This window comes from Ignavibacteriales bacterium (genome assembly GCA_026390775.1).
GTDB lineage: Bacteria > Bacteroidota > Ignavibacteria > Ignavibacteriales > Melioribacteraceae > Fen-1258.
The window spans coordinates 57,672-115,342 of record JAPLFF010000003.1; the positions used below are offsets into that span (position 1 = coordinate 57,672).

Genomic DNA, 57,671 nt, shown 5'->3' on the forward strand with positions numbered 1-57,671 from the left:
GTTGGTGATGGTATTGCACGAGTTTATGGTTTATCAAAAGTTATGGCGAGCGAGCTTGTTGAATTTCCTAATAATGTAACGGGAATGGTTTTGAATCTTGATGAAGATTCTGTCGGCTGTGTTCTCTTTGGTGAAAGCACATTAATCAAAGAAGGAGATACGGTTAAACGGACAAATCGTGTTGCATCTTTTCCGGTTGGTGAAAAACTTCTCGGAAGAGTTGTAGATCCGCTTGGTGTTCCGTTAGATGGAAAAGGTACTGTTCAATTTGAAAAATATATGCCTATTGAACGTAAAGCATTAGGTGTTATTCAACGGCAGCCGGTTAAAGAACCATTGCAAACCGGTATAACAGCTATTGATGCGATGATTCCAATCGGACGCGGACAGCGTGAGTTGATCATTGGTGACCGCCAGACAGGTAAAACAGCTGTAGCGATTGATGCTATTATAAATCAAAAAAATACTCATACTGCTGAAGCAAAAAAGTATGGTGTGAATCCTGTTTATTGTGTTTACGTTGCCATCGGTCAAAAAAATTCTACAGTAGCCCAAGTAGTTGCAAAACTTGAAGAAGCCGGCGCAATGGAATATACAACTGTCGTTGCAGCAGCAGCCTCAACACCCGCACCGTTACAATACATAGCTCCTTATTCCGGTGCAACTCTCGGAGAATATTTTAGAGATAACGGAAAGCACGCTCTTGTTATTTATGATGATCTTTCAAAACAAGCTGTTGCATACCGTGAACTTTCTTTGTTGTTAAGAAGACCTCCCGGACGTGAAGCATATCCCGGAGATGTTTTCTATTTACATTCACGTTTGTTAGAGAGGGCTTCAAAGTTGAGTGATGAGCTTGGCGGTGGAAGTTTAACTGCATTACCGATAATTGAAACACAGCAGGGAGACGTTTCGGCTTACATTCCTACAAATGTTATTTCTATTACAGACGGACAAATTTATCTCGAGCCAAACTTATTCAATGCCGGTGTGCGTCCAGCTATCAATGTTGGTATCTCGGTATCCCGTGTTGGCGGTAATGCTCAAATCAAAGGAATGAAAAAAGTTGCTGGTTCATTGAAGCTTGATCTTGCACAGTATCGTGAACTTGAAGCGTTTGCCAAATTTGGTTCTGATCTTGATAAATCTACATTAAGAACGCTTGGAAAAGGAGCTAGACTAGTTGAATTATTAAAGCAAGGTCAATACGCTCCTGTTCCTGTTGAAAAACAAGTGTTAAGCGTCTTTGTAGGGACAAATAATTATTTCGAAACGATTGAAGTTAAAGATGTAAAAAGATTTGAAAAAGAATTTTTGGAATATGTCGATTTGAAGTATCCTCAAATTCTTGAAAACATTCTCGTAACAAAAGAGATGAAAGACGATACTTTACAGTTAGTAAAAAAAGCTGTTGAAGAATTTGTTGAGAAATTTAAAAAGAGTTAAATCTTAAACGATGGCAACATTACGCGACATAAAGAGCAGAATCAAAGGTGTTAAGAACACACAGCAAATAACCAAAGCTATGAAGATGGTTGCTGCTGCGCGTCTGCGTCGTGCTCAGGAGAATATTGTTAATGCAAAACCATATTCTAGAAAAATTGCCGAAATGCTTCAACATTTACTCAATGTCGAAAAGAATTTTAGCAATCCTCTTTTAATGGAAAGAGAAGTAAAGAAAATTTCTCTAATAGTTGTAACATCAGATCGTGGTTTGTGCGGCGGATTTAACATGAATATTATCCGCAAGACCGAAGAAATTATTAAAGATCAGTATGCCGGCTACCATCAAAGCGGAAATTTATTGTTGTACTGCGTCGGCAAAAAAGGAAATGATTATTTCACAAAAAAAAATTACAAAGTTGAGGGTTCCTACCCTGGTATTTTTTCCAACTTGAAATTTGAATTTGCTTCCGGACTTATTAAAGAGCTTACTAGTAAATATATCTCCGGTGAAACTGATAAAGTTTTAATTATTTATAATGAGTTTAAATCTGTCATTCAACAAAAGACAACCGTTGAACAATTGTTCCCAATTAAACCATTTGAAGCAAAGGTAAACGAACCGATTCATGATATTAATTACATTTATGAACCTGACAAAGCTAATATTATCAACAAGCTTTTACCTAAACATCTTAATACTCAAATGTGGACAGCATTACTTGATTCTTATGCTGCAGAATTGGGTGCAAGAATGACAGCAATGGATATGGCAACCGAAAATGCAAAAGAGTTAATTCGTTCATTAAACCTTACTTATAATAAGGTCCGCCAAGCATCCATCACAAAAGAGATATTAGAAATTGTGTCTGGAGCAAATGCTCTCAAGGAATCTTAAGCTGTTAGAATTTGAAATGAATACTCTTTTTATTATCTTTAATTTAAGTTGGACTATATGCTCGAGGATTTGACCGAGAAAATTGAGAAGACGCTCAAAAAAATTACCGGTCAAGGTAAATTAACCGAAGCAAATATTTCCGATACGCTTCGAGATATTCGCCGTGTTCTTTTAGATGCTGATGTAAATTATAAAGTTGCTAAACAATTTATTGAAGATGTTAAAGCGAATGCGCTTGGCAAGGAAGTTCTAACTTCAGTTACTCCCGGTCAACTTATCACAAAGATTATGTATGATGAGTTAACCAGACTTTTAGGTAGTACCGGCTCTGAGTTAAGATTAAATGCTTCCGGAATTACTGTAATAATGTTGATTGGACTTCAAGGTTGCGGTAAAACAACTTTTAGCGCAAAACTTGCTAAGTATTTGAAAGATAGAAATAGAAATGTTCTTTTAGTTGCTGCTGACGTTTATCGGCCTGCTGCTATTGATCAATTGAAAATATTAGGTTCTCGAATTTCAGTTCCGGTTTTTTCGATTGAAGGAAGTAAAGAGCCGGTAAAGATTGCTTCCGAGTCACTGAACTATGCGAAGGAAAACGGACTTAACACCGTTATCATTGATACAGCCGGTCGTTTGCATGTTGATGAAAATATGATGAACGAAGTTGCACAGATTAAAGCTAATGTTAAACCGACAGAAACTTTGTTTGTGATTGATTCGATGACCGGACAAGATGCTGTGAATTCCGCTAAAGCTTTTCATGAAAAAGTTGATTTTGACGGCGTTGTAGTTACAAAACTTGATGGTGATTCTCGTGGAGGTTGTGTTCTTTCGGTTAGAGCGGTTGTAGACCGCCCTGTTAAGTTTGCTAGTCTTGGTGAAAATTTAGATTCTATCGAAATTTTTTATCCGGATAGAATGGCATCAAGAATTCTTGGCAAAGGCGATGTGATTTCTCTTGTTGAAAAAGCTCAATCTCAGTTTAATGAGAAAGAAACTGAAGATCTGGAAAAGAGATTTCGTGAGAACAAATTCGACTTTGACGATTTCTTGAAGCAGATTAAAATGATTAAGAAAATGGGTTCCTTGAAAAGTTTACTTGGTATGGTTCCGGGTGTTAGTTCTGCGATAAAGAATGCAGATGTTGATGATAAACAGTTGGTAAGAGTTGAATCAATAATTCAGTCAATGACAAAAAAAGAACGGGTAAGTCCAAAAATATTAAACGGAAGCAGAAGAAAAAGAATTGCTCGAGGAAGTGGAAATAGTGTTCAGGACGTTAATAGATTGATAAAGCAGTTTGAGCAGATGCAGCAGATGATGAAAATGATGAGTAAGAATTCCGGAAAGTTTTCGGTACCAAACCTGCCCACCGGCAGGCGGGTTTGAAAAACATAAAATATAATTAGAAAATAAAATCAATAAGGAGTAACAAATTGGCAGTTAAGTTAAGATTAAGAAAAATGGGAAAAAAGAAACAACCGATCTATAAGGTTGTTGCGGCAGATTCACGTTCACCAAGAGATGGTAAATTTATTGAAGCAATTGGTCTTTACAATCCTAAGACTAATCCGGCAACAGTAGAAATAAAAGAAGAACGCGCTTTATATTGGCTTGGTGTTGGTGCGCAACCAACAGATACAGTAAAAAATCTTTTGTCAAATCAAGGAATAATTCTTAAAAGAGAATTGAAAAAGAATGGTTTGAGCGAAGAACAGATCTCTGTAAAATTAGATGATTGGAAAAAGATTAAAGAAGCTAATCTTGCTTCATCATTAAAGAAAAAATCAGAAAAAGCAAAAACAAAAAAAGCATCTGTTGAAAAGAAAGATAGCGAAACGGAAGTAAAGGGCACTACTTCCGAACAAGCATAAATCTATTTTCTGTTTTGCTTGCTTCTTAATAACGTACCCTGGTAGTCACTTAATTTAAAGGTACTCTCATGAAGGAATTTATTGAATTTATAGCCAAACACCTTGTTGACGCTCCGGATAGTGTTACTCTTGAGGAAACAACTCCCGATGAAAAAACTATCGAGTTGTCTCTGAAAGTTGGTGCGGAAGATGTCGGCAAAGTAATAGGGAAACAAGGTAAAACTGCTCAGGCAATGAGAACCTTGCTTACTGCTATTGCGGCTAAAGAAGGCAAGCGTGCTATCTTAAAAATATTAGATTAAAATTTCGGTTGTGGATGATTTTTTTCTGATTGCAGAAGTAAAAGCTGTTTATGGCTCAAAAGGTTTCGTACTAATTGAGTCTTATTCTGATTTTTCCGAAAGATTTTTTAAGCTAAATTCTGTTTACTTAGAGTTCTTTAGCTCAAGGAAAGAGTTCTTTGTCGAAAATGTTATGGAAGTTGATGGTAATATTGCCCTCAAGTTCAAAGGGTTTGATAACAACGAAGATGTAAAATTTCTTCTTGACAAAAAAATCTACGTTGATAAAGAGCATTCCGTTAAACTTTCTGCTGATACATATTTTATTCATGATTTGATTGGAAGTGAAGTATTTCAAGGATCAAAATTAATCGGGTTTCTTGAAGATGTTTTAATTCTTCATTCTAATGATGTATATGTAATTAGAGATGCTGACAAAAAGAAAATTTTAATACCGGCAATTAAAGATTATGTACAATCTTTCGATCCGGAAAAGAAAAGATTAGAACTAATACCCGATTGCGATTTGCTTTACGATGATGAGAATTGATATTATTTCTGCCGTGCCTGACTCTCTTGTAAGTCCGCTTAATACAAGCATATTAAAAAGAGCGCAGGAACGAAAAAAAGTTGAGATCATTGTGCACAATCTTCGTGATTATGCTTACGATAAACACAAACAGATTGATGATAAACCGTTTGGTGGTGGTCCGGGAATGTTACTTAAGCCGGAACCGTTCTTTGAATGTATTGAAAAACTTATTAGTGAGAGAAAGTACGATCATATTATCTTTCCAACACCGGGCGGAAAAATTTATGATCAAAAACTTGCAAATGATTTTTCAATGACTGAAAATTTAATGATAATTGCCGGGCATTATAAAGGTGTTGATGATAGAGTCCGAGAACGATTTGCAACCGATGAAATTTCTATCGGAAGATATGTATTAACAGGCGGTGAGATAGTTGCTCTTGCAATTATTGATTCTGTAGTTAGGCTTATACCTGGAGTATTGAATGATAGTGAGTCTGCGCTTAACGATTCGCTGATGGACGGCGACATAATAGAAGCACCTTACTACACACGTCCGGCTGAATACAAAGATTTGAAAGTTCCGGAAGTTTTACTATCAGGACATGAAAAAAAAGTTAAAGAGTGGAAAGAAGAACAATCAAAAATTTTAACTGAACATTGGAAAAAAATAAATAGTATGGAGTAATAAGAAATGGACAAGCTAAAAGAATTCACAGCAGATTTTATGCGCACGGATTTTCCCGCATTTAAACCTGGCGATCATATCAGATTGCATGTTAGAGTAATTGAAGGCGATAAAGAAAGAATTCAGCCTTTTGATGGAGATGTAATAAACATTCGTGGAACGGGATTGAACAAAACGTTCACGGTCCGTAAAATTGCCAGCGGTGTAGGCGTGGAAAGAATATTTTCATACAGCTCACCAAAATTGGCTAAAGTTGAAATGGTTCGTGAGGGTAAAGTCAGAAGAGCAAAACTTTTCTACTTACGAGAGCTCTCCGGTAAAGCGGCACGTATTAAAGACAAAAACGTAAAGTAATAACCAAAATTTAATTTCTCTAATCCCGCTTCTTTAGCGGGATTTTTATTTTAAATATTTCGGAAAATCAGATGAAATTGATCCTGCCAAAAAATGTTTTTTCTGCTATCTTGAAAACTGCGTTACCTCAAGAATATCAAACAGAAATATTGTATCAAGAATCTTCTCTTATTTGTAAAAGTCTCGAATACAACACTTCGGCAATTGCTTTAATTCCATCGTTGGAATTAGTAAATCACCGCAATTTATTTGTTTCAAACAAAATTGCATTGTCGTTCGATGGTGTGCTGTCAAACTCATATTTCTATTTTATTGAGGGAGAGAAGAAATTTCAAAAAATATATTTACGCGGAGATATTTCTCTTAATGAAATTCTACTTGCTAAAATATTATTTGCGGAAAAATTCTCCTCGCAGATTGATATTACTTTGGATACAAATAAAACCGTCGAAAAGGGAAGGGATTACATTATAGCCGGTGATGAAAATTTTCATTCGTGGGATTATAGCTCGGCAATTAGTCTGTCCGATGAAGTTTCTGAAATGATTGATCTTCCCTACGTAAATTTTGTTTTCGCTTCTCAGGATAAAAATGCGCTTGAAAAATTTAATGAACAAATAAATCCCGTTGATGAAAAAATAGACAGCGATATTGCAAATATCATTAAAGAGCTAAATCTTTCCGAGAAGGCAAAAGAATTCCTTACAGAGAATCTTGGTTCGGTTTATTTTGATATGACTGATAATGAAGAAACCGCCGTGAATGAACTGATAAAACTAATTTTCTATCACGGGATTATTGATGACATTTTTGAGGTGAAGTTCCTACCATCGAAATAAATCTTCCTTTAATCCCTCTCCTTTACAAGGAGAGGGATTAAAGGGAGAGGTTTATTTTTTATTTACACAGTTCAAAACTTTGCCAGTGTTTTTATACTCGACAATAATTTTTACAGTTTCTTCCGCAACAGCATCTTGAGCTTGTTCTGTTGATGCACCTATATGGTGTGTAACATAAATACCGTCAATGTTCTGTAATTTGGAAGTAACAGAACCGTCTTTTCCTTCCGGTTCGCCTTTGAACACATCAACGCCAGCAGCAACGCCTTTTTCTTTAACTGCTTTTATAAGTGCGTCTTCATCAATAACATCCGCACGTGAAGTATTAATAAGAATCGCTCCCTTTTTCATCAGACCAAATAATTTGTCGTTGAACATTCCTTTTGTTTGCGGATTTGCCGGAACATGCAATGTAATTACATCAGCCATAGCAATTAATTTTTCAACATCGTCAATATATGCAATCCCTAATCCTTCAGATTTTACAACATCATAACCGATCACTTTCATACCGAAAGCCTGAGCACGTTTGGCAATTTCTTTCCCGATATTTCCAACTCCAATTATACCAAGAGTTTTCCCATACAACCCTTCTGCTTTGGAATATTTTGCTTTGTTCCAAACACTGCTGTTAAAATCTTTTACGTTATCCGGAATTTTTCTATCGAGCGAAATCATCAAACCCATTGCAAGTTCTGCCACAGCTATTGAATTCTTGCCGGGTGTATTGGAAACCGAAACACCTTTTGCGCTTGCCGCTGCAACATCAATGTTGTTGTAACCAGAACCGGCACGAATAACAATTTTTAAATTTGTCCCGGCGTTAATTGCAGCAGCATTAACGTTGGTAGAACGTACTACAATGAATTCTGCATCCTTAACGATATTTGGAATGTCATTCTCGCCAGCTTTTGGCTCATAGATAATTTCAAATCCGGCACCTTTTAATGTCTGTACATGGTTATCCGGAAATTTGTCTGCGATTAATACTTTCATTTTCATACTCCTTTTTTTATTTCATCATAGGAATTTTTACAGAGAACTTTTTTGCGTTATCAATTGCTTGTTGGTATCCGGCATCAGCGTGGCGAGCAATTCCCATTCCAGGATCGTAGGTTAAAACTCTTTCGAGCCGCGCTTCCGCTTCTTTAGTTCCATCGGCAACTACGACCATACCCGCATGAATAGATTTTCCAATTCCTACTCCGCCGCCATGATGAACAGAAACCCAGCTCGCTCCGCCGATTGCATTTAATAATGCATTCAGAATTGGCCAATCAGCAATTGCATCACTGCCGTCCTTCATTGCTTCCGTCTCACGATTTGGTGATGCAACCGATCCGCAGTCAAGATGATCTCTGCCGATAACGATCGGTGCTTTAACTTTTCCTTCCGCAACAAGACGGTTAAAAATCTTTCCCATCTTTGCACGTTCGCCGTAACCAAGCCAGCAGATGCGTGCGGGCAATCCTTGAAAGTGAACTTTCTTTTGTGCTAGTTCAATCCAGCGGATGAGCGCTTTGTTTTCCGGAAAAGTTTCGATCACAGCTTTATCAGTTTCGTAAATATCTTTTGGATCACCGCTCAATGCAGCCCAACGGAAAGGACCTTTGCCATCACAGAAGAGAGGACGAATATATTCCGGAACGAATCCAGGAATATCGAAAGCATTTTCTAATCCGTTTTCTTTTGCTTCTCCGCGTATATTATTTCCGTAATCAAATGCAACTGAGCCGCGCGCTTGAAATTCAAGCATCGCTTTAACATGTTCAACAATTGTTTTTTTGGAAAGTGAAATGTATTTGTTAGGATTACTTTTACGAAGATCTAACGCTTCATCCAAACTCATACCCATCGGGACGTATCCGTTAAGAGTATCGTGAGCAGATGTTTGATCTGTAATAATATCGGGAGTAATTTTTCTTTCTAAAATTTTTGGTAGAATTTCTCCCGCATTGCCGAGCAATCCAACCGAAAGAGGAATCTTTTTTTCTTTTGCATCAAGAACAAGTTTAAGCGCTTCATCCAAATCTTCAGTCATCACATCAAGATACCCGGTATCAATTCTTTTTTGCATACGTGATCGGTCAACATCAATTCCAAGAAAAGCTGCACCGTTCATTGTTGCCGCTAATGGTTGAGCTCCACCCATTCCGCCGAGACCTGCAGTTAGTAAAAATCTTCCGCTTAGTGTTGAATTGAAATGCTGCCGTGCGCATTCTGCAAATGTTTCGTAAGTGCCTTGCAAAATTCCTTGTGTCCCGATGTAAATCCAGCTACCGGCTGTCATTTGTCCATACATTGTTAGACCAAGTGAATCAAGTCTGCGGAATTCATCCCAAGTTGCCCAATCGGGAACAAGCATTGCGTTGGAAATAATTACGCGCGGTGCATTCTGATGTGTCTTAAAAATTGCAACCGGTTTACCGGATTGAACTACAAGAGTTTCATCGTTCTCTAAATTTTTTAGCGAAGAAATAATTGCTTCATAAGATTCCCAATTGCGAGCGGCTTTTCCCGAACCGCCGTAAACAATTAAATCCTCAGGTCGTTCTGCAACATCCGGATCGAGATTGTTCATCAGCATTCTCATTGCTGCTTCTTGAATCCAACCTTTACAACTTATTTTAGTGCCGGTCGGCGCCTTAATATTTTTTCCTTTTGTTTCCATTTAATTACTGAAATGAGTTTCTAAAAGATTTTTGTATTGATTGTAAGCAGATTTGTAAAGCCATCGTTTAAGAAAAAATCCTTTGGTAATCTGCTTTTTCATGTGGTCAACATTTTCTTTAAGACGGAAAACTAGTTTGGTCTTTTCATCTTTTGTTAGTTTAATCTCATCTGCTGGATCATTGATTTTATCAATTATGGAATTAAATGTACGGAGATCGGTGTAAAATCTTTCATCAGCCGCCATTTGCTTTTGAATTGTTTTACAGAATTGGAGAAGGATTTTTTTCTCGTTCTTATCGAATTGATATGAATAATTTTTAAAAAGTGGTTTTGCCATAAACAAATTATACTTTTAGTGAAAGAAGTTTTTCCCGCATCTTTTGGAAACCGGGTTTGATAATATTATAAATGTATGGTAATCTTTCTTTGTATGGAATGAAGGAAGATTTCATTGCATTGATATTTAATTTTTCTATATCATCCAATGTTAAACCAAACATATCCGTTGCGATCAAATATTCTTTTGTAAGTGTAGTATCGCTCATCAAACGATCGTCTGTGTTTAGAAAGACTCTGTACTTTTCTTTGTAAAGTTTTATGAAAGGATGATTTTCCATTTTATCTATTGCACCGGTGTGGACATTGCTCAATAGATTAATCTCAAGAGGAAGACGAGTATCTAATATATACTGTGCAAGATCACCTAGTGAAACAATATTGCCATCTTTATCGAAATGCATATCTTCAATTAAACGCGTTGCATGCCCGATGCGGTGAGCGCCGCAAATCTGAATTGCCTGCCAAATAGATTCTATACCAAATGCTTCTCCGGCGTGAATCGTAATATTAAAATTTTCCCGCTTGATAAATTGAAATGCATCAATATGTTTTTTGGGAGGATAACCGCCTTCTTCACCTGCAAGATCAAATCCTACAACACCCTGTCTTCTAAAATTAACTGCTAGCTCGGCAATCTCTAAAGTATTTTTCATATTACGCATACCGCAAAGAATCAAACCATAGCCAACACCAAAATCTTTTTTCCCTTTTTCCAATCCTTCAAGAACAGCATTAATTATGTCTTCGTAATAAAGTCCTTTTACAGTATGGAAAACAGGTGCAAATCGTGTTTCAACATAACAAACGCCATCCTTCTTCATATCTTCCATCATCTCGTATGCAATGCGCTCGAGCGCTTCTTTGGTTTGCATTACTGCGCATGTATGTTCAAATCCTTGAAGATATTCTACAAGGTTTCCTTTATTTGCACCGCGGAAAAACCATTCGGCAAGTTCAACCGGATCTGAAATGGGTAGTTTTGTGTATTTCAAATCTTTGGCTAGTTCTATTATAGTTTGTGTTCTAAGACCGCCGTCAAGGTGATCGTGCAGTAATACTTTTGGAACGTTGCGTATAATCTCTTCTGTTTTCATCTTCACTTCTTTATTCCAAAAATATTCTTTTGCGTTCCGAAAATCAATTAATCTATCTGTTGTTTAATATGATTCATTCAAAATCAATATTCTTGTTATTGATTCTGCGAATAAATGAACTAATTTAACCTTGACTTGGCAATCCTAAATTGGTTATTTTTGTTCAAATTAATTATGAATTTATTTTTTATTAACAGGAGCATCAATGAAAAAAGCATTTATTTATTTGAGTATTTTGACAATGGTCTTAGGTATAACAGCTTTTGAATGCGGTTCGGCAGAATTAGAAGGCGCTAAGTTATACATCAGACAAAAGCAATATGATAAAGCTAAAGAAATTTTGTTGAAAGAAGTTGCTAAGAATCCGGCAAGTGATGAGGGATGGAGTATGCTTGGTAAGCTTTACTCTGAAGAAGGAGACATTCCCAAAATGCTGGAAGCTTTTGATAAATCACTTGCAGTCAGCAAAAAATTTGAAGTTGATATAAAAGAATTTAAAAAATATGCATGGGCAAACAGCTTTAATAAAGGAGTATCATTCTTTAATTCTGCTGTCAAGACTACAAAGCCAGACAGTATGAACATGTTTTTTGAAAAAGCTGTTGAACAATTTAAATATACGATTATGTGCGAACCTGATTCGACAATTGGATATGAAAACATTGCTGCAGCTTATCTAAATATGGGTAAAACAAATGAATCTATACCAGTGCTTGAGAAATTAATTAGTTTAGATAACACTCCTGCTTTGGTGGAAGGTAAGGAGTTAATAGGGAAATCCGAAAATGAGATCATAAATAAATTAGGAAACCCAAAGGAAAAAATCGAGACTACATATAAAGATGGAAAAATAGCCCTGATGTTAGTTTATCAACAATATTTTGTTTATTTAAGAGAAGGAAGATGTTTTGAAGTTACAAAGTTTTCTAGCGGAAAATCTCTAGCATGGGTTTATTCTAGATTAGGACAAATACATTTGGTTAACGGCGGTAAGCAATTGGATAGTTACAAGATATCTAAGAATACTAATGATAGTTTGAAAGCTTTTGAGATGTATAATAAAGCGATTAGTGTTTTAGAGAATGGTAGATATAGATATCCCAGTGATGCTGATATACTTTTACAATTAGGTAATGCATATTATTATGCCAATAAAATTGATGTAGCCGAATCTTCTTTCAAATATCTTGTTGAAAAAAATCCGACCAATAAAGAAATAAGATATGCATACGGTGTTATATTACTTAAAGAACATAAATACACCGAAGCTGCTTCTCAATTAGAACAAGTTGTAAAAATGGATGAGAATAATATTGATGCATGCTATAATCTTGCTGCAACATATATAAATTGGGGAAATGATCTTAGAGATGAAGCTTTGAAGAAAGAGAATAATGATAAATCATTCCAGGAAAAATTTAAATTAGCTGCACCTTTATTGGAAAAATATTTATCAGTAAAATCCAACGATGCAAGAGTCTGGATGAGTCTAGGCCAGGTTTATGCAAATCTCGGTGAAGCAGAAAAATCTAAAGCAGCTTTCAAAAAGGCAGATGAGGTTAAATAATTATTTTGTAATTTATTTTATTTCAGCGAGGCTTATCAAATCGACAGGAAATTACTTTTGAGACAGCCTCGTTTTTTATGATTAATCAAGGTGAAAAGATGAATCAGAACAATGATCAAAACGCACAGCAGATAAACATAGAACTCGGTGAAAAAGAAGCCGAAGGAATTTATTCCAATCTTGCAATCATTACACATTCGCCGGCGGAGTTTGTTATTGATTTTACTCGTGTTGTACCCGGCGTTCCTAAAGCAAGAGTGCTTTCCCGTATAATTACTACTCCGCAGCATGCAAAGATGTTAATGCGCGCATTAAAGGACAACATCGAAAAGTTTGAATCACGCTTTGGTGAAATAAAGATTGATAATCAACCAACGCCACAGTTTGGATTTATCAACACTGATAAAGGTGAAAAAGTAAATTAATATTTCAGAGATTCCTGAAAGAGAATGTTAATTTAGAGCAAACTTACAATTCTATTCTCATGTAAATCATTTCTTGAGTTAGTTAAAATAAATAGGTAGTTTATTAATAAGGTAAACCTTTTGTTTTCCACCATTCAAATCTTTTGGAGTAAATTATGAAAAGATTTAGAAGCATTTTCATACTCACTATATTCCTATTAATACCTCTAACAACGAGAGCTCAAAATTCTATCAACCTAACAATTTTGGCTGGCTTAAATACAATTGATTTTGCAGCATTCACTTTTACTAATAATCTTTCCGGAGCACCACGCATTTTTCACGTAGAAATCCAAACAACACCACCGGGTAAGCAGGTAATGGTTGGAGGTAATTTGGCATGGAAGAAAAATGAAAGTTCTGGGTTTGTAAGTCTTGTAAATAATTTTAAAACAAAACTATTTTCTGCAATTAGTTTTTTCAATGATGAATTAGGAAATTCAACTATTCTGATTGATCATGTTGATGCCAACAGTAGTGTTATTACAGAAAATTTTAAAATGGGTAAACCAACTGGTATCTATAGAATCCAACTTTACCTTTATGACGAGCGTAATAATCAAATAAGTGAAACTCATCAGGATATTTCATTCCTTAATCCGGCACCAACAATTTCTATACTTTCACCACAGGAAAATAGTTCGTTTGATGTAGGAAATGTACAAGCGCAGTGGACACCTGTTCAAGGAGCGGCATATTATACTGTCCGGGCAAATGCATTACAAACGGCATTTCAAAGTGCTGAGGAAGCATTAAATGCCGGCAATCCACTAATTAATGATAAGGATGTTGGTAAAATTGAAACTGTTAATCTTAGTACTCTTTTAGACCGTCAGTGGGTTGGCGGTCAGCGGATTGCACTTGCTATCACAGCATACGTTATAGGACCAGGTGGAGGAAGTTCTCTTAGAAGTACTCCGGTGATTTTCAATTTGAATGAATCCGGAAAAAATTCAAATGCTGTCATGAATCCAGATTTAGTTCGTCTTGGAAATCTATTATCGGGTAGGGTTAATCAAGATTTTGTGAACAAGCTTATTAATGGACAAATTCCCGCTGAACAAATTCAATTTACTGATGATAAAAATGCAACAATCAGTTTTTCAGATTTCTTGCAAATTCTTTCTTTTTGGGAATTGCATTCTGAATCTATTATATCAGTCAATTACCAGGCTAAATAAAAAAGGATGCTAAAATTATGAGAGCAAAAAAATTAATATATGTATTTGTTCTACCGTTGTTATTCGGATTTGCATCCGATAAAAATTCTCTAAATCCAGGGGATACGCCAGTTGCATTGGTTAAAAAGATCTTTAAAAATGTTCAGTATGCAAAAAAAATAAATCAAGATCTCTGGGAAGAAGCAAAAACCGGATTACCGTTGAACAGTGGTGAAAGAGTCAAGACCGGTTCAAAATCAATAGCTTTGATTTTATTCACAGATGGATCAGGATTACTTACTGTTAGAGAAAATTCAATACTAACCATCAATTCAAAACTTGAGAATAAAAAAATTAATAAAGATACTTTCATTGAAAAAGGAACGGTAAGTTTTGATGTGAATAAGCAGGAAGACGAAGAGTTTAAATTCACAACACCAACTGCAGTTGCTTCAATCCGAGGAACAACCGGATTATTTGATGTTGCCGAGAATGGCGAGTCAAAAATGATTTTGGAATCAGGTTCTGTTGAACTGTTAACAAAATCCGGGAAAAAAGTAACATTAACAACAGGTAATACAGTCGTTTTTGATTTGGCCGGTAATGCCAATGTTTATCCTTCTACAGATAATGATAAAAAGAAATTAGGACAAGCAAAATCTTTGAACACTAAAAAGGTAAAAATTCATACAAATTTTGGTGATGTTGAAGTTGAGTATTTCTCTGACTAGGACAAATAAAGAGAATTATTAACAATGAATTCTTAACAAAAATCTTTTGGAATTTATCTGTGCGGAGAGAAATCATATGATGAAAGGAAAATATTATATAATAAAAATTCTACTTTGTGTTTTTTTATTCTCTTTTTTATTAACGAACGAATCATTCAGCCAGGTTAGTAATATAGTTTCTGCAGTCCGAATAGGTGATGCAAAAGAGAAGACGCCGCTTTCAATTTCGGCCGAACTCTTTACAGCAGAAAATATTTCTATTGTCAGTTTCATCTATAGATCATTCGGGCAAACGGAATTTAAGAAAACAGAAATGTTAATTGCGGGAAACACAGCATCAGTTACTATTCCGGCAGATGAAATACAACCGCCATATTTAGAATACTATTTATCAATCACACTTCGGAATGGTCCATCGCAAACGTATCCACTTGATATTGATAGAGGTGTCGCCCCGCTTCAAATTCCGGTATCAGCTTACTCTCAAAAAGATAAAGAGATTTTAATCCTTAGTCCTTCTGTAGGTGAAATACTCTCCGTTGATGAATTACTGATTTCAGTTTCGTTCATTAAAGCACCGGATAATATTGATGTAAACAAAACTAAAATTTATCTGAACAGTCAAGATGTTACTTCGTATGCGTTGATAGCCGGTGACCTGATAATTCTTAGTGGCGAAAATCTTTCGGGTACAATTGATCTTGGTGCAAAGCTATTAAAGATTGATGTTTATGATAAATCGGGAAATTTATATCACTCAATTTCAAGAAGTTTTCAAACAGTCTCTGCTGAAGTTGCAATGGAAGTAAGTTCCCGTTGGAAATATTTTGGTAACCTTAGGGGCGAATCTCGGAATGAAAATTTTAATTCCGCATCAACATGGTATAATAATTTATCAGCCGATATCAATAGTTCTTATGATCAATGGAGATTTAGCGGCAATGCATACTTAACTTCAGAAGAAAAAAGTTCTTCACAGCCATATAATAGATACTCAGCTACAGTTCAAGGTGGGGATTGGTTTGAACTAAAAGTTGGTGATGCATATCCGCGTTTTCCAAATTTAATTATGGATGGAAAAAGAGTTCGAGGTGTTACCGGAGCGATAAATTTAGGTTCATTTAATTTACAAGCATCATACGGTGAGACAGTGCGTGAAGTTGAAGGAACGGTGCTGCAGACTTACACATCAAACAATGTTCCGTTAGGAACAGACATTATTAAAGTAAATCAATCAAAGTATGGTGCACCCTACGCAAGAGTTGATCTCGGTACTTTCAGCAGAAAAATATTAGTAGTACGGCCATCTTTTGGCAGTGGGGAAAATTTTCAATTCGGGTTAAGCTATTTGCATTCGAAAGATGACCCCGGTTCCATTGCACTTGGTGCTCGTCCGCAAGAAAATATTACGCTTGGTTCTGACTTGATGTTCGCATTTGACAATCAAAATATTTTATTTACATCTCAAGCAGCTGTAAGTATTCTTAATAAAGATATTTCAACTGGCAATTTAACCGATGCACAAATTGATTCCGTTTTTGGTGCGAATAGTACTTATGATATTAAATCCAGTACAGTTAAAAATATACGCGACATAATTGGAAAGTTTATTACAGTGAATCAATATTTAGGGCCATGGAATCCGCAAGAATTTTCTTCACTTGCTGCCGAAGCAGCCTTATCGTTGAATTATTTCGATAATAATTTACGCGCCTCATATATCTATCGTGGAAATGAGTATCAATCATTCGGGCAATCATTTTTACGCACAGATGTTAAAGGAATTAATCTTGTTGATAGATTCCGAATGCTTGATAATAAACTTTTTGTTTCCTTTGGTTATGAAAGCTTAAATGATAATCTTCAAAAAACAAAACCGGCTACTACAACATTCCAAACAACAAGTATATCGGTTTCATATTTCCCACGAATGGATTTCCCTAATATCACGCTCGGCTTTAACCGCTATGATAATAATAATGATTTAGTACTTGCAGACTCGGCGAAAAACCGAATCGCTCTAAATGCTGTTGGTGATATAACAAATAGATTTTTACTTCAATTCTCTTACGATTTTAATTATATAGTAAAACAAAGTGCATCATTGTCGTTCACGACTTCAAACAGAATTGATAATAGTATTTCGCATTTAGATTCAAAATTTAATTCAGGTTCATTAACCTTAAATAGTTATTGGGATCAACAGTTGACTTCACTCTTTGGTGTGGTTTATAGTTCTAGTTCAATCGCGGGTATTCCATTTAATTATTTTACTCTTACACTTGGTGGACGATATAGAATGCTTGAAAATAAATTATTGCTTTCTGCTACACTAAGTCCAAGCTTTGGAGATTTTAAAAGACAAGCAGTTGAGTTCACAGCTGATTACAACATATTATTGAATTTGAATTTAATGTTCCAGATGAGATTATACAGGATCCCAGGTGCTTCAACAAATTCTATTATCGGATTAGTTACACGTCTCACTATATAACATGAAATTTTTCTTATGAAGAGCAGTGCAGGTAAAAAGAAAGATTTTTTCAAAAAAAATCTAGTTGTACTTGGTGCTGCTCTTTTCACTATTATTCTCACTCAAGATTATGTCTTTACTTTCGCTCCTCTAAAAGAACTTGAACTGAAATTAATTGATACGCGTTTTTCAAAGAGAGGACCTATAGAAATAAAAGATTCTTCAAAAGTTATCATCGTAGAAATTACACAAGAAACCTACAATCAAATTCCACCTCCCAATAATAAAGCACCTTTACCTCGATCAATTTATGCGAAGGCAATTGAGAATCTTACTAAAGCTGGTGCTAAAGCAATTGGAGTTGATCTTATAATGTCGGATGCAGATAGATATTCTGTAATGAATGATACTATGTTGATGCAAGCGATAAAAAAATCCGGCAAAGTTGTTGTTGCCGGAAAGATTGATGAAGTACGAGAAAGTCAGATTCAAGAGGGTAAAAATTATTCTTTACAAAATTTTACAGATTCGAGCTACAATAGAATTCAATACAACTACGAAAACATTTTCTATGATGCAGATAGTTCTTTAGGAATTGTACAAATGCCTCCCGACTTTGATGGAGTTTATCGTAGGTACATGCCTTTTAGAAAAACAGCAATTACTAGAAAAAAGATTCCAAGTTTTGGTTTTGCATTAGTCAATAAGTATTTAGGATTGAAAGGTACAGACACTGCTAAAATTGATAATAATTTTTTCATCTTAGGTAATAAAAGAATACCAAAGTTTGACCAGACAAGTGTACTCATTAATATTTATGGGTCAAGCCGAACATTCCCACATATTAAACTTATGGATGTACTTGATGATAAAGAGTTTAAGACTAAAGATGAGATCGATTTTGATACTGATATAAACTCATGGGATGAGATGATGTCTGATTCTGTTTATCGAAATAAGTTCAAAGATAAAATTGCTATCATCGGTTCAACTATGCCGGAAGATAAAGATGTTATAGCATCTGCATTTGCGAAAGGTGAAAGAAAAGGTGATAATCAAATTAATGGTGTTGAATACCATGCAAATATTATCCAGAATATTCTAAGCAACAATTATCTTTACCCTCAATCGAAAGAAAGCGAACTTCTCGTTATCCTTTTTCTTACTACGATATCATTTTACATCTCATCATTCATTAGAAAAATAAAACTAAGAATTGGTTTCTTGGTTGAAGTTATCAACTTTATTTTCGTTTTATTTTTTATTTATGGAATTTATGAATTAAGTATTTTTCTTTTCATACACGACAAATTAGTAATTGCAATTGTAAGTCCTTCTCTTGCTGTAGTAGTTGGATATTTTTTCAGCACCGCATATCATTTCTTGCGGGAACGCCAGCAGAATGTTATCATAAAAGGAATGTTCAGTCAATATGTAAGCAAAGAAGTAGTTAATCAGCTAATAATTGATCCTGACAAATTACGTTTAGGTGGAGAAAGAAAAAATCTTTCCGTTTTATTCAGTGATATAGCTGGATTCACAACATTTGCAGAAAAAAAACAGCCGGAAGAACTTGTAAGTTTTATAAATGAATTCTTAAATGCAATGACTGAAATAATTTTAAGTCATAACGGAACACTTGATAAATATCTTGGTGATGCAGTTATGGCTTTTTGGGGTGCGCCTGTTGAAGTCAAAGATCATGCATATAAGGCATGTGTTACTGCTTTACAGATGCAAGAAAAATTAGTTGAGATGAGAGAGAAGTGGACAAGTTCTGGTGGAACTCCCATTCGAATACGAATCGGTATTAATACCGGTGATGTTATCGTCGGGAATATTGGCGGAGAGAAACGTTTTGACTATACTGTTCTTGGCGACAATGTTAATTTAGCATCACGGCTTGAAGGAGCTAATAAAGAATATGGAACTAATATCATGATCAGCGATACGACTTATGATTGCTGTAAAGATAAAATTCTTGCAAGAGAATTAGATGTAATTCTTGTTAAAGGAAAGAACAAACCGACTAAAGTTTATGAATTGATTAGTGTTGTTGGCGATAAAAAAGCAGAAGAAGCAGTTGAGAAGATGGATTTTTATTTTCAAGCATTGGAATTGTATAGGCAAAAAAGTTTTGAACCAGCACTTGATTACTTTAAAAGATCATGTGAAAAATTAGGAGATTATCCTTCTAAAGTTTATATACAACGGTGTGAGTTCTATCTGAAATATCCGCCTGATAAAAATTGGGATGGTGTATTTGAAATGAAAAATAAATAAGAACTATTTCTGAGCACGTTTAATATTGTACAGCGCCGCCAACAAGAAAATAAAATTTGCCATCCATGCAGTTGTTAACGGATTCAATTGCCCGCTCTTTCCAAATGCCTGACTAACTTTCATAAATACTAAATAAATAAAAGTGATCAGCAAATTAATTCCGAATTGAATTGCCAATCCGCCGCGTCTTCTATTTGCGGAAATAGAAAGTCCGAAAAGAACAACAACAACACTTGCAAACGCAAAAGCAATACGCGATTCATATTCAATGAAAATCGCTGTCGGATCATTTCCTGTCCTGTCCTGTTCATCTCCGTAATCTTTTAATTCTGAAAGTGTCATCTCTTCGGGTTTACGTTGTTTTTTTATAACATCTTCAGGTTTAAAGTTTAATTGTCTGAATTCTTTCACCAGAAACTTTTCATCTGATTCAGTCGTATCACTGAATATTCTTGTTATACCATCGTAAGCAAACCAGCTGCTTTTAGTTGAATCGTAGATCATTCTAAATGCATCTGTGCGTGAAATTAATTTTGTTCTGTCTTTGTCGCTAAATTCTTGAATGCTAATTTGATTCGCTTGCTTCTGCGAGAGATCATAGTTATTAATTGAAACAATTTTTGTTTTTGTGTCTTGAAAAAAAATGTTACTTCCTAAATAAACTAAATCTTTCTTCATATAATTCTGTTCAATGAAAACTTTTTGCTTATTTGCAATCGGGACTAAATAACCACCGAAGTAAACAGAAAAAATACTTATTACTATTGTAGTTATAATAAATGGAGTCATAAATCTATAAAGACTGATTCCGCTTGCTTTGATTGCTGTAAGTTCGTTTTGATTTGTCATTTTACCTGCCGTAAATAAGCTTGCAAGTAGAACTGCAATAGGAGTTATCAATCGAACCATTTCCGGAGTAAAAACAAAATAGTACTGAAGGATCAAACTTGTAGGAACATTTTGATCAAGAAAATCATCAAGATTTTCCATCATATCAATCACAATAAAGATCAATGTGAAAGTAAGCAAACCAAAGAGGATTGACTGTAAAAATTGTTTAACAAGATATCTGTCAAGAATTTTCATCGTTCTCTTGTTGTGTTTTCCATGATTGCGGAATTAATTTAGTGATGAAATCAAAGCTTAGTGTAACTTTTTCTCGTGCACTTTTAATCATTAAAAATATTCCAAGAATACCAAGTAGTATATTTGCGCTCCAGATTCCCAAGAAAGGTGAAAGCAAACCGCGGTCTGCAAATTTTTCTCCACCGATAAGAAATGCCCAATAGACTAAAAAGAAAATTAAACTCATTCCTGCTGCCATTCCGAAACCGCCTCTTCTCATCATTGTTCCTAACGGGGCGCCGATCAATACAAAAACAATACATGCAAACGGAAGTGAATATTTTTTGTGAATCTCAACCCAATATTTGTCTATTTGATCATCATTATACTCAAGACTGTTTAATACATCAAGCATTGAACTTTCATCAGATCTAATTTTTTGTTGGGATTTAATAAAAATAAATTGTCCCGGAAAGATTGTTTGCGTTAAATTGGATCTTCCGTTTTTACTATCGGTAAGTGAAATAATTTTCGAATAATATTTCTTAAAATAATCTGCTCTTATAACTTTGAGACTGTCAACTAAAACTTTTAATTTAGGGGCGCCTATTTCACGCTCGTAACGTTGTCCGCCCGGCGCTGACTGTTCAAAAGTAAATTGCTCTGCAGGCATTGCAATTTTGTGACGTTCAAATCTTAATCTTCTATAAGAATTTTGTTCCGTGTTATCAGATTCATGGATCTCGCCGTTCTTTAGATCCATTATTAATTTTTTCTGATTCGCGGAAAAATAAATTTGTCCGGTTGATGCTGTTACTATATTAATTTTCGGACGATTGGAATAATCATAAATCGTTATTTGTTTTAGTTGATTGTTTGATTGATCAATTTCTCTAACTAGAATTGAATAGTTTGGAACTTCTTGAGAGAAAACTCCCGGTACAAGTGAAAGTGTTGGTTTTTTGCGTGAGATGTCTTCCAACAAAAGACGTGCAGCATGGTTGGCATCAGGATAAATATTATTATTAAAATATACTAGAAAAAGAGCAACGACAACACTTCCTACAAGCGGTGGTATCATCATTTTGTATAAACTAACCCCGGTTGCTTTTAAGATTGCTATCTCATTGTTCTGAGACATCGAACCGAATGCCATTAAAGTTGCGATTAGAACAGCCATCGGTACTACAAGAGCAACAATCCATGCAAGACTGTAAGTTATCAATTGAATTATAACCCACGCACTCAATCCTTTACCGATAAGGCGATCTGACATTTTTACTAAGTATTGCAATACGAAAATGAAGAGTAGAATCGAAACTGAAAATAGAAATGGGGTCAGATGATTTTTTAATATGTAGCGGATCATGATCATTTTATTAGCTAAGCTTCACTGTTCTTTTGTTGACAAATTTACCATAATTAGGAAAGAAACCAAAGCGGGATAAAGTATTTGGTCTTATATAACTGATGATATGAATGATTCTAAATTGTATTCAACTGATACTTGCATCGAGAATTTATTTCATTTGGCATTATATCACTTGAATACAGAGATTGTTAGGTGTAAATTTGATACGATAAGTTATGCTGTTATTTAATTGTTCATATTCATTTATATTATCTTAATGGAGGAATAGTGGAATCTGTTGTTAATTACCTTAAAAGTAATTTAGATAATTATTTGGAAGAATTTAAAGATTATTTAAGAATTCCAAGCATAAGTACATTAGCTTCGCATAAAGTTGGAATGATACAATGTGCAGGATTTGTATCTCAGAAATTAAAAGATGCAGGAATGACTAAAGTTGAGATTTTTCCGACAGCCGGTTATCCAATTGTTTACGGGGAATGGCTTGGCAAACCCGGTAAACCAACTGTATTGGTCTATGGTCATTATGATGTTCAGCCTGTGGATCCGATAAATTTGTGGACCAATCCGCCGTTTGAACCTGTAATAAAAGAAGGAAAAATTTGGGCTCGAGGAGCTAATGATAATAAAGGTCAAAATTTTGTTCACATTAAAAGTGTGGAAGCATATTTCAAGACGGTAGGCGAACCTCCTGTAAATATTAAATTCTTATTCGAAGGTGAAGAGGAAATTGGAAGCACAAATCTTGGCGCGTTCTTAAAAGAGAAACAAGAATTACTAAAATGCGATACTGTTTTAATTTCGGATACAAGCATGTACGCAAAAGGTATTCCAACAATTACATATGGACTAAGAGGATTGCTCTACATGGAAGTAGAAGTAACTGCAGCAGATCGCGATCTTCATTCCGGTAGTTTCGGCGGTGCGGTTGCCAATCCGATCAATGAATTAGCTAAGATCATTTCTAAACTTCATGATAAGAACGGTAAAGTAACTGTTCCAAATTTTTATAAAAGTGTTCTTCAATTATCGAAAGAAGAAAAAGAAAATTTTAGAAGGTTAAAATTATCTGATAAAGAATACGCAAAGGAACTCGGCGTTAAAGAATTGCAAGGTGAAAAAGGATATACAACTTTGGAAAGATTGTGGACCCGTCCTACTTTGGATTGTAACGGTATAATCGGCGGCTTTACGGAAAAAGGAGCTAAGACAGTATTACCATCTAAAGCAATGGCTAAGATCAGCATGAGATTGGTTCCCAAACAAGAACCGTTAAAAATTGCAAAGGAATTTACAAAACACATCAAGGCATTATCACCAAAAAGTGTTAAAGTTGAAGTTAAAACAATACACTACGGTTACCCGGTAATGGTTCCGTTAGGAAGTAAATCGTTGATTGCAGGAGCTAATGCTGCTGCAAAAGCATTTGGTAAGAAAACCGTTTTCACTCGCGAAGGTGGTTCTATTCCAATCGTTGTAGATTTTATGAGAATATTAAAAGCTCCGGCTGTGTTAATGGGATTGGGCTTGGATAGCGATAACATTCATTCTCCGAACGAACATTTCCTTCTGGAAAATTTTGAAAAAGGATTGTATGCATCAGCATATTTCCTTGATGAGTTTTCAAAAAGTTAATAGAAAATATTTAATAACAATTAAGGATAAACGAGATGAAACTCTATAAAATGTTTATAGTGTTCTCTCTTTTGGGATTATTAATTTACTCGTGTACATCAAAGCAGGGCGGCGGCGGAGATGCGGCTACATCGAATGCTAAAGATGAACAAATACAACAGTATAATATTGGTATAGACAAAGAACAAACAAAAAATCGATTTGTGTGCGATACTATTTCCTTAAAAGAATATATTCTTAGTCATTATGATCCGGGCACTTATTTAGTTGAATTCGATAGAACGTTAACTTTCAACGTTCCGAAAATTGCCGTAATATATTTTAGAGATGTTGCAAACTATGTTCTTTGTGTCGTTGCAAAATCGAAACCTGGAGAAAGAAATATTGAGACTAAGAATGTTATCGGTTATGAATCAAGCTACATTAATCTCGACAGTACAAAACTTGGGACAACTTTTTTCTGGTTAACACTTTTTGAATGTAAGGATGGAGAATTCAACAGAGTATGGGAATCGGAAGTTCCTATTCATGGCGGATTTAATAGCATGACGATCAAGAATTGGAAAGTTAAAAACATGAAATATGTTGAGTTGAATTTTGAAGATGGAATCATTTCAGGTCATCGTAATTACAATTTCTTTTTAACGGACGGATGGAATAAGCCTCCTCATTTAATGGAAACATATCTTGCACTTGTTCTTAAAAGATCATTAGCAAACATTAACAACGATAAATATCCCGATTATTATGAATACGTATTTAGCACAGGAAGAAATTATAAGGATTCTCTTTTTGCATCTATTCGTATTATAGATTCTATCCCTTTTTATTGGAGTGAGAAGAGACAGTTATATATAACAGATAAAAACTCACGCTGGTATAGAAAATATTAATTGTATTAGAAAGGTTCTGAATGTTTCATGAGAATAATAATTTGTTAACGATTGCAGAATATTTTGCAAAAAAATATCCGGAATCAAATAAGGAAGAAAATTCCATACGATTTTTTTATTCAGCTAAAGATGAGTATGGATCATTGAAAAATGGTATTGGTATTAGAATAAAATTAAATTCTACTATCATTGAAATGACAGGCAAAGATGTTCTGGATTTTTTGCATCGGGTATCAACCAACACAATTAAAGATTTAAAATCATTTGAGAAAAGAAATACACTCTTCCTAAATGAAAAAGGAAGATTCATTTCGAGATCAACTTTATTAAATCTTGAAAATAATTTTTACTTAATTGGAAACAGTGATTATGATAAGCGACTTTTCAGTTGGGTGAACAAATTTATAATTACTGAAGATATAATTGCTCGTGATGTGTCAGATAGTTTTGTCGTTTTGGAATTAATTGGTAAACAATGCAATTCTTTTCTTTCTATGCTTGTTGGTGAGGAGATTGATTTGGTTGATATGAACTTAGTAAAAGTTAATGAAATTGATGGGTTTAGATTTTATTATTATATAGAACAGGGATTTAATAGTCATAATATTTATAGAATTTTAATTGATAGAGAAAAGTGCATTGATTTCTTAGAATACCTTTCTAACATTAAAAGTGTATTCGACCTATCTGTTGTTGGAGAAAATGCTTATGATGTTTTTAGAATTGAGAATGGTATACCGTCTTATCCTAATGAGATAAATGATTCAACAAATCCACACGAAGTTAATTTGATAAACGAAATAAGTTTTAAAAAAGGTTGTTACATAGGTCAGGAAGTAATTGCACGTCTAGATACATACGATAAAGTACAGCGGAAATTGGTTAAAATTACAATTGACGAACCTACAAATATTATTACTCCATTAATGATAATAGATGAAGCAGAAAACGAATGGGGTGAATTGACGACCTTATCTTCACAGGAACTTGTTAATCCGCAAATCGGATTAGCATTAATAAAGAAGAAAGCTCTTGCTGATCATACTGCTTTATTTATTAAATCAAGTGATAAGAAAATAAAAATTAGAATCTCTGAAATAAACTTGATAAGATGAAAATTTATACAAAAACCGGCGATAAAGGAAAAACATCTCTCTTCGGCGGTAAAAGAGTTTGGAAAGATGATCTAAGAATTCAATCATTTGGAACAGTTGATGAATTAAATTCCATTCTTGGTATAGCTATTACTGAAATAAAAAATAGGGAACTCAAAAAGATTTTAAGCAGTATACAGCATGAATTATTTAATATAGGCTCTGATTTGGCGTCTCCGGAATATAAGGATAGTAAAAAATTTTCTATTCCGCGAATTAATGAATTTAATACAAAACGCCTTGAAGTATTGATAGATAAGGTTGATAATAAATTATCATCATTAAAAAATTTTATTTTACCTGGCGGATTAAAAGGCGCTGCGTTATTACATCATGCAAGGGCAGTTTGTAGAAGAGCAGAAAGGGAAGTCATTTCTCTTTCAAAAGTTGATATGATAAACTCAGAAATAAAGATATATTTGAATCGTCTTTCAGATCTATTATTTGTTCTTGCACGATTTGAAAATTTTTCATCCAAACACCCTGATATTGAGTGGAAGAAATAGTTCTACATTCTCAGACGGGGGTGACATTGGCTTCGACGGGATTATTTGTTCTTTGGACTGCGCACCGTGTTCTCCGTAGACACGTTAAACGACGGTAAAAAACATAAAAGGCGAATATAACTACGCTTTAGCTGCGTAATTAACGCAGCCGTTCTTCAGCTTCATTCATACCTGGGGTTGAAAGAACGTCGTCTGGTATGATAGCCAAATCGAACTTCCGAATAGAAGAGGCGAAACTAATTTCGGAATAGTCCCGACATAATTTGTCTATCAATGCTGTCGGGATGAAATTAAAAGATAGAATATGTGTGTAGACGTTCATAGGATTGTAATTTCGGACGCGGGTTCGACTCCCGCCACCTCCACTTGTAGTTTTCATTATTTCATTTTAGAGTGAGAATGCGTTTATAAAGCGTATTCTCATTTTCCTAATACAACTACTCCAATAAATCCAATCAATAATATGCGGTCTGGGCACAAAATGGGCACAGCTTTATTAGAGATTTATATTTCTACTGCTGCCTTCATCGTTGTCCATATACAAAACTCCATCCACATAAAAAATTCACAATTATGATTGACCTTTCGAAAAAAGAAATGTAGGAATAGCAGTACAATTTGTTCAGGATTTCAAACTGTAGTTGAGTTTCAGTTTTGAAGCAACAGAGACAGAAGGAGAGTAGAGATTTGGGCATATTAAGTTTTTACATGGTAATTTTCTAAGCGCATAGATACATCAGTTAATAAAAGAGTTATTTTAATTTATATATTACGTTGCAAATCCTAGAAACATTGGAGGCAATATGAAAAGGTTTTCAACTGTTAAGACATTATACTCGATTACTGTGTTTTTCTTCCTCACCAATCAAATCTTCTCTCAAAGCGATTCTGCAATAATGTTTAAGACCGCACGGGAACTTAGCAAGAAAGCTTTGGTGGCCGCTGCTAATATTTTTGCCAATGCAGATTTTGAAAAAGGAACTGAATTGCTTACCGATGCTGAAAAGCTTTTAAAGAAAAACGGAAAACCCGAAGAGATTCAACAAAACTTGACAACAGCTATTGATCTTTTTAATAAATCAATAGAAACAACCAAAACATTGAATACAAGTTTTACAGATTTAATGAAAATCCGTCAACTTGCGTTTAATGTGGAGGCTTACAATAACGCTACGAAATTATGTAAAGAAGGAGAAGAGAATTTCTTAAGTGCTGTAGAAGATTATAACGATAAAGATATGGAAGGATATCAAAAATATGTGAAGGCCGCAGAGACTAATTACAAAGATGCGGAGTTGGTAAGTATAAAAGGTAAATTCTTAAATGATCTTAATGCTTCTATAACTCAAGCCGAGGATAAAGATTTAAACAAATATGCGCCTGTTACATTAAAGAAGAGCAAACAATTCGCTCAAGACATAGAATCAATTCTAAATGCCAATCGTTACGATACTCTCAAAGCACGCAACAACTTGGACCAAGCAACGTACGAACTTAAACATGGTTTATACTTACAGGATCTTTTTATGAAAATGAAAGAAAAAGACAAGAACATGGAAGATCTAATTTTATCATGGGAAGAACCACTGACTAAAATTGCAGCTGAATTCAAGATTCAACCTTCATTCGATCAAGGTTATGATGAAATAACTTCCCAGATAATTTTTAATATAAACGACAGACTTACAAAATTAGATAAGGCACTAAAAGACAATCAAAAGTTATCTTCAGAACGGGATGATTTGAAAAAAACAATAGAAGAACTAAATAAGTTGGTTGAAGAGTATAAAACTAAATTTGCACAACTTGAAAATGAAAATCTAAAGTACAAGACTCAATCGCAAGAATTGGATATGAGCAATCAAATCATCGAGAACGCATCAAAACTTTTTCTCCCTTCTGAGGCAGAAATTATAAGAAATGGTGATTTAATAATAATTAGATTAATCAACATTGTTTTTCCGGTAAACAAGGCAACTCTTGAACCTAAGTATTATGATTTGTTTGGAAAAGTTCAGAAAGCAATTCAATTATTTCCAAACGGAACCACAGTGATTGAAGGACATACCGATGGTCAAGGCGATTTTCAGAAGAATCTTGATCTCTCACAAGCACGAGCTAATGCTATATTTCAATATTTATTGTCTAGCATGGGGGCCGAAGCGAACAGAATTACTGCGGTGGGACTTGGCGGCACAAAACCGATTGCCAACAATTTATCTGAGGAAGGAAGAGTAAAAAATAGAAGAATTGAAATAGTAATTAATCCGCACTTTTCGGTAACTAAGTAGAGGCGCCGAGTTGTCTATATTCAAAACTTTATCCGTATATAAAATGTAAATACATAGCGCGACAACATTGTAAAATGAAGAGCAAACAATTATTGAGGTTAAATATATAGCGGGGTTCAACTCAGAATTTCCAGCTTCTTTTTAAGATTGAATTTAATGCAAACTAAGTGCTTTTAATGCCAGTGAGGTTTTGGATATGCACAACTATTTTTTTATGCTTTACTCACTATTAGTTGAACCAAATAACTAATAGGGATAAAATTTTTTTACCTCTAAATAATTCTGCAATTTAAAACTACCATGTTCACTTAGTTGTCAAAAGTTTGTTTATTAATCGCTCTTCATTAAAATAAATACCGTGCCAAAACCCATTTCTCATTGCTTTAAGTGCTTTAATGCCGTAAATTTGAAATCATTATGAAGCGTTTTTCTTTCACAAAAATGAGTGGTGCAGGGAATGATTTTATCTTATTTGATAAAAAAGTCAATCCTGATATTGAGCTAACAACTCAAAACATCAAAATTATGTGTGAAAGACGCATCGGGATTGGCGCTGATGGTGTTCTTTTAATTTCTGATCTGAAGGATTTTGCATTTGAGATGAATTACTTTAATGCTGACGGTTCCACCGGCAGTTTGTGTGCTAACGGAGCCCGTTGTGCAATAAAGTATGGAAATGAAAGCGGCAGAATCTCTAATAATAAAATATCATTCATAGCTAATGGTGTTGAATATTCCGGGCAGTTATTGGATGATGGGCTGGTTAAGTTTTTCTTAGACAGTCCAAAAAAAATGGAACAGAATTTTAAGATCAAAGCGGGAAATCAGTTAATGCCGGCTTCGTTTGTAGATACCGGTTCTCCACATGTTGTTATAAAATTTATTGATGTTCTTAGAAATCCGGTTGATCCAAAATCATATTATAATGATTTTGATATTTTCCCGGTTTATGAACTTGGTAAGGAAATTCGTTATCACAAAGATTTTGCACCGGATGGAACAAATGTAAATTTTATACGCATTCATAATGGAGAAATTGATATTAGAAGTTACGAGCGCGGTGTAGAAAATGAAACACTTTCTTGCGGAACCGGAACTGTTGCAGCAGCATTATTAGTTTTTGCAAAAGAAAATTTTAATCCGCCAATTAAAGTGCACCAAAAGAGTGGTGATGAATTGATAGTAGATTTCAAAATAGAAGGACAAAAAGTGCAGGAACTCTCATTAACTGGTCCTGCTAAAATTATTTTTAATGGTGAAATTACAATTTAACAGAGGGATAAATGAGTAAAGTTATTTTTTCCATACGATACAATATTTTTCAGGAAAAACGAGAAGAATACTTAGATGTTGTTCGCGAATTAAAAAATATTGTTAAAGCAGAAGGATTAGAGACCTATTCTGTTTTTGAACAAAAAAATAAACCGAATAATTTTGAAGAGGTATATATTTTCAAAAGCAAAGAAGCTTATGAAAATTTTGAAGATAATACCGATGAACGAATTGATATTTTAATGACAAAACTTTCTGATATGATAAAAGAACAAACAACTCAGTACACAACATTGTTCGAAGTAAATAACGCATAACAGAAAGATACCGGCAAATAAATTTTTATCTGCCCGCCTAATTAATCCGGGAATTATAAATGTTTGAATATGTTGGCGCAATACATATACACTCAATTTATTCCGATGGCTCCGGTGAAGTAAAAGATATTGCTCAATTTGCCAATGAATCGGAGCTGGATTTTTTTATCCTTACAGATCACAATACTATCCGCGCTCTTAAAGAAGGATTCGAGGGTTGGTACTCGAATACTCTTGCATTAGTTGGCTGCGAAATAAATGATAAGGAAAATAAAAATCATTATCTCGCATTCGGTATTAACGAAACAATTTCTACGCGCTTACCTGCTAAAGAATATGTAAAAAAAGTAAACGAAATGGGAGGCATAGGATTTTTAGCTCATCCCCATGAAATAAGAAATTCGATGAAAGAACATCCGCCTTATCCTTGGACTGAATGGGAGTCAAATGATTTTACCGGAATTGAAATATGGAATCACATGTCTGAGTGGATGGAAGGGCTTACCGAACAAAATAAATATAATTACTTTGTTCATCCTTTAAGATCAATAATTGCTCCGCCTGTAGAAACATTAAAAGTCTGGGATTCATTAAATCTAAAAAGAAAAGTAGTTGGAATTGGTGGTGTAGATGCACATGCGCATAAAATTAATATGCTTGGTTTTGTTGAAATGGAAGTCTTCCCGTACAAAGTTCTTTTCAAATCAATTCGTACTCATATCTTATGTGAAGAGGAATTAATTATTTCTTCAGAGACTCATGAAATAAATAAATCAAAGAAAAATGTTTATAAAGCTTTGGCTGCTGGAAGATGTTTCATCTCAAATTTTTACCATGGTGATGCAAGAGGATTCCGTTTTTATGCGGAGAATGAAAATAATAGATATCAAATGGGTGATTCTGTCCCTCATTCTAAAAAGGTGAAGTTAATTGTAAACTTGCCGAGTTCATCTGATAAAATCAGATTGATCCATAATGGGAACTTAGAAGAAGAAAAAAGCGGTACAAATGTTGAATTTTTAGCTCCTAAAAAGGGAGTTTATCGTGTTGAAGTATATAATAATCAGAATGCCTGGATTTTTTCAAATCATATTAGAATAGGTCTATAATTTTTCTTAGATTTCTCGCCGAATTTTTCCGATTTATCAAAATAAGAGGTTCAAAGTGTTAGAAAGAAGAAAAAAAATCAGCAAAAAGCAGATGAAAGAAGACAAACTGGTAACTACTTATTACAAAGCTTATAATTTTTTTAATGAATATCAGGCTAAAATATTAATTGGCGCCGCTGTAGTAGCATTACTTGTAGTTGCTATCGTTCTCTTTTCAAACAAGAGAAGTTCTGATAATAAAAATGCAGCAGAAATACTTTCGAAAGTTATTCCTCTTTATGAAGCCGGTCAATTTAAAGAAGCTGTGGATGGAATAACTTCAAGTAGGATCATTGGATTGAAAAAAATTGTTTCAGATTACGGCAGCACAGAAAATGGTGAAACAGCAAAAATTTATTTAGCCAATTCTTATGTGGTATTAGGGAATTCCGAATCAGCTTATGAAGAATATAATTCCTATTCCGGATCTAATCCATTATTTAAAGCTACAGCATTAGCCGGAAAAGCCGGATGTTTAGAAAATAAGAAAGATTTTGAAAAAGCAGCTGATTTGTATAAGGATGCTGCAAAAGTATCTAAAGGGAATCCATCAAATAGTGAGTATCTTCTAAAGGCGGGAATTGACTTTATTAAGTTGCGTAAAAAAGAAGAAGCTAAATCTGTTTTAGAAACAATAAAAAAAGATTATAAAAATTCACCGGCATTTTATGAATTAGACCGTTATCTAATTCAAGTTGAAAATTTATAATCAATTCGATATTAATTTTACAGAATTATCCATTCTTGATTTTATATTAAGCGGTGGGTATATTTTCATTACGATAGAAGGATTAATAAAATAATGGCTGATACTTCCGATTTCAGAAACGGATTAATAATTAAATATAAGAACGAACCATACGTAATAGTTGAATTCCAACATGTAAAACCGGGTAAAGGCGGCGCTTTCGTTAGAACTTCGTTGAAAAACTTAAAAACTGGACGTGTTTTAGACAATACATTCCGATCTGGTGAGGGTGTTGAAATAATTCGTATTGAAAGAAGAAAATATCAATATCTTTACAGAGAATCTGCCGGGTTAGTTCTAATGGATAACGAAACTTACGAACAGATTACAGTTGCAGAAAGTATTATTGGTGATGGACAAATCTATTTAAAAGAAGGTGTTGAAGTTGAATTGTTATTGGATGACAAAGATCAAATCATCTCGGCAGAAATACCTATCTTCGTTGAGCTTAAAGTTGTTGAAACTGAACCGGGATTTAGAGGTAATACAGCAAACAATGCGTTGAAACAGGCAACGGTAGAAACAGGCGCAAAAATTAGTGTTCCACTATTTATCAATGAAGGTGATTTACTTAAAATTGATACACGAACAGGTGGATACTTAGAACGAGTTAAAAACTAACGGTTGAGAAAATGGATCTAAATCTTCTAAAAAAGCTCATCAAAATGGTTGAGCAAAGCGAGGTCACCGAATTTACTGTTCAAGAAGGTGAACTTAAAGTAAAGATTTCTAAAAATTCCAAACAAGCTCCGCAGGTTCATTTTCAACCTGCAGCTGATTATGGAAGACAATCATCCGGGTTACAGCAATTCACAACTTCAGGTGAATCAAAATCTTCTGTATCAGCTGAACATACCCAATCGAACATGCACGAGATTAAATCTCCAATTGTAGGAACATTTTATCGCGCACCGGCACCGGATGCTGACCCCTACATACAAGTCGGCGATATCGTTTCAGTCGGTTCTGTTCTATGTATTGTTGAAGCGATGAAATTAATGAATGAGATTGAATCTGATATTAACGGCAAGGTTGTAAAAATTCTTGTAGAAAATGCTACCCCTGTTGAATACAATCAACCTCTTTTTTTAATTGAAACCGTTTAGTGTTATCAAATCTCTATGAGGAAAATTTGTTTAAGAAAATTCTAATCGCTAACCGAGGCGAGATAGCACTAAGAATAATTAGAACATGTAAAGAGTTGGGCATCCCAACAGTAGCGGTTTATTCCGAAGTAGATCGTGATTCCTTACATGTTGTCTTTGCCGATGAAGCAGTCTGCATTGGTCCCGCCCCAAGTAATCATAGTTACCTAAAAATTCCCAGCATATTATCAGCCGCTCAAATTACAGGTGCAGATGCAATTCATCCCGGCTATGGATTTCTTGCAGAGAATGCAGAATTCAGTGAGATATGTGCTGATTCAAATATAAAATTTATTGGACCTTCACCGGATTCAATCCGTAAAATGGGTGATAAAGCTTTTGCAAAAGAAACAATGCGTAAGGTTGGCGTTCCTGTTGTTCCAGGAAGTGAAGGAGTAATTAACGATGTTGAAGAGGCAAAGAAAATTGCTGCTAAGATCGGTTACCCTGTTATGCTTAAAGCAACGGCAGGCGGCGGTGGAAAAGGTATGCGTATTGTATGGGAAGAAAGTGAGATCGAAAAAGCATTTCAAACAGCAGGCAACGAAGCAGGAGCTGCTTTTTCAAATTCCTCTCTTTATATGGAAAAGTATGTTGAAAATCCTAGGCACATTGAAATACAAGTTCTTTGTGATCGGCATGGTAATTTTTATCAATACGGAGAAAGAGACTGTTCAATTCAGAGAAGGCACCAAAAATTAATTGAAGAATCGCCATCACCATTTATCACAAATGCAGTTCGTGCTAAAATGGGTGAAGCGGCGTTACTTGGAGTTCGTTCAGTTAATTATGAAGGAGCCGGTACAATCGAATTTTTAGTTGATAAACATCAGAACTTTTATTTCATCGAAATGAATACAAGAATTCAAGTCGAGCATCCGGTTACTGAGATGGTTCGTAATATTGACCTGATCAAAAATCAAATTTTAATTGCAGCCGGTAGAGAAATTGAAGATAAGCCGCTTGATCCGCGCGGTCATGCATTTGAATTTAGAATTAATGCAGAAGACCCCGATCATAATTTTAGACCATCACCCGGTCAAATTGAATATTTACATTTTCCCGGCGGCTTCGGTGTTCGTATTGATTCACATGTTTATGATGGTTATGTAATTCCTCCAAATTATGATTCACTTATTGCTAAGATGATTATTTGGGGAACCGACCGCAAACACGCTATAGCTCGATCCCGACGCGCATTCGAAGAATTTCAAATTGAAGGAATTAAAACTACAATACCATTCCATAAAAAAGTTTTGGAAAACGAAAAATTCATTAATGGAGATTTCGATACTTCATTTATAGATAAGCACATTAATACAAACTAACGAGGGAACAATGAACATTCCGCAAAATCTTAAGTACACAAAAGATCACGAATGGATAAAAGTTGAAGGAAAAGTTGGAACGATTGGAATAACTGATTTTGCTCAAAGCGAACTTGGTGATATAGTTTATGTTGATATAGCTCCTGATATTTCCGAGTTAACAATGGGAGAATCATTTGGTACAATTGAAGCAGTTAAAACCGTAAGCGATATGTATGCGCCGGTTTCAGGTAAAGTTTTAGAGTTAAATAAAAAATTGAATGATGAACCGCAGCTTGTAAATACAGATCCATACGGAAAAGGTTGGATTATTAAAGTTGAGTTGAGCAACGCATCTCAATTGATTGATCTTCTTGATGCAGCAGCTTACAATTCTCAACTTGGTCATTGATTTTTTTAGATCATAATTTAAACAGCAGAATCTACGATTGGTTCTGCTGTTATTTAAATTCACTTCACATTCATGCTTCACACACAAAAAATCTTAATACTCGATTTTGGTTCGCAATTCACACAGCTAATCGCAAGAAGAATCCGCGAAAGCAAAGTATATTCTGAAATTCATCCGCACACTTATTCGATCGAACAAATAAAAAAAGAAAAACCGGTTGGAATTATTTTATCCGGCGGACCAATGAGCGTTAACGAATCCGATTCACCGAAAATTCCAAAAGAAATATTGGAACTCGGTATTCCTGTACTTGGTATCTGTTACGGATTACAATTAATATGCAAAATACTTGGCGGTAAAGTTGAACCGGCTTCCGATCGTGAGTATGGCAAAGCCCATTTGGGTATTATTAAAAATGATCTTCTTTTTAACGGTGTTGGTGATGGTTCGGTTATATGGATGAGTCACGGTGATTATGTTACAAAATTGCCCGATGGATTTTCTTTGACCGCTAAAACTGAAAACTCCCCGCTATGTGCAATATCAAATCCGCAGAAGAAGATTTATGGAATTCAGTTCCATCCCGAAGTAGCTCATACAATATTCGGCAAGAAAATATTGGATAATTTTTTGTTTGATATCTGTAATTGCAAAGCAGATTGGACCTCCAAAAATTTCATTAACACTGTAATTGAAGAAGTAAAACAAAAAGTTGGGAATAAAAAAGTAATTTGTGCTTTAAGCGGCGGTGTGGATTCATCAGTTGCTGCTGTTTTAATTCACCAGGCAATCGGTGATCAGCTTGTTTGTATTCATGTAGATCATGGCATGATGCGTAAAGATGAAAGCGTTTCTATCATTAAAATGTTCATTGATAATTATAAGATGCGTGTTGATCACGTTGATGCTTCTCAACTTTTTCTTACACGTCTTGTTGGAGTTATAGATCCCGAAAAGAAAAGAAAAATTATCGGTAATACTTTTATAGAAGTATTTGAAACCGAGTCCAAAAAATTATCTGATGCAGAGTTTCTCGTTCAAGGTACACTTTATCCCGATGTAATAGAATCAGTCTCTGTGAAAGGTGCCTCGGCTACTATTAAGACACATCATAATGTTGGCGGACTTCCCGAAAAAATGAATCTGAAATTGATCGAACCATTCCGTGAACTTTTTAAGGATGAAGTAAGAGCAATCGGAAGAGAACTTGGTTTGCCTGATATTTTTGTTAAGCGTCACCCGTTTCCTGGTCCAGGACTCGCTGTGCGTGTTTTAGGTGAGATTACCGTAGAAAGATTAGATCTGCTTCGCGAGGTTGATTCTATTTATATAAATGAACTATTGAATACAAATATTTACGATAAAATCTGGCAAGCATTTGCTGTTTTACTGCCGATCCAAACGGTTGGTGTTATGGGAGATGCACGCACTTATGAAAATGTAATTGCCTTAAGGGCAGTTACATCAACTGACGGAATGACTGCAGACTGGTTTAGATTTGATCATAATTTTCTTGAAACCGTATCGAATAAAATTATTCGTTCCGTTCGCGGTGTTAATCGGGTTGTTTATGATATTAGTTCCAAACCGCCAGCTACAATAGAATGGGAATAAATAAAATCATCAGCTAAAGGGGGTAAACATGAAAGTTAAAGAATTGCCGATAGATGACCGCCCGCGTGAGAAATTAACTTTAAGAGGTTCACAAAGTTTATCTGATGCCGAACTTATTGCAATTCTCTTGCGAACAGGTACAAAAGGTAAAAGTGTTATTCAAGTAGCTCAGGAATTAGTTCAAAAGTCCGGTGGATTAAATAATCTTGCTTCGCAGACAAGTGAAGCTATTCAAAAACATCTTGGGATAGGGAAAGATAAAGCAGCCACACTAATTGCCGCATTTGAAATAAGCCGAAGAGCAGACGCTCAGAAAAAATTATATTCAGTGAAAAAAATTACTTCCCCCGGTGATATTGCAGAAGTTTTTATTCCTCTTTTGCGGGATAAAGTTAAAGAAGAATTTTATGTGGTGTGTTTAAATTCTGCTAATAAGATCACAAAAGTTGAATTGATCTCTGTTGGAAATCTAAATTCAAGTTTGGTTCATCCGCGGGAAGTATTTAAGGTAGCAATCGAAAATAATTCTGCAAATATTATTTTACTTCATAATCATCCAAGTGGAAATACCGAACCGAGTAATGAGGATATTGTTATGACACGTAAAATGGTTGAAGCCGGTAAACTGATGGAAATACAAGTTTTCGACCATATTATTATTGCTGGAAACAATTTCACCAGTTTGGTTGAAAAAAGAGTGATATAATTGAAAATCAGTTGATTTAATTGAAATTTTAAATAAGAAAATTCTTATATTTATTTCAGATTTTTACACACCAAAAAAGGAAGGGAGAATTAAGATGAAAAAAATCATCAATACAGGGTTAGCCTTAGTTCTCGTTGCTGGAATTATCGGATTTACTGGTTGCAGCGGCGTTTCTGAAGAACAAATGGCAGAACTCGATGCGCTTCGTTCTGAAGTAAAAGTACTTGAGAAAGAAGTTGGATCATTGAAAACAGAAAAGGCAGCTATTGAAAGAGAAATTGCTGAAAGGAATGCAAAACTTGATCAGTGCGCTAAAGAGAAAGCTGAAACTAAAAAGAATCTCGAAAAACTCGGGATGTAATTAAAAAGTTTATAATGACGGAGGAATCAATGAAGATTTACAAATTATTATTAGCCAGCATGTTTTTTATGCTTCTCTCTGTCAATCTCTTTGCGCAGGATCAGGAAATGACCAAAGAGGAATGGCAGAATGAGATTAATCGTTTAACAGAGAAAAAAGTTTCTCTTACATCAGAATTGAATTCACTAAAAGCAGAAGTTGCTAATCTGAATAAGATGAGAGACGGCTTAAAAGCATACGATGACTGCATGAATGAACTTTATGCAATGCTTGGTGCTACAAAAGCCGATATAGATAATTTCAGAAAACAATTAGCAGCATTAACATCAAAGATAGATGCTCAACAAGCCCCGAAAGCTGATCGTCAAGCTGAACTTGATGCTATGAAGAAGAGCAAGATAAGCGCTCTTCCTGAATTCTTTGATAAAGTTCAAAACCAGCTTCAAAGAAAACTTGATGCATGGGTTGAAGCCCCCAAAGAAATAAACTATACAGTTGTAAAGAACGATAATCTTTGGAATATTGCTAAGAAGAAAGAACATTATGCAAATCCGTTTGCTTGGCCGATTATTTATAAAGCAAACAGAGATCAAATTAAGAATCCTGATCTAATTTTTCCGAAACAAAATTTCAAGATTCCAAATTTGACCGAAGAAGAAAAAGCAAAGTATGATAAAATCAGAAGAAATTATAAACCAGCACCTCCAACTCAAACACAAAAACCGGTTACTCCTGCTCCTGCACAAAAACCGGCTACTCCGGCTAAGTAAGGAATATTATTCTTTTAATGTGATTATTAATTTTTAAGATAAAGCCCTTTTCATTTTTGTTGAAGAGGGCTTTATTTATTTACGGAGGTTTTTACGCAAGTAGAAAAAATATTAAAATTAGATAATGTTGATCTTCTTTCGTTCATCGGTATTAATGACGGAAATATTAAACCGTTAGAAGAAAGATTTAATACGAGCATTACTGTACGCGGCGATGTAGTTTATGTTCAAGGCATACAGGAAGAAGTGGACGCTATTGAAAAAGTTATCAAGGAGATGATTTTTGTTCTTAACACAACGGGTAAACTTCAACCGGCTGATGTATATACTATTATTGATCTGACGCTTCAAGGCAAAGAAATTATAAACGGTAATGATTATGATAATATTGTTCTCTACTCTAAGAAGGATGTAATTAAAGCTAAGACGCCGAATCAAATTGTTTATGCTAAAAGCGTTCGTGAAAATGATATTTGTTTTGCAATTGGTCCGGCAGGAACGGGAAAAACTTATTTAGCCGTTGCATTTGCCATAGCAGCGTTAAAAAAAGGAATTGTAAAAAAAATAATTTTAGCCCGCCCGGCAGTTGAAGCCGGGGAAAGTTTAGGATTCTTACCCGGCGATTTCAGAGAAAAGATTGATCCGTATTTACGCCCATTATACGATGCTCTTGAGGAAATGATTCCTTCGGAACAACTGAGAAATTATTTTGAGAAAAATGTTGTGGAAATCGTTCCGTTAGCATTTATGCGCGGCAGGACATTAAACAATGCTTATGTTATACTGGATGAAGCACAAAATGCAACTGCCATGCAAATGAAAATGTTTCTAACACGTTTAGGACCAAATTCCAAATCAATTATAACCGGAGATATTACGCAAATAGATTTACCTAGTTTTTCTCAAAGCGGATTAGTGCAAGTAAAAGAAATATTAAAAAGTGTAGATGGAGTTAGCTTTGTCTATTTTGATAAAGGCGATGTAGTAAGACACAAATTGGTTAAAGACATAATCAATGCTTACGAGAAACATTACAGTGATAATGGGAAAAGCGCTTAAATAAATTTTTTACTTTCATCCCAGAATTTATCCATCTCTGTTAAAGTGGATCCAGATAAAGATTTCCCCGATTCTTTTATTTTCTTTTCAACATAGCTAAACCGCGCAATAAATTTTTCGTTTGTAAGTCTTAAAGCATTTTCCGGGTTAACGCCGAGAAAACGTGCATAATTAGTTAGAGCAAAGAAAACATCTCCCATCTCTTTTTCGAACTCAGCCTGGTTACCGGCTTTTTCCATTTCATGCATCTCTTCTATTTCTTCAATAACCTTTTTCCAAACATCTTCTTTCTTCTCCCAATCAAAACCGACTTTAGAAGCTTTCTCCTGCAAACGGTAAGCGCGTGCTAAACTTGGCAGATTTTTCGGGACGCCCTCTAAAACGGAATCTCTTCCTTCCGAAAGTTTTATCTCTTCCCAATTTTTCAAAATTTCTTTTGTGTCTTTAACTTTTGTATCACTGAAAATATGCGGGTGACGTCTTATCAATTTATCTGTTATGGAATCTATTACATCATTGATAGAAAAATTTTTATTCTCTTCGGCTATTGCAGAATGAAAAACTATATGAAGAAGCAGATCGCCAAGTTCGGCTTTTAACTCATTATAATCTTTCAGATCTATCGCCTCTATCATTTCATAGGTTTCTTCAAGAGTAGCTGCTTTAATCGAATCATGAGTCTGTTCTTTATCCCACGGACATTCTTGACGTAATCGTTTCATAATTGCCCAGAGATTTTCAAATTTTTCACCGGTCATTCCATTCTCCAATTTTGACAGCAAAGATAATCAGACTAGTGCGAATCGAAAAATATTTCCGGAAGATATTATGATTTATTTTTCGATATATTTGAACAGAAAATTTTACGAGGAGAAATGATAGAGCAGAAGATAAAAGAAATCCTTGGTTACGATCTTCCCACTTCGGCGAAACCGCTTGCAGCTTATATCCCAGCACAGCAATCCGGTAATTTAATTTTTACTTCAGGACAGCTACCTACTAAAGAAGGGAAACTTATAGCAGAAGGGAAAGTAGGTTATGAAGTATCCGAAGAAAAAGGAATTGAGTGTGCACGCGTTTCCGCAATTAATTGTTTAGCTGCAATTAAAATGGTAATTGGTGATTTAGATAAAATAGAACAAGTTGTAAAATTAGTTGTGTTCGTAAATTCTAAAATCGGTTTTACCGCACAGCCAAAAATTGCAAACGGTGCGTCGGAATTTTTAGTTCAAGTTTTTGGTGAAAAAGGAAAGCACGCCCGCAGTGCAGTCGGCGTTAGCGAATTACCTATTAACGCACCGGTTGAAATTGAAATGATTGTACGTGTTAGTAATTAATTTGTTGAATTGACTTGAATATGTGGTTTCTTTCCAATAAAATTGATTCAGTGATTGATAATTTACAGAAACAATTCAAATCAATTGATTGTTAAATGAGCATAAAAAGTTAGGGACTGAAATGAGAAAATTTATTCTAACAATTATTGTTCTTGTTGCATCAATTTCGCAAGCTCAATACCGCGATGATCTAAACAAACAAACTGATGTTCGCAGCGGTATTGTAAAAAATAATTCTTTTGGTTCAATACTTGGATTCATCAATCCCGATAATTTTTCTATGCACCATACATTCGATTTGTCTTACTCTGCTTTCGGCGGAATAGGTGGAATGGCACTGGGTGTTTATACAAACAGCATGGCTTACAAATTCAGCGATAGACTAAATTTAGAGACAGATATTAGTATAGTAAATTCACCATACAATTCTTTCGGTCAGGATTTCTCAAAGCAAATCAACGGAGTGTACTTAAGCCGTGTACAAATGACATACAAACCTACCGATAACATGAACATAATTCTTCAATACAGACAAGTGCCTGGCGGACTTTATTCCCCATATTCTTATGGTGGTTCATCGCTTTTCAACAGAGACAACTATTTCAATAATTGGGGCTTCTAAGAAAGAGAGATAGTTTTTTATTAAATTGCGCTTAGGATAACAAAGAAAAATTGAGCGCAACTTCGAATTGGAAAACATTAACCCAAAAAAATCATCAAATCCGGCACACCGAAAATCTTCCGCTGTTAATCTGATCCTTAATGTATCCATTTTTATTTTAGCCGTAATAATTCTTTACATGCTTTATTCGATCTACGTCAAGCTTGCAAATAATCCGGGAGAAGGCGATACACAGGCAAACGGACAAGTTGCATCGGACATAATTCAAGTTGAAGTTTTGAACGGCTGCGGTATTGGCGGAGTAGGAGATAGGTTCACGGATTTTCTTCGCTCAAATAATTTTGATGTTGTAAATATGGGCAATTACGTTTCGTTTGATGTTGATGAGTGTCTTGTGATTGATAGAACCGGAAACATGGCTAATGCATACAAGGTTGCAAAAGCACTTCGCATAAAAAACGAAAATGTAATTCAACAACTGAACAAAGATTATTTCCTTGATGTCTCGGTTGTCATTGGAAGAGATTATTTTAATTTAGCTCCATTTAAATAAGAGGTAGAATTGGATTCATTAAAATTTGCAAAAATGATCACAGAGATCATCAAAACTAAAAAAGGTTTTGACATAAGAATACTTGATCTTCGAAAACTTTCCGGAGGAATAGCCGATTGTTTTGTTATCTGTTCGGCTGATGCAGATAGACAGGTTAAGGCAATTGCCGATGCTGTGGATGATGAACTTCATAATAAAGGAATCAGATGTTTTCACAAAGAAGGATTTGAAACACTGAATTGGGCACTGCTTGATTATTTTGATGTTGTGGTTCATGTATTCCGCGCAGAAGCAAGAAGTTATTACAACCTTGAAAAACTTTGGGGAGATGCACCGGTAATTAAAATTGCCGATGAGAAATAATCGTTGAAATCAGTCCGGAGATATATTTGAAAAATTATTTAATTAAACTTTTTAAAACCACACAAGAAAAACTTCCTTATCTCTTTGAAATTGATCCGACATTCTCTGTCCCGAGTCAAGATAATCATGGTGATTACGCAACAAACACTGCAATGATCCTTTCTAAAAAACTAAAAAGAAATCCAAAAGAGATAGCAAATGAAATTATTGCAAACTTAGATTATGATAAAAAAATTATTGAGAAAATAGAAATTGCCGGACCGGGATTTATCAATTTTTATTTTACAGCTTCATACAATTCTCAAATTGTAAAATATGTTCTCTTTGAAAATGAAAATTTCGGCAAGTCGAAAAAATATACCGGTAAGAGAGCGATGGTTGAGTTTGTCTCTGCAAATCCTACCGGACCATTAACAGTTGGACATGGCCGCGGTGCTGTTGTTGGTGATACTGTTGCGAATATGCTTGAATGGATAGGGTATTCTGTTGACCGCGAGTATTACTTCAACAATGCGGGGAGACAGATGCGTGTACTTGGTGATTCTGTTCGTCTGCGTTATTTGGAATTACTCGGACGAAAAATTGAATTTCCGGAAGATTATTATCAAGGCGAATACATTAAAGAAATTGCCGCTAAGTTGAAGAATGAATATGGTGATAAACTTGTCAATGAAGATGCTGAAGGTAAATTTAAGCAAGCCGCTGAGAAAGAAATATTTTCTGAGATTATCAAAACGATGGAACGTATTCATATCCGCATGAAAAACTTTTTTAATGAAAATACTTTGTATGAAGATGGGAAGATCAAAGCTTTGCTCGAAGAGTTTAAGAAAAAAAATCTATCGTATGAAAAAGATGATGCTGTTTGGCTGAAACTGACCGAACTCGGCAACGATCAGGATAAAGTGATTGTAAAAGCGACCGGAGAACCGACATACCGTTTACCGGATATTGCTTATCACATTACAAAATACGAACGCAATTATGATTTGATGATTGATCTTTTCGGCTCCGACCATAGCGCAACTTATCCCGATGTTCTTGCCGGATTGCGCGCACTCGGTTATGATACAAGCAAAGTGAAAGTGCTGATCCATCAATTTGTTACGATAATGGAAAAAGGCGAAGTGGTTAAGATGTCAACCCGCAAAGCAAATTATATAACGCTTGATGAGTTGGTTGATGAAGTAGGGAGTGACGTTGTACGTTACTTTTTTAACATGAGAAGCATTACAAGTCATTTGAATTTTGATCTTGATCTTGCCAAGAAACAATCCGATGAGAATCCGGTTTTTTATCTGCAATACGCCCATGCAAGAATTTCTTCGATTCTACGTATGACAAAAGATGAAGGATTAAATTCTTCTTTGGAAAATCTTGAACTGTTAATTACAAAAGAGGAACAGAATCTTCTCAAAAAACTTTATGAATTTCCGGATGATGTAATCTATAGTGCAAAAAATTATGAAACGAATCGAATCACTTCATACCTTGAAGAATTAGCCGCTCTCTTCCACAGATTTTATACTGAGTGCAGAATTATCGGCAGCGAAAAGAAACTTGCCGAAGCGCGCATTGCACTTTGCATCGCTGTTCAAACTGTAATTAGAAATGGATTATCAATTCTTGGTGTTAGCGCTCCCGAAAAAATGTAAATCATAATTTTTTAATAGATCAAACATTATGGAAATCTACAGCAAGATAATTGAATTAAAAAAAGAGAATAGAAGTTTTGTAACTATCAGCGTTGTAAAATCAACGGGTTCTACTCCGGGTAAAGCCGGATTTAAGATGGTAGTTGATCACGAGGGAAAGACTTATGGCACAGTTGGCGGCGGCGCCATTGAGATGGAAGCAATTCAAGAATCAAAAAGATTGATGGCTTCCGGTGAAGAAAATTTGTTGAAAGAATATTTACTTAGCAGCGATGAAAAAATAATCAATCCAAATGTAACCGTAGTTCCAATGAGCTGTAACGGTAAGATTTGGCTCTACTATGAATTCGAAAGGAACTTACCTGTAATCTACATTTTCGGCGGGGGACATGTAGGACAAGCTTTGATCGAGATTCTGGGTAAACTTAAATATCATGTAATATTGATTGATAACCGGCAGGAATTATTTGAAAAGAATAAAGCACAAGGAATTAATTGCATCTATATGGAATACAAAGATTTTGTTGAGCAGTTTATTCCGGCGGATGATTCTTATTTTGTTGCTGTTACTTACGGACATCTATTTGATTATGAAATCTTAAAAACATTGTACAGCAGAAATTTAGTTAAGAAGTATATTGGAATAATTGCTTCGCGAGCTAAAGCTGCTGCTATGATAAACAATTTGAAGAATGAAATTGATGCAAACATAGATCTCTCCAAACTTCACATGCCGATTGGATTGAAGATCGGTGGGGATACCGCTTACGAAATTGCACTTTCCATTGCTGCTGAGATACAATCTGTTAGATATGAAAAAAAGTTTTGACCTCACCCTAACCTTCGGGTGACCCTCTCCTTAATAAGGAGAGGGATCGAGGGTGAGGTTGAAAAATGTTTTTGATATAGTTTGTATTTTATTTTAAGTTGCACTTACCACAAGGGGCGGTTCTATGAGAAAAATGATATTATTGAAATAAATAAAAGTTTTTATAATAAAGGCAGAGTAACAGCTCTGACTATTTATTTATTCAAAATAAATAATTAAAAGGAGGAACAGATGTTGAATCTAAGAAGATCCTTTCTTTTTATTCTCGCCGCAATTGTTCTCACTATAGCATATGGATGCAAGAAAGATGACAGTAATCCAACTGCATCTGGAGATGATCTGGTTGGAACGTGGGTTTTGACAAAAGTAATAGTGACAACTCCGCAAGGAAAAGTAAACTATACTCCACAGCAAGCAGGTATTACTATGACAGTAACATTAAGGAGTGATAAAACTTATCAGCAGACGCAAACAACTAACGGGCAAACAACAAACGAGAGCGGTACATGGAGTGTTTCAAATGGTTCAATAATTGCAAATGCCACTACAGGAACTACAATGACTTTACCTTATCGAGTTAATGGAAATATCTTACAGTTAGATTCTACAACTACCGACCCTTCAACTGGAGCGGTATTACCTATGACACTTGAATATACTAAACAATAATTTCCCCGCATACGAAATATTTTTTAACCTCATGCTTTGTCCCTCTCCTTACAAAGGAGAGGGTGACCCGAAGGGACGGGTGAGGTCGTGAGCCTGCCCCGTGTTTTTTACGGGGGTGGAAAAATGTTTTGATTAGTTCGTATTTTATTTTAAGTTGCACTCACCCACAAGGGGCGGTTCTTATGCAAAATGATCTTGTACATAACACAAAATCTATTTTAATAATCGGGGAGTATTATGACCAATAAGATAAAAACATCGATTGAATTAGAACACAAAAACATTCAAAAAGAAAATGCAAAAAAAGTATTCTCGGAGTTAATCCAGAATCCTCAGTATGTTGGTGAATTATTCTCTATCAATTATGAAACTGCAAAAGTTCAAATCCATGATAATGAGAGAAAAAAAGTTGGTGGAATCCCGAGTCTTAGTTTTCTAATTGCAACGAGAATAAATGTTGAATCAGATGAGATGGATTTCAAAGAAGAAGATGCTTCAATAATTCTTTTAAGAGTTAAAGACGCGGCCCCATTACCAAATAGTTCGGAAGCAGAGAGAATACGAGTTGAATCAGCACAAAGGATCAGCGGTGAAACCGATAAGCATTGGGATGCGGATGGGGTAATGGATACGAAGACAAGAGTTTACCTTGGGTATGCCGGTCTTGAATGCAGAATTATTGGTACATTTTTTTTGGATGCCATAGATGAAGAAAATCCTGAATCACCACTTCAATTAAAATTTGGAAGCGATATATCAAATTATTATCCGAATCGTGGGTTAAAAGTATATAAACCGAACGCAACAGCACTTCAAAGAATTGTCAATTATGTTGATCCAAAAAATGTTGCAGATCATTTTGAAAAATATGGTAACCGTTCAACTGTTGAATTAGGTAATATTCGATATGCTTCTACAAACAGAAAGTATCAGCATATTGATGGAGTTCCTGTGTCGATCTATCCAGCCGATCTACTTTCGCAAAAGACTGCTTTATTTGGTATGACAAGAACTGGTAAGTCGAATACAACAAAAATAATTGCAAAGTCTGTCTATGAACTAAGATTCCCTGCAGAGGGAGAAGGCAAATCTTTAAGAATTGGTCAATTAATCTTTGATCCTAATGGAGAATATGCGAATGAAAATGTTCAAGACAATAATAATGCTCTTAAAAATATCTGGAGTATAAACTGTTCTTTGACTTCCGAAAACGAAAGAAAGGAATACAAGAATAGGGAAATTGTAACATATGGATTATTAACACACCCTAATGATCCCGATAGAATTCTAATGCTGCTTAATTTTTATACTACAGAAAATTTACAAATAGGTAAAGAGATTATTGATAATATGTTTTCGAACGATGACCCAATTTATATTAAAAATTTTATGCAAATAGTTTTTGAAGCTCCAGATCTTAATGATAGAAGTGCTGTGATAAGATATAACAGAAGAATTTTAGCGTATAGATCAATTTTATTTCGTGCTGGTTTTACTCCTCCAACAACTTTAAGACCTCAAACGAGTGGATTATTTAATCAAAGATTAGTTCAAGCACTTCAACAATATACGGGTGATGATGAAATAACTTATCATTCAGCAGCCACAATTTTGCAAAATAATAATCCAACTTGGGGGCAGGTTGCTGATGCATTTGAAGCTATTGAAAAATTTATTAGAAACGATAGCGTTACTGGATATAATACGTTTGAAAATTGGTATGTAAATCAAAGACCGAATGCTAGTGGAGATAAATGGGCAGAAGAAGATTTCAAAAAACTAATTGGAATTTTTCAATATCCCAATGGTATAAGGCGTATTGGAAGAGCATCAAATCAACACACACATTTAACTACAACAGATTATGCAGTTGATATTTACCGTGATCTAGAAGCTGGCAAACTAGTTATTATTGATCAGTCAAGTGGCAGTCCTGAATTAAACGAATCTTCTTCAAGAAGGATAATGCAGAGAATATTTGATGAAAATAAATCAAGATTCACTTCTGGGCAAACCCCACCAGATATAATGGTTTATGTTGAAGAAGCCCATAACTTATTACCCCCTGATAAGGAAAAAGATTATAGAGATATTTGGGTTAGAACAGCTAAAGAAGGAGCTAAATTACGTATTGGTATGGTATATGCCACTCAAGAAGTTAGTAGTATTCAAAAGAATATTTTGAAAAACACTGCTAACTGGTTTATTGGGCATTTGAATAATACAGACGAAACAAAAGAACTGTGCAAATATTATGATTTTGCAGATTTCGAACCTTCTATTCGTAGAGCTCAAGACAAAGGATTTTTAAGAGTAAAAACATTAAGTAATCCTTTTGTTATTCCTGTACAAATTAAGTTTTTTACTGTTGAGGAGTGAAAGTAATGCCTTTTGAGAATGAATTTGCAAGTTATGAGCCTCTGCGGAGGATATTAGAGAATCCTAAGGTAAAAGCTCTACAAAACAGATTAAAGATTAGAACTTTAACTGAAAGCCATGAAGAAATTCAAAAACGATTAACAGAGCTTTCGAAAATTAAACCAAGTGATTTCCAGCCTGACTTAATTATTGCAATTGATGGAAGTCATCATGAAGTGAAAATTGAAAATGGATTTCCCGGTGCTGAAATTGGATACATTACAGTAGCTTCTGTTTTACTATTTTTAGATAAAGTTCGCGAACATTCTAAAGAAGAATTTATTTCGAGATGGCTGCGGTTTGGGCCTTACTATGCTATGTTCCCAATGGAGTTCGCTTTTAAAGTTATCGAAAAGTACAGTGAACTGGGTGACTATATAATCGATCCCTTTTTTGGCAGAGGAACAAGTATTATTGCAGCGAGTGTATTAGAAAGGAAAAGTTTGGGTATTGAAATCAATCCTCTTGGTTGGCTATATACTCAAACTAAATTACATCCTGCCTCAAAAGATAGAGTATTGAGCAAATTAGATGAGATAAATGATTATTCGCACAAATACAAAGATGAATTAAAAGAACAATCACGATTTTTCAGACTCTGTTTTTGTGATGATGTCCTTAAGTTTTTAATTTCTGCTCGTAAGAACCTTAATTGGAAAAAATCAAAAGTTGACGCAACATTAATGTCATTTATTTTAGTTTATCTTCATGGTAAAATTGGTGAAGGATTATCAAACCAGATGAAGATGACAAAGTCAATGGGGTACAATTATTCAATTGAATGGTGGTTAAAGAATGGTTATGAAAAACCTCCCGTAATAAATCCGTCCGAGTTTCTGAAAAAGCGTATTGAATGGAGATATGAAAAAGGGAAACCAAACTTAAATCATAATAAAATATTTCTTGCTGATGCATCGACGAAGTTGAATACTATTTCACAAAAAGCTGAATCAAAAAAATATTCTCTTTTATTCACCTCGCCTCCATATTGGTCAATTACTAATTACCATGTTGATCAATGGCTAAGGTTGTGGCTATTAGGCGGTGCTCCTAGACCAACATCCCTTACAGAAAATAACAAAGGTAGATTTTTATCTAAACAAAAGTACATGGAAATGTTGCAAAGTGTATTTGCTTCAACTGCTAAGATGATGAAAAGGAAAAGTATAATTTATGTTAGAACAGATGCGAGGGAATTTACTTTTAATATTACAAAAGAAGTATTGCAAAGAAATTTCCCAAATCATAAACTTCAAATAAAAAAACAACCACTTAATTCTCATAAAACGCAAACTCAATTATTCGGTGATAAATCTGAAAAACCTGGTGAAGTAGATATAATCTTAAAAAGAAACTGAACCTAATCCGCTATTGCCACAGAAGTCGCATAAACATTTGCTGCACCACTTTCCAAAATAATTCTTCCGCATTCGGCAATAGTAGCGCCGGTTGTTATAACGTCATCAACCAGTAATACATTTTTATTTTGTAATAATTTATTTCGGTGGAGAGCGAAAGCATCTTTTATATTCTCCTTTCTCTCTACTAAATTCCGACTTGTCTGTGTCTCTGTAAAACGAACGCGCTTTATCAATCTGCTTTTTACCGGAACAAGTAAAATCTTTTTCATTCCTTTAGCAATAAAATCCGATTGATTATATCCGCGTTCCGCACGTTTTAAGTGATGAAGGGGAATTGGAATAATTAAATCAATTTTCCACTCTTGAATTTTATCATTCACAGCGGCGGCTAATAATTTACCGAGGAAAATTCCAATATTGAATTTACCGTTGTACTTCAGATCGTGGATTATATCCTGAAGCTCTTTATCTTTTTCAAAAACAAAAAGGGAAGTAAATCCTTTTATGATCTTTTCATTCTTAAATTTTCTTGCGAATTCGTTTTCGATTCTTTCACTATCGGCATGTTTTATTTTTGATAAACAAGAATTGCATACAACAATTTCAGCATTCGTAAGTTTATTTTTACAAGAAGGACAGAAACGCGGCAGAAAGAAATCGGAAATGTCGGTTAGAAAGCTCATCTATATTTATTAAGAAATACCTTTTTCAATAAAATATTTCCCGCACTTTTTATCACTGAGTTCTAAGTGATTAAAGAACCACTGCCTAATTCCTTTCAACTGTTCTAATTCGATCGTCTCAAGGCCTTTGCTGTAACGGTCTGTTGAGGTGAGCATCTGTTTGTAAAACCGGTCGTGCTCGAGCTTATGAGAAATATAACCGGGAAATTTTGTTGACCTCATCAAATTTTCTTCGTTCTCAAAATGAACTTCAACAACCTCAAGAAGTTTATACAGATAATTTTTAATTAACTTTTTATCTGCAGAAATTATTTTATCATACAGCTTATTAACCAATACCGCCATTGATTGATGCTGCTCGTCAATCGAGTTGATTCCGATAAGATCGTTCTTGGTAAGTTCAATGAAGTTCATTGCTGTGCCCATTTATAATATTGTTACTAAATCATTCCGGATCGTTTTCGTAAAAACCATTCGACAGCAAATAAAAAGATAATTACTATAAGCACCCGCTCATCAGACCATAAATTATATTCTTTCTTAGTACCGGTTTCTTTTACTGGATTTCTATTTATCCCGAGCAGTTTATCAAGCAGATTAGAATAATTATCAATTGAATAATACTCACCGCCCGTTGATTTAGCAAGCGATTTTAAGAATGCGGGACGCATCCGCGTATCAATTTTTTCGATTTGTGTTTCGCTAACGCTGAACCGCACGATATCGGTTTTCATCTTTGTGCCATTTAAAAATGATGATGCGGAAAAGAGATAATCACCGTGTTCGTTTGGTGTAAATGCCGCATTGTAAATTCCGTTTCCGGCTGGCGTTAATGCTAAGTCGTATTTCTTTTCACCTTTAGAAATTTGTAATTCAATTTGTGCAGTATCAATCGGCGAGAAAGTATTATCATATAATTGTGCGGTAAAATTCACTTCTTCATTTGGTGAATATATTTTTTTATCAGTCGAAACACTGAATTGTTTTTGCAGTGATGAAAGGTTAAGCCATTTTACAATATCGTTAATAAAATTATCAAAAAATTCAGGATGCTTCTCCGCAGTCTGCAATTGCCATTTCCAAATATCACCAGCTAAAATTGCGAATGCTCTCTGCTTGCCTAAATTTCTTGAAACAACTAAAGGATTAGCGATTGGAATGTTCCTAACCTTTGATGAAACTAAAGTATTGCTTCCCGGTTTGATTTGAATTTTTACCGCCGCTTGTGAGACCGGAGGCAAATTATTCCAAATTTCTTTTTTGTTATTAGCTGTAGAAAAAGATGAAGAGTATAGATCGCTGTTAAGTTCCGGTAAAACTTGTATAAACTCTGTGTTGTTATTTTCTATTGTGAAAGGAAGAACATTCTCCAGCAATTTTAATCGTCCGATGTTAACACTGTTTGAAAGCAAAATAAAAAACGGTTTGTTCTGATTATTGACAGCAGATGAAGTCTTATCAATTAAATTCTGAGGCGAACCGGAAGCGGGAAAGTCTATTAAGAACAAAACATCGGCGCTGTCTATTGCAGATATTTTTACATCATTCAAAAATTTATTAGCGGAGATCTGTATTATTTTTTTTAGCTGTATGTTTTTATCGGTTGTTATCACTTTTGAAATTGCAGACACATCAGCCGATGGGCTTCCCGCAATTAGACAAACTTTTAATTTTGTATCCAATACATTCAAAAAAATTACTCGGCTGTTGTTGGATGTTGTAACTTCGCCGCTCAATGGCGATACGGAGATGCTCAACTTTTTTTCACCACCCGAACCGGGTTTGTAATTAAAACTAATTTTATTCAATCCGGTTTCACTTAAGAGAATATCTTTTGTCTCGATCAGTTTATTCTCTTCATATAAAGAAACACGGGTATTGCCGCCGTTGAAACCGATATTTTTTATTGCTGTCTCTATTGTTGTCGGTTTTTCCGCATAGATGGTGCTGTTGTACTGAACATTGTAAATAAGAATATCTTTCTTTTCTGTGGAATCACCTATCCCTATTGTGAAGATAGGTAATTGTAATTTTTCCACTTGATATGTAGGATCGTTTCCATCATTGATAATACCATCACTTAGAATAACAGCGGAGTTTACAGAAGCCCCTTTCTTTTTGATAAGATCAATAACCGAAGAGAAATTTGTTTGTGCTTCTCTGAAATTTAGTTTAGATGAACCCGCATCTTGAACTGAATCAACTTTCTTTCCGAAAAGAAACAATTGAGATCTTATCTCGCTACTACCGGAGATTTTTTTTATAAGAGAATTCACTTGCTCTAATCTTTTTGAACTATCCTTTGCTGCAAGTGAATTTGAATTATCTATAAATACCAGAGTCTTGGATTCAACATTGGAATGAAGCATTACCGAAATTACCGGTTCGAAGATCATTATTAATATTAGAATAAATATGAGAGAACGAAGAATGATCAGAAATGTTTTAAGTAATGTGGATACATTCGGAATGGTGTACTTATAAACGCAAAACGTAAAGACAGATAGTATAAGTACTAAGAATAAAATTAGCCACGGATTTATTGATGTTGATATGCTAAAAATTTCAGCGAGTATCATTCACTGTTCAGGACTTTTGTTTGAACAAATTTTCCAATTGCCATGATTTCATTGTATCATAAGTTTCGTAATCTGTTAAGTCAAAATGGATTGGTGTTACCGATACATAATTATTCTGGACTGCGTGCTGATCCGTTTCCAATGTAGAATCTGCTTGAACCAAGTTGCCCGTTAACCAGTAATATTTTTTTCCATAAGGATCTTTTCGTTCCTCGTAGATGTCATCCCATTTTGATTTACCTTGCTGCGTCAGCATAACTCCGGCAATTTCTTCTTCAGGAAGATCGGGCACGTTCACATTCAGTAATGTTCCGGTCTTTAATTTATTTTTTACGATCAGCTTAGTTAGTTCAAGAGAAATCTTAGCTGCGTATTCATAATGCTTCGGCTCGTGGCTTGTAACTGAAACTGCGATTGAAGGTACATCCATAATCGCCGCTTCACGCGCAGCAGAAACAGTTCCGGAATAAATAATATTAATTGCAGTGTTCGATCCAAGATTTATTCCGCTAAGAACTATATCCGGTGGTTCTTTCATTATGTTTCTTATACCAATTTTTATACAGTCTGCGGGAGTTCCGTCAATTGCATAGCCGAAAAAATCTCCGTTCTTATAATATTCTGTGATCCGTAAAGGGAACTTCATTGTAATCGCATGACCAACAGCGCTTTGTTCTGTTCGCGGTGCAATTACAATCACTTCACCTAATTTCTTCATTTCATTTGCAAGAGCGCTTATTCCCGGTGAGTCTATTCCGTCATCGTTTGAGATTAGTATTTTCAATTATTCCCTAAAGGTTAATTAGATATTTATTTCGTTTGTGTACAAATATACTGAATAGATGATAAGCATTGAAATCATTTCTCTTATGCAAAGTAGAGAAGAAAATTCAAAATCTTATCCTAAAAAAGTTTAATTTTATCCGCGAGAAAAAATCTTAGACTTCCAATGCACTTAATAAAAATAATTTTAATTTCAATAATAATTGCGGTTCAAATAAAAGCTCAAACAGACACAACAACTTCTGCTGTAGAGATTTTTATTATAGATTCGTACATCACTCCGGAAATACCTAATAAGTTTGTTCTCTCATTTTTTACCAGCGATAGTTCTACTTCTAAACTGATAATTATGGATAAAAAGATTTTCGATGTTTCAAAAAAGTTATCTGAGAATCATAAAATTGAACTTGAGCTTAAAAAACTGAATTTGGATACGGCAATGTTTAAGTATGTTGTTGTTGCATACGATCGTAAAGGGAACAAAACCCGGAGCGAGGTTTATCAGGTGGAACTTCCTAAAGGATTAATTATTTCCGAAGAGCAGGAAGTTGGAATTTTCAGTGTTTGTCTTGGCGGAATTGTATTTGCAATACCATCTCCCGCATATTTATGGTTTAATAATGAACATCATTGGTCAATTAGTAAAGAGATTCCGCTCTTCTCATTTTATTCGGTTGGGTATAATTATCCTTCGGGTTATTTGGGTGTTGAATATTCATATATTTTTGATTCAGACCGTAAAAACTTTTTTCGTGTAGGTTACAAACAGATCATTCAAGTTCCGGAAATAAAATATATCTCACCGGGCTTAAATTATTTTACTGATTTTACCGGGTACAATGGATTAAGCGCAGAACTTTCTATAGGTTTATTTCAGATTCAAAACACTTTTACTTTTTATACGCGTTACAGATATAATTTTCAGTTACAAAATAATGGAACAGGTTTTCATGAATTTTCAATCGGTCTGTTCTCAAATTTCTTTTCACTAAATCTTTAGTACAAATTGAACAAGAGAGAAAATAATTTCATCAATCTCGGTTTACGGGGACGATTAAACAAAAATAATAAGCTTAACGATCTTACCGGCAAAGAATGGCTTAAGTTTACCAAGAGCTGGTTTATACACCGTCCTCCGCGGAGAAAAGAAAATGAAATATTACATCCGGCTAAATTTCCGGAATCGTTAGTTGAAGAGTTTATTAAATTTTTTACAAAGAAAAACGGATTGGTGTTAGATCCTTTTATGGGGACGGGAAGTACTCTAATCTCTGCAGCAGGAATTAATCGTAAATCAGTTGGCGTAGAACTGAACAAAAATTATTTCCGGTCTGCTTCAAAAAGAATTACTAAAAGAGAATTCGAAAAATTAGCTTTTCCAATTAACGGAGATTCCCTTCATTTGAAAGAGCTGTTATTAAAAAACGGATTTGAAAAAATTAAATTTGATTATACTATTACTTCTCCTCCGTATTGGAATCAGCTTATGAGAAATTCATTGCGTCAAAAAAACAGAAAAGAGAAAGGACTTGATACAAAATATTCAATCAACAAAAATGATATTGGAAATATAAATTCTTACGAAGAATTTTTAGAAAAACAAGCACAGGTATTCGATCAAGTGTATGATGTAACAAAGCCGAACTGTTACTTAACAATTATTACCAACAATGTTTATTTTGAAGGGAAACTTTATCCGCTCGCGTTCGATACGGCAATCTCATTAACAAAGCGCGGTGAAAAAAGCTGGGTACTGAAAGATGAAAAAGTTTGGCTTCAAGATGATAAAAAATTAATTGCACTTGGTGTTAACAATGCTTGGGTGGGTAACCGCCACCATCAATATTGTTTGATCTTTAGAAAAGAGAAATGATGGAAGGAATTTTATCGGTAAGTGAAATAACCGGACTAATCAAACAAACGCTGGAGGAAAATTTTTCCGAAGTAAATGTAATCGGAGAGATCTCAAATTTTAAAGCGCATGTATCCGGGCATTGGTATTTCACACTAAAAGATGCAAACGCTCAAGTAAGCTGTACAATGTGGCGCGGAATTAACAATTATGTTTTCTTTACTCCGCAAGACGGAATGAAAGTGATCATTACAGGAAAAATAACTATTTATCCGCCGCGCGGAAGTTATCAAATTGATGTACGTTCAATGAAGCCCGCAGGAGTTGGCGAACTTCAAGCAGCATTTGAAAAACTTAAACAGAAACTTTCCGCTGAAGGATTGTTCGATGAACAATACAAAAAACCAATTCCTAAGTTTCCTCAAAAAATTGGAATAGTAACTGCAATAGATGGCGCTGCATTTCAAGATATGAAAAGTATTGCTTCACGCCGCTATCCGCTTGTGGAAATTGTAATTGCATCAAGCAAAGTTCAGGGAGAAGGCGCCGCCGAAGAAATTGCTGAGTGTATTAAACTTCTTAACCGGCAAAAAGATGTTGATTTAATTATTGTGGGACGTGGAGGAGGATCATTAGAAGATTTATGGGCTTTCAACGAAGAAATTGTAGCACGTGCAATATTCGATTCGCAAATTCCAATCATCAGCGCGGTCGGGCATGAAATTGATTTTACTATTTCAGATTTTGTTGCGGATCTTCGAGCAGCAACTCCATCTGCTGCAATGGAGCTTGCAACGCCAAATAAAGATGAACTCTTTGCTTTTATTGATGAATTTTCCGATTATTTCCCGGCGAAAATGTTGGAAATAGTCTCAAACTATAATGATGAAATTGATCGGACTATTTCTTCTTATGGATTCCGTGTACCGCAGGATATTGTTAAAAATAAAATTCAATTGCTTGATAATTTGATTTACCGGTTCCAAAATAATTTTGATATTAAACTTTCCGATCAGAAAAAAGGTTTGGAATTACTAGAGAGCAAAGTTGATTCTTTTAACGTTGATAATGTTCTTAAAAGAGGTTTTTCAATTATAAAACAAAATGATAGATATATTACACGTAAGAAAAATTTAGAAAAAGATAAATCATTAGATATAAAATTTTATGACGGAGAAGTGAGAATAAAATGAGTAAGAAAAAAGAAAACAGTTTTGAAGAATCACTGAACAGGCTTCAAGAAATTTCCAATTCACTTGAAAGCGGTGATATTGGTTTGGAAGAATCAATCAAATTGTATGAAGAGGGAATTAATTTAGCTAAACTGTGTTACACAACTTTGAAAGATGCTGAATTAAAAGTAACAGAGTTGAAAAAACAATTGGAACAAAGTATCAAACAATAATTTTGTAAATGATAGGATATTATTAATGGTAGATGAATCGAAATACAAAGTTCTTTTTAAGGTTAATTCACCTGCAGATGTAAAAACATTGTCCATAAATGATCTTAAAACACTTTGTGTAGAAATCCGCGAATATATGGTGGATGTAATTTCGCAAATTGGCGGACACTTCGGCGGCGGACTTGGAACAGTTGAACTTACAGTTGCGCTTCATAAAGTATTTGATACACCAAATGATTTAATCGTTTGGGATACAGGACATCAAGCTTATCCGCATAAAATAATAACCGGAAGAAGAGACCAATTAAAAACAATTCGAAGACTAAACGGGATTAGCGGATTTCTAAAACGAACCGAAAGCGAATACGATGCATTTGGAGCCGGGCATGCTTCAACATCAATATCGGCCGCTCTTGGAATGGCTGTTGCACGTGACATTCAGAAGACAAATAAAAAAATTATTGCCGTAATCGGTGATGGTGCAATGACCGGTGGAATGGCTTACGAAGCAATGAATAATTCTGGTTTAATTAAAAGTAATTTAATTGTTGTGTTGAATGATAACAACATGTCAATAGCTCCAAATGTTTGGCAACTCTCAAATTATTTCAGCGAGATGATCGCTCATCCGGATTACAATAGATTCAAAGGTGCGATCTGGGATCTAACAGGAAAACTTGACAACTTTGGCGACAGAATTAGAAGAGTAACTGCACGAGTCGAATCCGGAATTAAATCTATGATCACGCCTGGTATGTTGTTCGAAGCTTTGGGATTTAGATATTTCGGACCGGTAAACGGACATAGTCTGGAACAACTAATTAAAATTTTTGAACAGATAAAAAATCTAAACGGACCAATTCTTGTTCATGCAACAAGTGAAAAAGGAAAAGGTTATAAACCGGCAGAGAATCATGTCCAGCGTTTACATGCGGCGACTCCATTTGATAAGGTAACAGGCGAGTCAATCAAGAAAGCAGGCGGAACTCCGGCATACACAACAATATTTGGTAATGCATTAGTAGAAATTGCAAAACAAAATCCTAAAGTGATTGGAATAACTGCTGCTATGCCCGATGGAACAGGACTTG

At 34.8% G+C, this 57,671-nt stretch carries 57 protein-coding genes, 1 other RNA gene and 1 pseudogene (2 of these 59 cut by a window edge); 48 read left to right on the forward strand and 11 right to left on the reverse strand.

All coding sequences use genetic code 11. The annotated features are described in order from the left end of the window. The 9 genes and pseudogenes from atpA to NTZ27_00465 all read left to right on the forward strand — a co-directional run. Positions 1 to 1,446 carry the 3' portion of a F0F1 ATP synthase subunit alpha gene (gene atpA / locus NTZ27_00425; protein MCX6173207.1) on the forward strand. 102 nt of this gene lie to the left of the window's left edge, so 1,446 of the gene's 1,548 nt are visible here — the last part of the coding sequence; its start codon lies beyond the left edge, outside the window; the stop codon is at positions 1,444 to 1,446. A 10-nt stretch (positions 1,447 to 1,456) separates the two neighbouring features. Then, complete coding sequence (atpG, locus tag NTZ27_00430) at positions 1,457 to 2,341, forward strand: ATP synthase F1 subunit gamma (protein ID MCX6173208.1); 885 nt, start codon at positions 1,457 to 1,459, stop codon at positions 2,339 to 2,341. Between the two features lie 69 nt (positions 2,342 to 2,410). Continuing rightward, on the forward strand, positions 2,411 to 3,733 hold the full coding sequence (gene ffh, locus NTZ27_00435) for a signal recognition particle protein (protein MCX6173209.1): 1,323 nt from the start codon (positions 2,411 to 2,413) through the stop codon (positions 3,731 to 3,733). Positions 3,734 to 3,780: 47 nt separating this feature from the next. Continuing rightward, a pseudogene (gene rpsP / locus NTZ27_00440) lies at positions 3,781 to 4,020 on the forward strand (30S ribosomal protein S16). Between the two features lie 266 nt (positions 4,021 to 4,286). Further along, positions 4,287 to 4,520 (forward strand): KH domain-containing protein, encoded by a 234-nt coding sequence (locus NTZ27_00445; GenBank protein MCX6173210.1) that lies wholly within the window; start codon positions 4,287 to 4,289, stop codon positions 4,518 to 4,520. Between the two features lie 10 nt (positions 4,521 to 4,530). Further along, positions 4,531 to 5,049, forward strand: coding sequence for a ribosome maturation factor RimM (gene rimM, locus NTZ27_00450; protein ID MCX6173211.1), 519 nt, complete (start codon positions 4,531 to 4,533; stop codon positions 5,047 to 5,049). Continuing rightward, entirely contained in the window at positions 5,036 to 5,719 is a 684-nt protein-coding gene (gene trmD, locus NTZ27_00455) for a tRNA (guanosine(37)-N1)-methyltransferase TrmD (protein ID MCX6173212.1), read from the forward strand. Before rimM ends, trmD begins: the two co-directional genes overlap by 14 nt. 6 nt (positions 5,720 to 5,725) lie before the next feature. Further along, positions 5,726 to 6,073: a 50S ribosomal protein L19 gene (gene rplS, locus NTZ27_00460; GenBank protein MCX6173213.1), complete on the forward strand. Its 348-nt coding sequence runs from the start codon at positions 5,726 to 5,728 to the stop codon at positions 6,071 to 6,073. A gap of 71 nt (positions 6,074 to 6,144) precedes the next feature. Further along, positions 6,145 to 6,912 (forward strand): hypothetical protein, encoded by a 768-nt coding sequence (locus NTZ27_00465; GenBank protein MCX6173214.1) that lies wholly within the window; start codon positions 6,145 to 6,147, stop codon positions 6,910 to 6,912. A 51-nt stretch (positions 6,913 to 6,963) separates the two neighbouring features. Here the strand turns inward: NTZ27_00465 and NTZ27_00470 are convergent, their stop codons facing one another. From NTZ27_00470 to NTZ27_00485, 4 genes are read right to left on the reverse strand one after another with little or no spacing between them, the layout of a single operon-like run. Then, entirely contained in the window at positions 6,964 to 7,908 is a 945-nt protein-coding gene (locus NTZ27_00470) for a hydroxyacid dehydrogenase (GenBank protein ID MCX6173215.1), read from the reverse strand. 16 nt (positions 7,909 to 7,924) lie between these two features. Continuing rightward, entirely contained in the window at positions 7,925 to 9,583 is a 1,659-nt protein-coding gene (gene hutU, locus NTZ27_00475; GenBank protein ID MCX6173216.1) for a urocanate hydratase, read from the reverse strand. Beyond that, entirely contained in the window at positions 9,584 to 9,922 is a 339-nt protein-coding gene (locus NTZ27_00480; GenBank protein ID MCX6173217.1) for a hypothetical protein, read from the reverse strand. Positions 9,923 to 9,929: 7 nt separating this feature from the next. Next, positions 9,930 to 11,018 carry an adenosine deaminase gene (locus NTZ27_00485; protein MCX6173218.1) on the reverse strand — a complete coding sequence of 363 codons (1,089 nt, stop codon included), beginning with the start codon at positions 11,016 to 11,018 and terminating at the stop codon, positions 9,930 to 9,932. 205 nt (positions 11,019 to 11,223) lie between these two features. On the opposite strand from NTZ27_00485, the gene NTZ27_00490 reads away from it, so the two are divergent. The 6 genes from NTZ27_00490 (at position 11,224) to NTZ27_00515 (ending at position 19,696) form a co-directional block, all read left to right on the forward strand. Then, the gene (locus tag NTZ27_00490; GenBank protein MCX6173219.1) at positions 11,224 to 12,585 is read left to right on the forward strand and encodes a tetratricopeptide repeat protein; all 1,362 of its coding nucleotides are present in this window, start codon (positions 11,224 to 11,226) and stop codon (positions 12,583 to 12,585) included. Positions 12,586 to 12,683: 98 nt separating this feature from the next. Then, a complete protein-coding gene (locus NTZ27_00495; GenBank protein ID MCX6173220.1) occupies positions 12,684 to 13,010 on the forward strand; it encodes a DUF3467 domain-containing protein in 327 nt (108 codons plus the stop codon). Between the two features lie 155 nt (positions 13,011 to 13,165). Beyond that, a complete protein-coding gene (locus NTZ27_00500) occupies positions 13,166 to 14,230 on the forward strand; it encodes a hypothetical protein (protein ID MCX6173221.1) in 1,065 nt (354 codons plus the stop codon). A 17-nt stretch (positions 14,231 to 14,247) separates the two neighbouring features. Further along, positions 14,248 to 14,940, forward strand: coding sequence for a FecR family protein (locus tag NTZ27_00505; GenBank protein ID MCX6173222.1), 693 nt, complete (start codon positions 14,248 to 14,250; stop codon positions 14,938 to 14,940). Between the two features lie 76 nt (positions 14,941 to 15,016). Beyond that, positions 15,017 to 17,434 carry a hypothetical protein gene (locus tag NTZ27_00510; GenBank protein ID MCX6173223.1) on the forward strand — a complete coding sequence of 806 codons (2,418 nt, stop codon included), beginning with the start codon at positions 15,017 to 15,019 and terminating at the stop codon, positions 17,432 to 17,434. Positions 17,435 to 17,449: 15 nt separating this feature from the next. Next, positions 17,450 to 19,696: an adenylate/guanylate cyclase domain-containing protein gene (locus NTZ27_00515; GenBank protein ID MCX6173224.1), complete on the forward strand. Its 2,247-nt coding sequence runs from the start codon at positions 17,450 to 17,452 to the stop codon at positions 19,694 to 19,696. A gap of 3 nt (positions 19,697 to 19,699) precedes the next feature. Here NTZ27_00515 and NTZ27_00520 read toward each other — a convergent pair whose 3' ends face one another. Together NTZ27_00520 and NTZ27_00525 are read right to left on the reverse strand one after the other, a co-directional pair. Further along, positions 19,700 to 20,782: an LptF/LptG family permease gene (locus NTZ27_00520; GenBank protein ID MCX6173225.1), complete on the reverse strand. Its 1,083-nt coding sequence runs from the start codon at positions 20,780 to 20,782 to the stop codon at positions 19,700 to 19,702. Next, a complete protein-coding gene (locus tag NTZ27_00525; protein ID MCX6173226.1) occupies positions 20,769 to 22,136 on the reverse strand; it encodes an LptF/LptG family permease in 1,368 nt (455 codons plus the stop codon). Before NTZ27_00525 ends, NTZ27_00520 begins: the two co-directional genes overlap by 14 nt. A gap of 264 nt (positions 22,137 to 22,400) precedes the next feature. On the opposite strand from NTZ27_00525, the gene NTZ27_00530 reads away from it, so the two are divergent. From NTZ27_00530 to NTZ27_00620, 19 genes are all read left to right on the forward strand, one after another. After that, the gene (locus tag NTZ27_00530; GenBank protein ID MCX6173227.1) at positions 22,401 to 23,768 is read left to right on the forward strand and encodes a dipeptidase; all 1,368 of its coding nucleotides are present in this window, start codon (positions 22,401 to 22,403) and stop codon (positions 23,766 to 23,768) included. A gap of 35 nt (positions 23,769 to 23,803) precedes the next feature. Continuing rightward, positions 23,804 to 24,661 carry a hypothetical protein gene (locus NTZ27_00535; protein ID MCX6173228.1) on the forward strand — a complete coding sequence of 286 codons (858 nt, stop codon included), beginning with the start codon at positions 23,804 to 23,806 and terminating at the stop codon, positions 24,659 to 24,661. Positions 24,662 to 24,681: 20 nt separating this feature from the next. Next, the gene (locus NTZ27_00540) at positions 24,682 to 25,776 is read left to right on the forward strand and encodes a hypothetical protein (protein MCX6173229.1); all 1,095 of its coding nucleotides are present in this window, start codon (positions 24,682 to 24,684) and stop codon (positions 25,774 to 25,776) included. Then, positions 25,773 to 26,321, forward strand: coding sequence for a cob(I)yrinic acid a,c-diamide adenosyltransferase (locus NTZ27_00545; protein MCX6173230.1), 549 nt, complete (start codon positions 25,773 to 25,775; stop codon positions 26,319 to 26,321). The genes NTZ27_00540 and NTZ27_00545 overlap by 4 nt, the downstream gene beginning before the upstream one ends. Before the next feature lie 16 nt (positions 26,322 to 26,337). After that, positions 26,338 to 26,689: a transfer-messenger RNA gene (gene ssrA, locus NTZ27_00550) on the forward strand. 435 nt (positions 26,690 to 27,124) lie between these two features. Then, complete coding sequence (locus NTZ27_00555; protein MCX6173231.1) at positions 27,125 to 28,612, forward strand: OmpA family protein; 1,488 nt, start codon at positions 27,125 to 27,127, stop codon at positions 28,610 to 28,612. A 417-nt stretch (positions 28,613 to 29,029) separates the two neighbouring features. Continuing rightward, positions 29,030 to 29,884: a diaminopimelate epimerase gene (dapF, locus tag NTZ27_00560; GenBank protein ID MCX6173232.1), complete on the forward strand. Its 855-nt coding sequence runs from the start codon at positions 29,030 to 29,032 to the stop codon at positions 29,882 to 29,884. 11 nt (positions 29,885 to 29,895) lie between these two features. Then, on the forward strand, positions 29,896 to 30,201 hold the full coding sequence (locus NTZ27_00565; GenBank protein ID MCX6173233.1) for an MFS transporter: 306 nt from the start codon (positions 29,896 to 29,898) through the stop codon (positions 30,199 to 30,201). A gap of 59 nt (positions 30,202 to 30,260) precedes the next feature. Further along, a complete protein-coding gene (locus NTZ27_00570) occupies positions 30,261 to 31,310 on the forward strand; it encodes a CehA/McbA family metallohydrolase (GenBank protein MCX6173234.1) in 1,050 nt (349 codons plus the stop codon). A 55-nt stretch (positions 31,311 to 31,365) separates the two neighbouring features. After that, complete coding sequence (locus NTZ27_00575; GenBank protein MCX6173235.1) at positions 31,366 to 32,058, forward strand: hypothetical protein; 693 nt, start codon at positions 31,366 to 31,368, stop codon at positions 32,056 to 32,058. Positions 32,059 to 32,151: 93 nt separating this feature from the next. Further along, on the forward strand, positions 32,152 to 32,718 hold the full coding sequence (gene efp, locus NTZ27_00580) for an elongation factor P (GenBank protein ID MCX6173236.1): 567 nt from the start codon (positions 32,152 to 32,154) through the stop codon (positions 32,716 to 32,718). An 11-nt stretch (positions 32,719 to 32,729) separates the two neighbouring features. Next, positions 32,730 to 33,203 (forward strand): acetyl-CoA carboxylase biotin carboxyl carrier protein, encoded by a 474-nt coding sequence (gene accB, locus NTZ27_00585; protein MCX6173237.1) that lies wholly within the window; start codon positions 32,730 to 32,732, stop codon positions 33,201 to 33,203. 26 nt (positions 33,204 to 33,229) lie between these two features. Further along, positions 33,230 to 34,570, forward strand: a complete 1,341-nt coding sequence (accC, locus tag NTZ27_00590) for an acetyl-CoA carboxylase biotin carboxylase subunit (GenBank protein ID MCX6173238.1) — start codon at positions 33,230 to 33,232, stop codon at positions 34,568 to 34,570. A 10-nt stretch (positions 34,571 to 34,580) separates the two neighbouring features. Next, complete coding sequence (gene gcvH, locus NTZ27_00595) at positions 34,581 to 34,961, forward strand: glycine cleavage system protein GcvH (protein ID MCX6173239.1); 381 nt, start codon at positions 34,581 to 34,583, stop codon at positions 34,959 to 34,961. Between the two features lie 72 nt (positions 34,962 to 35,033). Beyond that, on the forward strand, positions 35,034 to 36,575 hold the full coding sequence (gene guaA, locus NTZ27_00600) for a glutamine-hydrolyzing GMP synthase (GenBank protein ID MCX6173240.1): 1,542 nt from the start codon (positions 35,034 to 35,036) through the stop codon (positions 36,573 to 36,575). 28 nt (positions 36,576 to 36,603) lie between these two features. Beyond that, positions 36,604 to 37,281, forward strand: a complete 678-nt coding sequence (gene radC / locus NTZ27_00605) for a DNA repair protein RadC (GenBank protein ID MCX6173241.1) — start codon at positions 36,604 to 36,606, stop codon at positions 37,279 to 37,281. Positions 37,282 to 37,375: 94 nt separating this feature from the next. Beyond that, complete coding sequence (locus NTZ27_00610; protein ID MCX6173242.1) at positions 37,376 to 37,642, forward strand: hypothetical protein; 267 nt, start codon at positions 37,376 to 37,378, stop codon at positions 37,640 to 37,642. Between the two features lie 29 nt (positions 37,643 to 37,671). Then, a complete protein-coding gene (locus NTZ27_00615; protein MCX6173243.1) occupies positions 37,672 to 38,412 on the forward strand; it encodes a LysM peptidoglycan-binding domain-containing protein in 741 nt (246 codons plus the stop codon). A 246-nt stretch (positions 38,413 to 38,658) separates the two neighbouring features. Next, positions 38,659 to 39,471 carry a PhoH family protein gene (locus NTZ27_00620; GenBank protein ID MCX6173244.1) on the forward strand — a complete coding sequence of 271 codons (813 nt, stop codon included), beginning with the start codon at positions 38,659 to 38,661 and terminating at the stop codon, positions 39,469 to 39,471. Here the strand turns inward: NTZ27_00620 and mazG are convergent. Then, the gene (gene mazG, locus NTZ27_00625) at positions 39,468 to 40,229 is read right to left on the reverse strand and encodes a nucleoside triphosphate pyrophosphohydrolase (protein MCX6173245.1); all 762 of its coding nucleotides are present in this window, start codon (positions 40,227 to 40,229) and stop codon (positions 39,468 to 39,470) included. The two genes, NTZ27_00620 and mazG, sit on opposite strands and share 4 nt — an antisense overlap. A 117-nt stretch (positions 40,230 to 40,346) precedes the next feature. Between mazG and NTZ27_00630 the strand changes: the two genes are divergently transcribed. From NTZ27_00630 to NTZ27_00670, 9 genes are all read left to right on the forward strand, one after another. Then, positions 40,347 to 40,808: a RidA family protein gene (locus NTZ27_00630; GenBank protein ID MCX6173246.1), complete on the forward strand. Its 462-nt coding sequence runs from the start codon at positions 40,347 to 40,349 to the stop codon at positions 40,806 to 40,808. A 121-nt stretch (positions 40,809 to 40,929) separates the two neighbouring features. Then, a complete protein-coding gene (locus tag NTZ27_00635) occupies positions 40,930 to 41,430 on the forward strand; it encodes a hypothetical protein (GenBank protein MCX6173247.1) in 501 nt (166 codons plus the stop codon). A 67-nt stretch (positions 41,431 to 41,497) separates the two neighbouring features. Further along, positions 41,498 to 41,983: a LytR C-terminal domain-containing protein gene (locus NTZ27_00640; GenBank protein MCX6173248.1), complete on the forward strand. Its 486-nt coding sequence runs from the start codon at positions 41,498 to 41,500 to the stop codon at positions 41,981 to 41,983. 9 nt (positions 41,984 to 41,992) lie between these two features. Continuing rightward, positions 41,993 to 42,346: a ribosome silencing factor gene (rsfS, locus tag NTZ27_00645; GenBank protein ID MCX6173249.1), complete on the forward strand. Its 354-nt coding sequence runs from the start codon at positions 41,993 to 41,995 to the stop codon at positions 42,344 to 42,346. A 26-nt stretch (positions 42,347 to 42,372) separates the two neighbouring features. Further along, entirely contained in the window at positions 42,373 to 44,001 is a 1,629-nt protein-coding gene (gene argS, locus NTZ27_00650) for an arginine--tRNA ligase (GenBank protein ID MCX6173250.1), read from the forward strand. A gap of 28 nt (positions 44,002 to 44,029) precedes the next feature. Continuing rightward, positions 44,030 to 44,830 carry an XdhC/CoxI family protein gene (locus NTZ27_00655; GenBank protein ID MCX6173251.1) on the forward strand — a complete coding sequence of 267 codons (801 nt, stop codon included), beginning with the start codon at positions 44,030 to 44,032 and terminating at the stop codon, positions 44,828 to 44,830. A 231-nt stretch (positions 44,831 to 45,061) separates the two neighbouring features. Continuing rightward, positions 45,062 to 45,499 (forward strand): DUF5004 domain-containing protein, encoded by a 438-nt coding sequence (locus NTZ27_00660; GenBank protein ID MCX6173252.1) that lies wholly within the window; start codon positions 45,062 to 45,064, stop codon positions 45,497 to 45,499. Between the two features lie 237 nt (positions 45,500 to 45,736). Then, positions 45,737 to 47,878, forward strand: coding sequence for a DUF87 domain-containing protein (locus NTZ27_00665; protein MCX6173253.1), 2,142 nt, complete (start codon positions 45,737 to 45,739; stop codon positions 47,876 to 47,878). Between the two features lie 5 nt (positions 47,879 to 47,883). Beyond that, on the forward strand, positions 47,884 to 49,275 hold the full coding sequence (locus tag NTZ27_00670; GenBank protein MCX6173254.1) for a DNA methyltransferase: 1,392 nt from the start codon (positions 47,884 to 47,886) through the stop codon (positions 49,273 to 49,275). Positions 49,276 to 49,277: 2 nt separating this feature from the next. Here NTZ27_00670 and NTZ27_00675 read toward each other — a convergent pair whose 3' ends face one another. From NTZ27_00675 to surE, 4 genes are read right to left on the reverse strand one after another with little or no spacing between them, the layout of a single operon-like run. Then, the gene (locus tag NTZ27_00675; protein ID MCX6173255.1) at positions 49,278 to 49,961 is read right to left on the reverse strand and encodes a ComF family protein; all 684 of its coding nucleotides are present in this window, start codon (positions 49,959 to 49,961) and stop codon (positions 49,278 to 49,280) included. A gap of 9 nt (positions 49,962 to 49,970) precedes the next feature. Next, positions 49,971 to 50,375: a bacteriohemerythrin gene (locus NTZ27_00680; GenBank protein ID MCX6173256.1), complete on the reverse strand. Its 405-nt coding sequence runs from the start codon at positions 50,373 to 50,375 to the stop codon at positions 49,971 to 49,973. A gap of 26 nt (positions 50,376 to 50,401) precedes the next feature. After that, positions 50,402 to 52,540: a hypothetical protein gene (locus NTZ27_00685; protein MCX6173257.1), complete on the reverse strand. Its 2,139-nt coding sequence runs from the start codon at positions 52,538 to 52,540 to the stop codon at positions 50,402 to 50,404. Positions 52,541 to 52,547: 7 nt separating this feature from the next. Further along, the gene (gene surE, locus NTZ27_00690; protein ID MCX6173258.1) at positions 52,548 to 53,324 is read right to left on the reverse strand and encodes a 5'/3'-nucleotidase SurE; all 777 of its coding nucleotides are present in this window, start codon (positions 53,322 to 53,324) and stop codon (positions 52,548 to 52,550) included. A 165-nt stretch (positions 53,325 to 53,489) separates the two neighbouring features. On the opposite strand from surE, the gene NTZ27_00695 reads away from it, so the two are divergent. The 5 genes in view from NTZ27_00695 to dxs are tightly spaced (at most 25 nt apart) and all read left to right on the forward strand, a layout consistent with a single transcriptional unit that may run on beyond the window. Then, entirely contained in the window at positions 53,490 to 54,323 is an 834-nt protein-coding gene (locus tag NTZ27_00695) for a hypothetical protein (protein ID MCX6173259.1), read from the forward strand. 6 nt (positions 54,324 to 54,329) lie between these two features. Then, positions 54,330 to 55,196, forward strand: a complete 867-nt coding sequence (locus NTZ27_00700) for a site-specific DNA-methyltransferase (protein ID MCX6173260.1) — start codon at positions 54,330 to 54,332, stop codon at positions 55,194 to 55,196. Beyond that, complete coding sequence (xseA, locus tag NTZ27_00705; protein ID MCX6173261.1) at positions 55,193 to 56,368, forward strand: exodeoxyribonuclease VII large subunit; 1,176 nt, start codon at positions 55,193 to 55,195, stop codon at positions 56,366 to 56,368. The genes NTZ27_00700 and xseA overlap by 4 nt, the downstream gene beginning before the upstream one ends. After that, positions 56,365 to 56,580, forward strand: coding sequence for an exodeoxyribonuclease VII small subunit (gene xseB, locus NTZ27_00710; GenBank protein MCX6173262.1), 216 nt, complete (start codon positions 56,365 to 56,367; stop codon positions 56,578 to 56,580). Before xseA ends, xseB begins: the two co-directional genes overlap by 4 nt. Positions 56,581 to 56,605: 25 nt before the next feature. After that, on the forward strand, positions 56,606 to 57,671 hold the 5' portion of the coding sequence (gene dxs / locus NTZ27_00715) for a 1-deoxy-D-xylulose-5-phosphate synthase (protein MCX6173263.1). It continues 851 nt past the right edge of the window; the window shows 1,066 of its 1,917 coding nt (coding positions 1–1,066); the start codon lies at positions 56,606 to 56,608; its stop codon lies beyond the right edge, outside the window.

Bases quoted from the DNA above. Each gene is read 5' to 3' on its own strand.
- atpG (MCX6173208.1), top strand. From the start codon at position 1,457: ATGGCAACATTACGCGACATAAAGAGCAGAATCAAAGGTGTTAAGAAC.
- NTZ27_00445 (MCX6173210.1), top strand. From the start codon at position 4,287: ATGAAGGAATTTATTGAATTTATAGCCAAACACCTTGTTGACGCTCCG.
- trmD (MCX6173212.1), top strand. From the start codon at position 5,036: ATGATGAGAATTGATATTATTTCTGCCGTGCCTGACTCTCTTGTAAGT.
- rplS (MCX6173213.1), top strand. From the start codon at position 5,726: ATGGACAAGCTAAAAGAATTCACAGCAGATTTTATGCGCACGGATTTT.
- NTZ27_00465 (MCX6173214.1), top strand. From the start codon at position 6,145: ATGAAATTGATCCTGCCAAAAAATGTTTTTTCTGCTATCTTGAAAACT.
- NTZ27_00470 (MCX6173215.1), bottom strand. From the start codon at position 7,908: ATGAAAGTATTAATCGCAGACAAATTTCCGGATAACCATGTACAGACA.
- hutU (MCX6173216.1), bottom strand. From the start codon at position 9,583: ATGGAAACAAAAGGAAAAAATATTAAGGCGCCGACCGGCACTAAAATA.
- NTZ27_00480 (MCX6173217.1), bottom strand. From the start codon at position 9,922: ATGGCAAAACCACTTTTTAAAAATTATTCATATCAATTCGATAAGAAC.
- NTZ27_00485 (MCX6173218.1), bottom strand. From the start codon at position 11,018: ATGAAAACAGAAGAGATTATACGCAACGTTCCAAAAGTATTACTGCAC.
- NTZ27_00490 (MCX6173219.1), top strand. From the start codon at position 11,224: ATGAAAAAAGCATTTATTTATTTGAGTATTTTGACAATGGTCTTAGGT.
- NTZ27_00495 (MCX6173220.1), top strand. From the start codon at position 12,684: ATGAATCAGAACAATGATCAAAACGCACAGCAGATAAACATAGAACTC.
- NTZ27_00500 (MCX6173221.1), top strand. From the start codon at position 13,166: ATGAAAAGATTTAGAAGCATTTTCATACTCACTATATTCCTATTAATA.
- NTZ27_00505 (MCX6173222.1), top strand. From the start codon at position 14,248: ATGAGAGCAAAAAAATTAATATATGTATTTGTTCTACCGTTGTTATTC.
- NTZ27_00510 (MCX6173223.1), top strand. From the start codon at position 15,017: ATGATGAAAGGAAAATATTATATAATAAAAATTCTACTTTGTGTTTTT.
- NTZ27_00515 (MCX6173224.1), top strand. From the start codon at position 17,450: ATGAAGAGCAGTGCAGGTAAAAAGAAAGATTTTTTCAAAAAAAATCTA.
- NTZ27_00520 (MCX6173225.1), bottom strand. From the start codon at position 20,782: ATGAAAATTCTTGACAGATATCTTGTTAAACAATTTTTACAGTCAATC.
- NTZ27_00525 (MCX6173226.1), bottom strand. From the start codon at position 22,136: ATGATCATGATCCGCTACATATTAAAAAATCATCTGACCCCATTTCTA.
- NTZ27_00535 (MCX6173228.1), top strand. From the start codon at position 23,804: ATGAAACTCTATAAAATGTTTATAGTGTTCTCTCTTTTGGGATTATTA.
- NTZ27_00540 (MCX6173229.1), top strand. From the start codon at position 24,682: ATGTTTCATGAGAATAATAATTTGTTAACGATTGCAGAATATTTTGCA.
- NTZ27_00545 (MCX6173230.1), top strand. From the start codon at position 25,773: ATGAAAATTTATACAAAAACCGGCGATAAAGGAAAAACATCTCTCTTC.
- NTZ27_00555 (MCX6173231.1), top strand. From the start codon at position 27,125: ATGAAAAGGTTTTCAACTGTTAAGACATTATACTCGATTACTGTGTTT.
- dapF (MCX6173232.1), top strand. From the start codon at position 29,030: ATGAAGCGTTTTTCTTTCACAAAAATGAGTGGTGCAGGGAATGATTTT.
- NTZ27_00565 (MCX6173233.1), top strand. From the start codon at position 29,896: ATGAGTAAAGTTATTTTTTCCATACGATACAATATTTTTCAGGAAAAA.
- NTZ27_00570 (MCX6173234.1), top strand. From the start codon at position 30,261: ATGTTTGAATATGTTGGCGCAATACATATACACTCAATTTATTCCGAT.
- efp (MCX6173236.1), top strand. From the start codon at position 32,152: ATGGCTGATACTTCCGATTTCAGAAACGGATTAATAATTAAATATAAG.
- accB (MCX6173237.1), top strand. From the start codon at position 32,730: ATGGATCTAAATCTTCTAAAAAAGCTCATCAAAATGGTTGAGCAAAGC.
- gcvH (MCX6173239.1), top strand. From the start codon at position 34,581: ATGAACATTCCGCAAAATCTTAAGTACACAAAAGATCACGAATGGATA.
- guaA (MCX6173240.1), top strand. From the start codon at position 35,034: ATGCTTCACACACAAAAAATCTTAATACTCGATTTTGGTTCGCAATTC.
- radC (MCX6173241.1), top strand. From the start codon at position 36,604: ATGAAAGTTAAAGAATTGCCGATAGATGACCGCCCGCGTGAGAAATTA.
- NTZ27_00610 (MCX6173242.1), top strand. From the start codon at position 37,376: ATGAAAAAAATCATCAATACAGGGTTAGCCTTAGTTCTCGTTGCTGGA.
- NTZ27_00615 (MCX6173243.1), top strand. From the start codon at position 37,672: ATGAAGATTTACAAATTATTATTAGCCAGCATGTTTTTTATGCTTCTC.
- mazG (MCX6173245.1), bottom strand. From the start codon at position 40,229: ATGACCGGTGAAAAATTTGAAAATCTCTGGGCAATTATGAAACGATTA.
- NTZ27_00630 (MCX6173246.1), top strand. From the start codon at position 40,347: ATGATAGAGCAGAAGATAAAAGAAATCCTTGGTTACGATCTTCCCACT.
- NTZ27_00635 (MCX6173247.1), top strand. From the start codon at position 40,930: ATGAGAAAATTTATTCTAACAATTATTGTTCTTGTTGCATCAATTTCG.
- NTZ27_00655 (MCX6173251.1), top strand. From the start codon at position 44,030: ATGGAAATCTACAGCAAGATAATTGAATTAAAAAAAGAGAATAGAAGT.
- NTZ27_00660 (MCX6173252.1), top strand. From the start codon at position 45,062: ATGTTGAATCTAAGAAGATCCTTTCTTTTTATTCTCGCCGCAATTGTT.
- NTZ27_00665 (MCX6173253.1), top strand. From the start codon at position 45,737: ATGACCAATAAGATAAAAACATCGATTGAATTAGAACACAAAAACATT.
- NTZ27_00670 (MCX6173254.1), top strand. From the start codon at position 47,884: ATGCCTTTTGAGAATGAATTTGCAAGTTATGAGCCTCTGCGGAGGATA.
- NTZ27_00675 (MCX6173255.1), bottom strand. From the start codon at position 49,961: ATGAGCTTTCTAACCGACATTTCCGATTTCTTTCTGCCGCGTTTCTGT.
- NTZ27_00680 (MCX6173256.1), bottom strand. From the start codon at position 50,375: ATGAACTTCATTGAACTTACCAAGAACGATCTTATCGGAATCAACTCG.
- NTZ27_00685 (MCX6173257.1), bottom strand. From the start codon at position 52,540: ATGATACTCGCTGAAATTTTTAGCATATCAACATCAATAAATCCGTGG.
- NTZ27_00695 (MCX6173259.1), top strand. From the start codon at position 53,490: ATGCACTTAATAAAAATAATTTTAATTTCAATAATAATTGCGGTTCAA.
- xseA (MCX6173261.1), top strand. From the start codon at position 55,193: ATGATGGAAGGAATTTTATCGGTAAGTGAAATAACCGGACTAATCAAA.
- xseB (MCX6173262.1), top strand. From the start codon at position 56,365: ATGAGTAAGAAAAAAGAAAACAGTTTTGAAGAATCACTGAACAGGCTT.